The sequence below is a fragment of the uncultured Hyphomicrobium sp. genome (assembly GCF_902826555.1).
GTDB lineage: Bacteria > Pseudomonadota > Alphaproteobacteria > Rhizobiales > Hyphomicrobiaceae > Hyphomicrobium_C.
In genome coordinates this window covers 1-49,317 of record NZ_CADEFI010000025.1, presented here as the reverse complement: position 1 = coordinate 49,317, position 49,317 = coordinate 1, and the positions used below count along the sequence as shown (strand labels likewise).

Sequence of the window (49,317 nt, the reverse complement as noted above, 5' to 3'; positions counted from 1 at the left end):
ACCATCGGCCGTGCCGCGCGCAACGTCGACGGCAAGGTGATCCTCTACGCCGACGCCGTGACCGGCTCCATGGAGCGCGCCATGGCCGAGACGGAGCGCCGCCGCGAGAAGCAGGTGGCCTATAACACCGAGCACGGCATCACGCCCGAGAGCGTCAAGAAGAACATCGCCGACGTGCTGGCATCCGTCTACGAGCAGGACCACGTCACCGTCGATGCCGGCCTCGCCGACAGCCCCACCGTCGGCCACAACCTCGCGGCCGTCATCGAGGACATGGAGCGGCGCATGAAAGACGCCGCCGCCGACCTCGAGTTCGAGACCGCGGCCCGCCTGCGCGACGAGATCAAGCGCCTGCGCGAGACAGAGCTTGCCATCGCCGACGATCCGCTTGCGCGCCAATCCTCGGTCGAGGATCAGGCCGGGAGCTTCAAGGGCGAGCGCAAATTCGCCGGCAACGCCAACGTGCTCGCCGAAGCGAAAAAGGGCGGCAAGGGAGGCTCACGCATCGCCACCGAATATGAGCCCGTGCAGCCAACCTACGCGCAGTCGTCGTCGCGGCCCGGGTCGCGCATTCGCAAGCCGTCGCTCGATGACATGGGGCCCGGCACCGATCGCGCCATCCCGCGCCGGCCCGACATCGATCCGAGAACGAAAGCCGGCGCTTTTGGCGAAGGCATCCGCGGCCCTCACAAGCCGACGCTCGACGAGATGGGACCGCACGCATCGCTCGCCGTGAAGAAGGCCTCCGGCTCCTTGCCTCAGAAGCCGGATCTCACGAGACCTGCCCGCACCATCGAGGTCGAAACCGAGGCCGAGCAGAAAGGCCGCAAAGGACGCCCCCGCAAGACGGGCCGGCCAGGGCGCTAGCAGGCGCGAACACCGATGCCGCAAATGGCACGATGGATAGGGCTGTCATGCGCCGCGGTCTCCGCAGCGGTCATCCTCTATGTCGTCCTCGCCGCCGCGGACAACCACTACGAGCTCGGGCTCCTGCAGCGGGAGCACGGCTGCTATCTCGATGTGATCGGAATCTACTGCAAGGGCTTTCCCGGTGCGGGAATGCTAACCGATGCCCTCAATTTTCTCTATCTGCTGCTGCTGGCGGTGCCGACCGTTCTGCTGATAGGGCTCTTGAGCCTGCTCACAACCGGCACGTTTCCTGGCCTGGATGGCGATGCGGCGACGATATCCTTCCTCGCCGCCGCGATGGCTTGGCTTGTCGCGTTCATCGCGGCTGCGATCTGGCTCGCAGCAAGAGCGATCCGCAAGCTCCGGCAACCCGAAGCTCGCGACTGATCACACCGGATGACCCCCGAGGACAGCCTCTTAGTTGCAGGCCGGGCGCGAGGCCTTGCAATACGTCGTGACGGTATCGTCGCGACAAGTCAGCTTGACCTCTCCCGAGGGCTTCAGACCCTTCGCTTCGATGGCGTTCTTGAGCGCGGCATTGGCCATGAACACGGCTAGGTCCTTCGTGATCATGTCGGCCGAACCGACGACCGTGCGGCAGGCCGCCTCGGCACCCTGACCACACAGAACTGCTGCAGCGAGTGAAAGAAGCGACAGACGAAACATGGACATGCGAAAGCCTCCGTAGGTATACCGAGGGTGCACATGTACGCCGAAAACCCACCTCGCGCAGGCGCCAATCCAACGGATTGCCTTGCGACGAGCGAAATCGACCGCGAGCGTGTCCTCACCGACACGTGTGTGATAGCCCATCGATGGCAGCCCACGCGCCGATGCTCCATGAGAAAAGGACACTCCCGATGTCAGAACCCGTGATCGATCGCGAAGCCATGGGGCGGCTCGCCAAGGCCTTGAGCTTCATCTGCAGCCCTGACCACCCGACGACGGTCGCACTGCGCACGGCATCCGAAAGCGGCACCGACAAAGACATCAAGGCCGCACGCGCATTGTTTCTGAAGCTCAAGCCCTCAGACCGGCGCGCGGCATTGTCGATGCTGAGCGACAACGACTAGCATCGGGCGCACGGCCTCAGCGTCCGCGCCGTCCGGCGAGCCACACGACCAGGAGCAGAAGTGCAAATCCGCCGGCGATCCAGAGCGAGACGAGCAGAAAAAGAAGCGGCGCCATCGGCTCCACGCTGCGCAACACCATCACGAACGTGGCGGCGAACAGGGCGAGGGCGACAGTCTGCCCGATCGCCAAGAGCCAACGCGCGGCGTTGGTCCGCCCGAGCCGCAATCCGATCCACGCGGCCACCAGCGGCAACCCCACGATCCCACCCATGACCAAAAGCTCTTGGGTGGACATCTCGGACAGGTGAGCGTGGTTATTGACGCGCACGGTGTAGTACACGGCGGCGATCGCCAACGCCCCATGGAGACCGGCTGCGGTCGTAACGATGCGAACCGGATGCATGCGGTCTCCCATCTCTCGTGTCGTCGCACGTGGCGCGCCGCGGACAATAACATCATTCCAAGCCGATGCAGCAGGCGCGGACACGATACGACCGGAAGCAACCGGTTAATGCCATGAAGGATCTTGACGCGGCATCGAGCGTCGCAGACTCTTCCCCACTTGCACGACAACGACGGACACAGGAGCACGCCCCATGGGCCGCATCGGACGCATCTTTCTTGCCGGGCTTCTGGCCGCTCTGCCGCTGCTGCTCACGATCTTCGTCACCGCCTGGTTGCTCACGTTCTTGAACCAGTACCTGGGACCGAGCAGTGCATTTGGCGGCTTTCTGAGATCCCTTGGCCTGGGCGTGAGCGCGTCCGAGTATGCCCCCTACCTCATCGGCCTCGCGCTCATCATCGGCGCGATCTTCGCACTCGGACTTCTCGTGCACTCCCGCCTCGGCTCGTGGCTCGCCGCGCTCTTCGACAGGCTCATCCGCCGTGTCCCGCTCATCTCCAACGTCTACGACCTGTCGAGCCGCTTCGTTTCCATCGTCGATTCCAGCAATGGCGACAGCTTGAAGAGCATGAGCCCGGCATGGTGCTACTTCGGTGGCAAGCCCGGCGCCGCGGTCCTGGCCCTGCTCCCGTCGAAGACACCGATCCGTCTCGGCGATGCCGACTACATGGCCGTCCTCATTCCGTCCGCGCCGGTGCCGTTCGGCGGCGCTTTGATCTACGTTCCCGCCGCGTGGATCGAGCCTGCGGAAGGCGGCATCGACGAGCTGATGAGCGTCTACGTCTCGATGGGCATCACCGCCCCGGGATCCGCAGCCGCGACGAAGGCCTCACCGTAGCCTGCGACCCTCACTTGTCCGGTGCAGGCCACAGCTTGGACGCGATCAGCGCCGCCTGCGTACGGCTCTTGAGATTGAGCTGCTTCAAGATCGCGGACACGTGCAGCTTGGCGGTATGGGGCGAGCGAAACAGCGCCTCCGCGATTTCAGCGTTGCTTTTTCCTTCGCCGAGCAGGCGCAGCACCTCCAATTGCCGCTTGCTCAGCTTCGATGTGGCGTCCGCGGCCTCCCGCTCGTCCCTTCCCGACATTTCGATCATGGTGCGCAGCTGCGCCGCCAGCGTCTCGGTGACCGCCTGCTCGATCACACCCAAGACGCCGTTCGAACCGCCCTTTGCATCGCCCGATCCGGACAAGGGCAACAGCCCCGTCAGCTCCGCATGCAGGATCGCCACCCCGCTCGGCCGCTCGACCGACAACGGCACTCCGATGAGGAAGAACCAGCGCTGCTGGGTCGGCGAATCGCAGGGATAGATCATGGTGATCATCTCGCGTTGCCCATCGAGCAGTTGCTTGAGGGAAACCGAAAGATCTCCCGCGCCGTCCGACGGACAATAGGAGAGGTAGTTGGTGCCGACGCCGGATCGCGGGAGATTGAGACCGTTGCGTTTACCGAACGTCTTCCAGGCCTCGTTGACGGCCACGATCCTTCCCGCCCGATCCAGCACGGCCGTGCTGACGGGGAGAGAGCGCAGGTTCTGAAACCTTGCGAGCTTCTGCGTCATCGGAACGCCAACCTATCCCAGGCCGCGCGGCATCGAAAACTACACCTTCGGGCTATGGCAGCGCACCCCCCGACGCAGTACGTGAATAAGCAAGGCAAACTGCCTTGGCCCCGATCGAGATCATGAAAGCATGATTGTTGGCATGGTAGGGATGTTCGTCCTCGGCTTCAGCCCGATGCTGGCCGCCCTCGTATGGACGATCACGCGCGTGACGCGCCTTGACACCCGAATGCCCTGGGCACCGGCGGCATGCTCTGTGCGCGGAGCCGCCACCCACTCCGGAGCCGGACCCAGTGATTGAGCCGAGTGCTACAAAAGAAACTCCCGAAGTGCCTATGGCTTGGCCTCCATGCTCGGACGCTCCGCGCGGCCCACGAACCAGACGCCGACCAGCACCACGAGCAGCCCCGGCGCGATCCACAGCGAGGCGATGATCAGAAAAAGGGGAGCCAGCGGCTCATCCTGCGAAGCGCCGAGCACCATGACAAAAGACGCGGCGTATGCCACCAACGCGGCGATCAGGCCGCCGGCCAGGAGCCGGCCCGACTTTTCGCCGCGCGTCAGCCACGTACCGATTGCAAGGGCAAGCAGCGGCGGCAACGCCGAAGCCGAAAACACGAGACTGTCCGTGCTCGGCAGCTTCTCAAGCGGCGTGATGTTCCAGACCCGTGTGACGAAGTACACCGCAAGCGCGACAAGCGCGGCGTGCACCCAGGCCGCAATCTTCGCGATCTGAAGGGAGCGCATGAAAAGGTCCTAATCTCCGCCTGCAGCCATCCTGCACGACACCGGAGACTTCATTTTGCAGCTCACCTGAACCTTAAAATGTCACCTGCGGAACAGGATGAGAGCTGTTCCCTCTGCTGCCCCGCTCCCTCGAGCACAAATCGACGGGAATAACCCCGGACCGCGTCCCGATGAACACGATCCGGGGTCCCCGGCAGCGTCGACAACATCGACGCCACGCACGCTCAGCTGCCGCGCGGCAGCTTCACGTGGATCTCGGCAATCGCATCGGCAAGCGTCTGATAGTCCTCGCAGGCAACGCCGCAGACCTTTTCGATCTCGCGCAGCTGAAGGCGCGCACTCGGCAAATCGCCCTGCTGCAGGAACGCCTCGCCCATGTACTGGCGTGTACGCGTGTCCGCGGGATTGATCGCCAGCGCCTTCTGATAGTAGGGCATCGCCGCGTCGACATCGCCAAGCTTGCGCGTGGCAAAGCCCGTGACGCGGAGAATACGCGGATCCTCCTGGTTCTGCGCGCGCGCCGCCATCGCCAGCGCACCCGCGTAGTCGCCGTTCTTCGCGTTCCAGTAGGCCTGCTCGTAGATTTGGTCGTCCGAAAGCTGGCTGTTCTGCGGGGCGCAGGCAGGCTTGCCCGCATGGACGGGATCGGTACAGTCGATCTTCGGGCGCGGCGCCGGCTCGTCCATGGCGGCGAGGGCGACATGAGGCGCGATGAGGGTAGCCGCGGCGACGGCGAAGCCGACGGCGGCACCGCACTTTCTGTTGGTCATGCAGTAAAGCTCCGTTGATGGATGGAACGCGCGGCGATGCTGGCGGCACGCCGCGGATGCCACCGTTCTGCAGCGGCAACGGCGAAAAGGCAGTTCCACCCGGCACATTCGCGCATCGCTGAAAAAGGGCGCGCTTAGCCAAGCCGCGGAAGAGATATTGCCTCGCCGCCCGGCGAAGCTCACGCTCCGGTTTTCGCGTTCGCCAGGGAGGCAGCCATGATATCCGGCATCGATCCTCTGCTCGCGGCAGGCGTCGTCGTCGCCACCGCCGCAACCGATGCGGTCTATGTCTTGTTCACGTCCGCGGTCATCGCGCGCCGCCGCACATCGGCCGCGACCTGGAGCAGCATCTGGTACCTGCTTTCGTCGTTCGCCGTGATCTCGTACACGAACAACTGGATCTATATCGTTTTCGCAGCCGCGGGATCCTGGATCGGTGCATTTCTCACGATGACCTTCCTGCACGGACATACCGGAAGCCCGCCGGGCCCATTGTCGCCGGCGATCTCAGCCAAACCGACCGCCGAATAGCCAGCAGCGTCGACAACTCCGTACTGGCCGAAAGTCCAATTTCCTTGGAAAGCCCTCTGACGTCACATGGCGCGAAAAATTGCGCGAGCGTCACACACCGCAAAGAAGCGGCGAAAACCACGTCGGACGGGGGAACGAGGATGGGATACGAGGATCCTGAAACTTTGCTTGGTTTGATTGCAGCGGCCGGATTCGGCCTTCTCATCCTGGCGTTACTGATCCGCTCGCTGACACGCCCCCGCACCGGCGCGACGAGCGATGCCGATGCTGCGGTCCCGAGGCGCATCGATCCGGCAAAGCCCCAGAGCGCACCGCGCCCCATCCAGGCCACGCCTCCGCAAGCATCGCCGCCCGCGCCACGCCCCTCGTACACCGCTGTTGCGGCTGCGCAAGCGAGCCCGTTGACTGCCAAGGCAGCCGAGCCGCCGTCGGCGCGGATCGACTATTCCACGCAGCCCCTCGGCGTCCCGCCCGGCTCCTCGTATACGGCCATCGCCGTCGCCACCCATCAGCGCTGATCCGGCGCGAACCGCGATCGCGCGCTAGACGTTCTCGTTGGCAGCCTTCCTGGACAACGCGCTCAGCTCCTTGAAGTCCGCGTCGCTGAGCTTGATGCCCGCGCCGACCACGTTCTCCTCGAGATGCTTGACCTTGCCGGTGCCGGGAATGGGGAGCATCACCGGGCTACGCGCCAGCAGCCAGGCAAGCGCGATCTGCCCCGGCGAGGCGCCGTGGCGCTTGGAGATGCCGTCGAGCACGGAGCCCGGCTTGGCAAGCGAGCCTGCCGCCAGCGGAAACCACGGAATGAACCCGATCCCCTGCGCCTCGCAATAGTCGAGCACATCCTCGCTGCTGCGATCAGCCAGGTTGTAGAGGTTCTGCACCGTCGCGACCTTGAACACCTTCTGCGCCGCTTTGATCTCGGCGACGCTCACCTGGCTGAGCCCCGCATGGCGGATCAAACCTTCCTTCTGCATGGCCGCCACGACCTCGAACTGCTCGGACTGCGGCACCGCGGCATCGATGCGATGCAGCTGCCAGAGGTCGATGCGCGCAACGCCGAGGCGCTTGAGGCTGCTGGTCACCTGTTGGCGCAGGTACTCGGGCCGCCCGTTGGGAATCCACTGGCTCGGTCCCGGTCGCGTGAGCCCGCCCTTGGTCGCGATGACGAGATCTTTATAGGGATGCAGCACCTCTTTGATCAGCCGTTCGCTGACCTCGGGACCATAGCTGTCGGCCGTATCGATGAAGTCGATGCCGAGCTCGGGCACGCGCCGCAAGGTGCGCTTGGCTTCCGCTGGATCGGCCGGCTCACCCCATATGCCGTCGCCAGTGATACGCATGGCGCCGAAACCCAGCCGGCGCACCGCGAGATCGCCGCCGATGGAAAACTGCCCCGAAGGCTCTGCTGAAAGCGCGCTCATGATCGGCACCTGTTGTTTGCTGAGATCGCTGCGCATGTAGGCATCCGAGCCTGGGAACGCAACTCGGCTTAGCGGACCGGGAGCGCGGCGGAGCCGATGTAGACCGAGAAGGATTCGCACCAGATAGTCACGGTGTGGAACTTGGCGATATCCAGCCCTGGCGGCAGCGCGAAATTCTGGCCGCCCGTGAAAGACTTGAGGGGCGCGATCTTGACCCGGCCCGCGTCCGCATTGAAGGAGACTTCGTCGCCCACCGGCGTCGTATTGAGATAGATCCAGAAATTGGGCCCCGGACCGGCTTCGAAGTTATCGTCGAACCGAAGCACGGCCGCATCGCCCACGCGGTAAAGGGCGCCCGTACCGTTGGCCCAATGCACGGCATCACGCCCCGGCGCGGTCTCGTCGAACTTGAAGGTCCCGAGCACGCTGGCAGCGTCGGCGCTCGGCGCCTTTTCCGCGACGACCGGGAGTGGAAAGAGAAACGGGAAGGCGATCAGCATACCGCCCGCACCAGCGATCGCTCCGAGAACAGCCCCGATCAGAAAGGCGACGGCCGCGCGCATGACCACCGGTCCCATACCAGCTTCGTATCCGTGCCACAGACCCTCTCAGGGGTCGCGACGCCTGTCAAATCCGATGCGACGGCGAACGGAGGCAGGGGTGCAAACGAAAAGCGCCGGTCTCGCGACCGGCGCCTCGTCGTGATGTGCGAGGGTGACTAGTTGGTGGCCGCACCCGGAGCAGCCGGACGCTTGATGTCGACGGCGACAACGCGCTTCTGACCGTCCTTGGTGGTCGCGGTGCCGATCCACTTGCCATCCTCGTCCTTCGCCAGCTCGGACACGTCGGTGTAGCCGAGATGCAGGAGGTGCTGGCGTGCCTGGACTTCGGTGAAGAGCGTCTGGAACGCCGGGCCTGAGCCGGCCTCGGCAGCAAGCACAGGGAAGCTCAAGCCGACGGCAAGCGCCGCGGCCAGCGAAAATGCACGGATCATGGGATCACCTTTGGTTGGGGGGGTTGGTTGGGAGGTAGAGAGATCACGCAACGCGAAGGCCGGCACACGAAGGGAACGCTGGCCGGCCTCGCTTCAGGCGTCGTGTTAGATGAGGTCGATGTCGGCCGGCAGATAGCTCGTGACCTCGAGACCGACGTTCTGCTCGCGCACTTCGGGAGCGGTCCAGATCTTCATGGGTGTTCTCCTAATCGTTTGGTCGTTGCCGCGACCGCGTCGTTTGGCGATCGCTCGTGATCCTGATCTAGGAAGAAATCCCGCTCCTGGCCAATCACTCCGCTTCACATGCGAGTGGGCCTGGGGACCTGTCTTCGTGAACGTGCGTGAAGCCCTCAGACACGCCTCGATGCATCCGAACCCGGCGCCGAGACCATCTTCTGCAGCATCCAGTCGAGCGAAACAGGTCCCGGCCCCGCGACCGCCAGCCAACCGAACAACGCCATGTAGGCCACCTCTTCAAAGCCCAAGAGCGTCTCGAGCGAATTGATCTGGTCGAGCTTCGCCGAGATGATGGCGACAATCATCACGATCACGAGAGGCGTTGCCGCGAGACGCGTGAACAGCCCGAGCAGCAGCAGCAGGCCGCCGACGAACTCCACGCCCGAAACGAACGGGGTCACGATGTGCGGAAACGGAATGCCCCACTCGGTGAAGTTCTGGATCATCTGCGGCAGGTTGTTGAGCTTCGCCCAACCCGTCCACAGAAACACCCAACCCACCACGATGCGGGCGAACAAGGGCGGCAGCCACCCGAAGAGAGACGTGGAAATCCGCTCCGGCATGTCGATGAGCCAGGTGACGATTGCGTGCATGTTAGCCTCGTTCATTTGGGCGCGGAGCCGCGCGTCGCCGCTATGGCAGCGGCGTCACGACGCAGATACGGACATGAAAGCGAAAAGTTTCAGGCCGGCGCCGGCACTTGCCAGCCGGGCGAGGCACCCCAAATGAAACCGGAGTGGGCATACGGGACTTTAGTGAAAGTCGACGACGATCCGACCGGGAGACTTTTGATGTTAGCCCCCATCCGCTTCGCCTTGACGTTGCAGGGCCTCTATCCGTTTTGGCTGGATGCCGACAAGATCAAGGCCAAGCAGGAGCAGCGGCTGAGGGCCCTGCTCGCGCATGCCGTCGCCAAGTCGCCGTACTACAGGCGCCGCCTCGCCGGCCTCGACATCGCCCGCTGCAGCTTGGCCGACCTCCCGACCCTCACCAAGGCCGAGATGATGGAGCATTACGATGAGCTGGTCACCGATCCTCGACTGAAGAAAGCCGAAATCGCCGCCTTTACCGATGATCTCTCCAACCTCGGCCGCCTCTATCTCGGCAAGTACGGCGTCAGTCACACCTCCGGAAGCCAGGGCCAGCCCGCCCTCATCGTTCAGGACGAGCAAGCCCTGAGCCTCATTTTCGCCGTCCAGTTTGCGCGCGCCACCAAGCTCAAGCGTCGCTTCCTTCCCCACCTCGGCCGTCTCCTCAATCCCGCCCGCATGGCCGTCCTGACCGTGAAGCCGGGCTTCTATCCGAGCGCGGCGGCTTTTGCCTACCGGCCGAAGTACCTGGCACCGATCTTCAAGGTGCTGCGCCTCTCCCACTCGGATCCCATGGAGACCAACATCCGCCGTTTGGAAGAGTTTCGTCCCGAGTACATCACCGGCTACGCGAGCGCGCTCGAGGCACTGGGGCGCGAGGAGGCTGAAAGACGCATGAACCTGCGCCGTCTTGGCAGCCTCAAGCAGATCACCAACGTCGCGGAGCCGCTGTCCGATGCCGCGGGAGACAAGCTCGAGCGCATCTTCGACGCCCACGTGACCGACGAGTACGCCATGGGCGAATGCATGGTGCTGACGTCGGGTTGCATCACCGGCCGTGGCTCTCACGTCAACGCCGACCTCGCCATTCTCGAGGTCGTCGACGGGAACAATCGTCCCGTCCCGCCGGGCACCGAAGGCAGCAAGGTGCTGGTGACCAATCTCTACAATTACGTCCAGCCCATCATTCGCTACGAGGTCGACGATCGCGTCACCATGAGCGCGGCACCCTGCAACTGTGGAAGTCCGCTGCCGCACATCGCCAAGATCGCCGGCCGCACCAAGGACCTGCTGTGGATCGAGGATGGAGGCACGCGCCGCGAGGTGCCGTACTACGTTTTTCTCGCCCCGCTGCACCACGTGCTCGAGCTCGCCGAGCACCAGATCGTGCAGACGGGGCCGAAACACTTCGTCGTCCGGGTCGTTCCGCTCCGCGGCAAAACCCTCTCCGTCGATCGCATACGCCAGCTCGTGCTCGAGAACGTGCGCGAGGAAGGGCTTGAGTCCGAGATCGTGTTCGACATCGAAGTCGTGCCGGAGATCCCGTTGGGGCCGTCCGGCAAGGTTTCACGCGTCAAGAACGAGTATGCGCAGACCAGGACCGCCGCATCCCCCACGCGACCGGTCCGCGCCGACACCTGAAGAAGAGGCTAGGATAGAACCGGTGGCCGAATACTCGTTCCTCGCCCTGCTTGCAGCGTTTCTCGCTGGCTTTGTGCTGGGACGGCTGACCGGCACGGCCGTCCCGCGCAGAAGCCGCGCAACAGCGCCATCGCATACCGTAACGCCCGGCACGACCACTGCCGACGTGGTTGCACTCCTTCCGCCGGAGACCCGCGTCGAGGTCGAAACGCTCGTCGCCGACGACCGAAAGATCGAAGCCATCCGCGTTTGCCGCGCCGCTCTCGGCCTCGGCCTTAAGGAAGCCAAGGACGTCGTCGACTTCATCGAACGGACGGGCGGGCGCGGCGCTCGTGCCTCCTGAGCAGTGACATCAACCGCCCAGCCATCGCGCGATCCGTAATAGCGCGTTGGCGCTCTCGGGCGATCGTCCGCCAACGGCCTGATCCAGCCGCGAATTCTACGACGGTTGCCATATTTCTCGGCCCCCCCTGGCATAGAATGATCGGGCCGGGAAAACGACGAGGAGAGAGAGATGCGCTTAAGAACTCTCGCCGTTGGCGCCGCCATGCTCGCGGCCACGGCATTCGCCCCCAATCTGGTTGCGGCCGCGTCCCTGCCCGGCGCCGTCAAGACCGGGATCGAGACCCCATCCATGGTGGAGCAGGTTCGGCACCGCGGCCATCGCCACCACGGCCACCGGCACCACTTCCATCGACACCACCATCACCATCATCACTGGCGGCATCGCCACTTCCGGCCTTACCTCTACGGCTATGGCGGCGGCTACAGCTATGGCTACGGCCGTTGCACGCGCGTCCGCCACATCTGCGCCGACCGCTGGGGCTGGCGCACGCGTCAGTTTTATCGCTGCGTCTACAATCGCGGCTGCTAGGGCTCCGCCGCCACATCCGGACACGAGCAACCGCGGCAAGGCCGCGGTTGCTTTCGAATTTCACGCCAGGTTGACGGAGAGCCGCCAGCCTCACACCGCGTCCCGCACCAACGCATCAAGAAATTATTGAGCAAATTCATTTGAAAACCCGCGTTCCCATCGTATACGGATGGTGATCCGCGGGATGATCCCCCTCGTTATGAAGCGCGCGGATCAGTGTTGCCCTGGAAGCATCGCCAATTTTCACCGCGATGCTAATGTTGCTTTGAGAGAAAAGGGGCAGGCTTGCGGGGCAAAATTCTGGAGGCTCAAGTGACACGGACTTGTCTTGCCGTCCTTTCAGGTGCGGCAATTGCTTTTGCCGCAGCCGCATTGCCTGCCGGTGCGAATGACGGAGCCTTTTCGGCGCTCGATGGCGCCTGGTCGGGATCCGGCAGCGTGCGCCTCGAGAACGGCAAGACCGAGCGGCTGAAGTGCAAGGGCTATTACAACGCCAAGACGGGCAACAGTCTCGGCATGGCCATCAACTGCGGCAACGCCAGCTTCAAGATCAACATGCGCGCCAACCTCCGCAACGCCGGCGGCGCCATCAGCGGCACCTGGGAGGAGCGCGAGTTCAACCAGGCCGGTGATGTGAGCGGCAAAGCCACCGGAAGCGGCTTCAGCCTGAAGTTTACCGGCGCCCTTTCGGGCTCCATGAGCGTCTCGATGACAGGCGCGAAACAGACGGTTTCGATCTCCACGGGCGGTCCTGGATTTACCGGCGTCAATCTTCAGTTCGCCAAAAGCGGCTGATAGAAGCCACCCGCATCGCCGATCAACGCCAGGGAGAGACAGCCATGATGGCCCGTCACACGCGACTTGCTGCCTTTGCCTTGAGCCTCGCCGGGGTCGGCGCCCTCACGCTGGCGGCGAGCCTGCCCGCGGAAGCCGGGCGCCTTCTGCGCCGGGCGCCGGAAGGCGACGTCGCGGTCGCCGTCAGCCGCTTCGGCAATGGCACCGTGAGCGGTCCTGTGCGCGTAACCAGCACCGGTTACGAGGTCCGCAAACCCAACGGCACCTGGATTGCGTGCCGTCGCAGCTGCTCGGAAACCCTGCGCGTCGAGACCGTCGACTTCTACGAGAACGACGGCAGCATGTCCGGTTACGGCACGGCCCAGAACGAATGCGGCATCTTTGGCTGTCTCGATTTCAGCATTCCGCTGGGACGTCGCTAGTCTCCGCGCCGCTATCTCGGCAGAAACGGATTGCTGCGCGCCTCTTCCCCGATCGTGCTCACCGGCCCGTGCCCGCAGATGAACGTGAAATCGTCGCCCAGCGGCAAAAGCTTGGTGGTGATCGCCTCAATGAGCGCATCGTGGTCGCCGTAGGGGAAATCGGTGCGTCCGATGGAGCCGCGGAACAGCACGTCGCCCATGATGATCAGGCGGTTGGCGCGATTGACGAGCACCACCGAGCCCGGCGAATGACCCGGGCAATGCAGCACCTCGAAGACATGCCCGGCGATGGTGACCGTTTCGCCCTCTTCCAGCCAGCGATCCGGCGTCACCGGTCGCGCGGGAATGCCGTAGGCCGCGCCCTGTTTCTCCAGATTGTCGAGCAGGAACCGGTCGGCAGCGTGTGGCCCTTCGATTTCGACGCCCAGCGCTTGCCTGAGATCGGCCGCTCCGCCCGCGTGATCGATATGGCCGTGCGTCAGCACGATCTTCTCGACCTTGATCCCGAGTTCGCCGATCGCCGCCCGAATCTCATCGAGGTCGCCGCCTGGATCGACCACAGCCCCCACCTTGCTGGCATCGTCCCACAGCAGCGTGCAGTTCTGCTGGAACGGGGTAACGGGCACGATGGCCGCCCTGAGGCCCTTGGTGTCCGGGGAATTGCTCATGAGAAACGCGGCTGCCTTTCCTGTTTGGAGGAGCCCGTCTTAGAAGGTTTTGCCGTCCACGGCCAGACGGGAGCGACGCGGCGGCCTGCTGACGCAACGGCCCACTCCGTGTAGGTTCCGGCGCATGATGCCGGGGGGCGGCGGGGAGAAACCCACAACATGCAACTGAGAGAGATGCGCTATGCGCGGATCGACGGCACCGAGGTTCTGGTCGAGGTCAAATCCGAGCAGGAGGCAAAATCCGCCATCAAGGAGCTCAAACACAAGAAGAAGGAGCTCGCCCTCCTGAAGCGCCGGATCGCCAAGCAGGAGATCCGGGCCCGCCGCACCGTCGAACGGGCCGAGGAGGCCGCGGAGCGGGAGGCCCGCCGGCGGGGCCTTTTCGCAACCCTGCGCCGCGTCTCGCGCGCTTTTCGCAAGCGCGAAGACCTCCCCGATCTCGACGCCATCCAGAGGGATCTGGAGAAAACCGACGAAATCCTCCACAATATCGACAGCTGCATCATCCAGCTGGAGGGTCGGCTTCTCGGCTGAGGTTAACAAGCGCCTTCCGAGCCACACCTGCCCCAAAAACACCTCTCTCAGGAATAAGGTAGGGCAGATTTCGTTGTTCCAACAGTCGCGGAAGGGGGCCGTGGTGGATGAAATCCAGTCGCGGATGATCCAGCTTCTGCCGCGTCTGCGCAGGTTTGCTCTCGCGCTGACTGGCGACAGAGATAAGGCGGATGATCTCGTACAGGATACGTGCGAGCGCGCTCTTGCGCACTTGGACCAATGGAAGCCAGGAACGAGTCTCGACAGTTGGATGTACCGTATTGCGCAGAACATCTGGGTCGACCATCACCGCGGGCGCAAAGCCCAGGGCGATCAGCGCCAGCTCGACGAGCTGGAGAATCTGGTCGGCATGGATGGCCGCAATGTCACCGAGAGCCGCCTGACGCTCGCAGCGGTGACGGACAGCATTTCGCGCCTGCCGCCCGAGCAGCAGGTGCTGGTCGCGATGGTCTGCGTCGAGGGTATTTCCTACAAAGAAGCCGCGAGCATACTGAACATTCCGATCGGGACCGTGATGAGCCGGTTGTCACGTGCGCGGCAAACGCTCTACGCGGCACTCACCGAAACACCCGCTGCCAACCCTCCCATTCCTTTTCCCGCTTCAGGCCGTGAGCGTTAAAAATGATGCAAGTGCCCGATGAACTATTGATGGCCTATGCCGACGGCGAGCTGACCGTCGACGAGCAGAATGAGCTGGAGCTCCTGCTGCGGCAGGATCCGGCACTGCGCGCGCGTCTCGAGCCCTTCGTCGAGACACGCATGCGTTTGTCCTACGCCTTTGATCAAGTGTTGCATGACCCGGTACCGGACCGCCTCGTGGCGACGATTGCCATGGCCGGTGCAAGGCCGCGGCAGAGCGCGCAGGCCGCCGCGCCGACGTTGGCCGAGCGCATTCGCGATGCGGTCAATAGCGTGCTGACCGCAACGTTTCCGAACGGCTTCACACCGAACGCTGCAGCGGCAGTCGCCTCGCTGCTGCTGGTCGGCGGCGTGACCGGCTGGATCGCGGCGCGGTCCGTCGGACCGTCTGGCATGGTCGCCGTGACGGAGGACAGGATCATCGCCTCGGGCGCGCTCGCCCAAGCCCTCGAAACATTGCCGAGCGCCCTCCCGACCGTCTCGAACGCACGTGATGAGGCCCGCGCGACGCCCGTGCTCACGTTCAAGTCGCACAGCGACGGCGTTTGCCGCGAATACCGCGTCTCGACCCCCGCATCGACGCCGGACTACGCTGGCCTCGCCTGCCGCGGGACGGACGGCACCTGGCGCATTGCGCTGCATACGGAGACGCGGAAGCTCGTTGCCGGAGCAGGCGCCTACCAGACGGCGACGGCGGAGAATGTCGCGGCCGTGGACGCGCTGACGGAAAGCCTGATCACCGGCGAAGCGTTCGGACGTGAGGAAGAGGCGGCCCTCTTGGCCAACGGCTGGCAGCCGCCGAGCCCCGGCACTGTACCTGGCGCGCCCCTTCGGTAACACGCGCCTCAGAGCCCGGAGCTACCAGCGAAAATCGGCGACGCCTGCCTTCAACGTGGCTTTGCGCTTACCTACCTTCTTGGGTGCCGTGCTCGAAGCATTCTGCGCCACGGCCTCCGTGGCCAGGCACTGCGGGGGTGCGATCACCATGCCCGCACCATAGACGGGATCGCGTCCCGGTTGCCCGAGATCGCGCGTCGAGATGCGCTCGAGCAGCAAATCCTCGGTGCCTTCCACGATATCGCTTGCGGCGCGCGTTGCGAGGATGGCGGTGACGAACGGTGCGGCGAACGATGTTCCTGTCTGCAGCCCCTGCTTGCCGTTCGGCAACGCCGTAAGGACGTCGACACCGGGAGCCGCGACGTCGATATAGTCGCCGCGGCTGGCATTGCGGTAGTTTTGCCCGTCCCGATTGACCGCAGTCACCGCAATGACGTGCGGATAGGCACCAGGATAGCTTGGTCCAGCGGCAGGCCCCATGTTCCCTGCGGCTGCAACGAAAATGACGCCCTTGAAGCTCATCCGCTCGATGACCCGCGCGATCGTGGGATCCGGCGGCCCCGCGAAGCTCATGTTGACGATGTCGACGTCGAGCTGATCCAGCCAATTCAGCGCCTCGAGCAGGCGCGCCGGGTCAGCCGAAGCATTGCCCTGCGCATCGCTGCGGAACGCCGTTGCGAGCAGGAATGTCGCGTCGGGCACAAGTCCCGGCGTACCGCTGGCAGGATCGCCCGCGAGCAGCGACAGAACGGCCGTACCGTGCCAATCCTCGTCGGAGGGAGTGGCCCCGTCGATGAACTCCTTGCGCACCACACGCAATCTCTTGAAGGCCGGGTGGCTGAGATCGAACGACGTATCGATCACTCCAATCCGCACATCCTTCGTGCAGGTCGACAGCTCTGGGTTCCACTGGATCAGACTGGGACCGAAGCAGGTTTCGTGCGGGCAGGGCGCTGCCGAGGCGAGCGATCCGTGGCGGCGCTCGGCACCCGTCAACGCGCTGACCGCGCTTGCCCGCCCGTCCAAGGGCCCATCGAAGGACGCAGATGCCCCGGCGGAGTGCGTAAAGTCCGGCTCGGAGCTGTTCGCCATCGTCCAATTCAGCGGATGGCCGATGAGATCGCGCACCGATTGGCCGAGCATCGGAATTGTCCTGACCAGCCGCGTAATGCCCATCGCCAACGGCAGCGTCTCGTCGGCGGGCGCGTCACGACCGGCTTCGGGTCCCATGCCGAGATGAGAAGCCTGCTGTTGAAGCCCCGCGAGCCAATTGACGTTTGGCGTTTCCGCGCGGCCGACCGGGTTGAGCATAATGGTACGAGCGCGCCACGGATCGTCCGCACCCTCTGCAGCAGGCGCAATCTCGACCTGCCACGCGCGTTGCCCGCCGTCAGATTCGGCGGACTGAGCGAACGCGTTTGCATCGGCAAAGACCACGGCGGCAAGAAGCGCGACCGCTGTGCAATGCCTTTGCACAACGCGGCTGCAACGCCGTGCCTTCCGCACCGCCTTAGGAAATTCCATCATCCCCTGATGTTCCGCGCGTCCCAACTGTGGCGACGATGCGGGACAAAAACGACACAGATGGGGCACGCGCCGAAAAAAATGAAGAACGTCGCATCGTCGACAGGCCCGCATGACGCGCCGGCCGAACCTCGAGCGCAATGTCGGAAGGTGCGTCGGAGCAGCCGGCGAGAGGGCTCTCACGATGCCCCGTGGAGGGGAGGAGCGGTCGCGCACGGGCCGGCACGCCCAATCAGGGAGCGAAAGCCGCACCGGCCTTGAAGAGCGTGGTCCCCGCCGACCAAGCGCCCGCGCCCGGCTCGCCCTGCGCCACCGCATCGCTACGCGCCCCGCAACGCGAAGGCGCAAGCGCCAGCCCCGCGCCATAGATCGGATCTCGCCCGGGAGGGCCCAGATCCTGCTTGGGCACATAGTCGAGCGGATCGGCCGGCCTGCGTCCGCTCTGACCGATGGCACCCACCTCGGCGGCGAGAATCGCGGTCACGAACGGCACGGCGAACGAGGTGCCTGTGCGATAGCCCTGTTTCGCGTCCGGAAGCGCCGTGAGGATGTCCACGCCCGGCGCCGCGACATCGATATAGGAACCGCGGTTGGCGTTCTTGTATCCGACACCGTTTCGGTTGACGGCTGTCACCGCGACGACGTTCGGATAGGCCGCCGGATAGCTCGGCGAGCCGGTCGGCCCCATGTTGCCGGCAGCGGCGACGAACACGACGCCCTTCTTGCTCATGCGATCGATGGCCTTGGCGAGCGACGGGTCCTTGGGGCCTGAGAAGCTCATGTTGACGACGTCGACGTCGAGCTGGTCGAGCCAATCCAGGGCGCGAAGGAGATTGAGCGTATCGGTCGTCGCATTGCCGGCAGCGTCGCTGCGGAACGCGGTTGCAAGAAGGAACGTTGCATCCGGCACCAGGCCGGGCGTTCCGCTGTGCGGATCGCCCGCGAGGAGCGCAAGCACTGCCGTGCCATGCCAGTCGAACCCCGATGGCCGCTCGTCGCCCAGGAACTCGCCTTGAACCGGGTTGAGCCGCTTGAACGCGGGATGATCAACATCGAACGAGGTGTCGATAATGCCGATCTTGACGTTCTTCGTGCAGGACGCCAGGGCGCTGTTCCATTTGATGAGCTGGCTGCCGAAGCACGTCTTCTCCGGACACGGTTGCGACGAGGCTGGAGAAACTTTGCGCGAAGCGTCTTCGCTTTCGCCGATGGTTCCGAGGAAGATCGAGTATTCATGGTTGGGAAGCGCCTGCGAAAACGGCGCCATCTTGTGCAATTCGCGTTCGAGCTCCGCATCCGTGAGACCGCGGGCGCTGACCCGGCGCACCTTGGTCCCCGCGCCTTTGAGATCGATGTCGTCACCCACCGTGAACCCTTTGGCCTTCGCGGCGGCGAGTTCCACTGACGAAAGCCCGGAAACGACCAGCGTCCCCAACGGCGCCACAACGGCGCCAACCGGCGGCAAAACAGCGCCGGAAAGCGCTTCCGAAGCGGGAGCTGGAACAGCGATTGTAACCGGAGGCACCGCTCCCGTCACCACGCTCGGGGGCGCACCCTCCGGTTCCCCCGAAGGCGCGCGCGGGCCGGGGTTGCCTTCACCCGCATTGCGTCCCATTCCGAGATGGGAGGCCCGCGTCGGAGGCGCATCGAAAAATTCCAGGGGTCGGCGCCGTGGCTCCTTGTTGGGATCGGCGTCGTTGGCCGCAGGCCGCGACGGCTTCTCGACCGCCACCGGCACGATCGGTGTCGGCTGCTTCGTCGGCTCCGGCGGAGGAAGACGGTTCACGGGCTTGGGATCGAGCTGACGCTGCCGGAAAGCCCGTTCCCGGATGCGGTCTTCGCGGGCGCGCTCTTTCCGCAGCAACTCCTCATGCTGCCGTTGAGCTTTCGCGAAATCTTGGTTGCGCTCCCGATCGATTGTCCGCACGCGCCGCTCGGCGTCGTTCAACGTCCAATCGTCATCGCTGTCGTCCGTCTCTTTGGACGTTTCCTCGACGCTCTTGCCATTGCCGTCCGGGCCGGCCTTTGCCTGCGGATCACCACCCGCACCGACCGCGGGGCCTGCCGCGGCAGCGGATGGCGAAAGGGCGTTCTTGCCCGGCTCCGGCATCTGTTGCTGGCGGGGTTGCTGCCACTGCCCCGCAGACCCCATATTGGCAGGCTTTTGCTGCACCTGCTGCGTCTCGCGCGCCTGGCTCTTCTGAGCACGCTCCTGCTCGCGGCGCTGGCGCTCCATCTCGGCCTGTTGCCGACGCGCGGCCTCGCGACCGAAGTTGCTGGTGTTGCCGTAATTGCGCGACGAGCGTCCGTCCCAGCCTTTGTTGCCTGCACCGACGTCGCCGGCGAATCCGGCCGCGATGACGACGGCGCCGAAAAAGATCGAGAAAATTCCTAAGGCGCTCTGCACGCGCCCCGCGCCCCGCACGGGGCTAGCCTGGCCGCCAACGGCCCGCCGAACCGCAGCCCTGAGCATTTTTAAGACCCCGACGCACACACCCCCGTCTGGTGAGTGTGAACGCTTCCATCGATTCTGTGAAGCACGCGGTCACAGGTTGTCCACAGCTCAAGATTGTCGGCGGCCGCCCCAACGAGCCCCGCCCACGCACTCACTCGTAAATCACGAATTTCGGCGGATCAGAAATGAGTTCGGAGTCCGAAATGAGGCAAAACACATGCGGACAGGATTGGAATAGCGCGAACCCGCGGCATCTCGGTCAGAAGTAAAAGCGACGAGAACGACTTACCGGACATGGGCGATAAAAAAGGCGGGCCCCGAGAAGAGGCCCGCCGATAAATGCACGACGTGCGAACATCCGCACTAGGCGGCGGCGATATTCTCGTCGCCCGGATTGCGCAGCACGTAGCCGCGGCCCCAGACGGTTTCGATGTAATGCTGCCCGCCGGTCGCAACCTGAAGCTTTTTGCGCAGCTTGCAGATGAACACGTCGATGATCTTGAGCTCCGGCTCGTCCATGCCGCCGTAGAGATGATTGAGGAACATCTCCTTGGTGAGGGTTGTCCCCTTACGCAGCGAAAGCAGCTCGAGCATCTGGTACTCTTTGCCGGTGAGGTGGACCCGCTGTCCGTTGACCTCGACCGTCTTGGTATCGAGATTGACCCTGAGGTCGCCCGTCTCGATGACCGACTGTGCGTGCCCTTTCGAGCGCCGCACGATGGCGTGAATGCGCGCGACGAGCTCATCCTTATGGAAGGGCTTCGTCATATAGTCGTCGGCACCGAAGCCGAGACCGCGAACCTTGTCCTCGATCTGCGCCAGACCGGACAAGATCAGGATGGGCGTCTGGACCTTCGCCACCCGGAGCATCTTCAGGACCTCATAGCCGCTCATGTCCGGCAGATTGAGATCGAGCAGAATGATGTCGTAATCGTAGAGCTTGCCGAGATCCACGCCCTCTTCGCCGAGGTCGGTGGTGTAGCAGTTAAAACCCTCGGACTGGAGCATCAGCTCGATGCTTTGCGCCGTCGCGCTATCGTCCTCGATCAGAAGGACCCGCATGCTAATTCCCTCTTCCTTGCCCCATCACAAGGCGCGCCGCATTTGCTTAAAAGAAGACTACCACCGACCCAACAACCGAGCCCGAACTCTCATTACAAAAGTAACGATCACAGGTTAACAAATCCTAATTTCCGTTTCGAAACACTTCAGCTCGCAACTGGCACACTCTAACCCATTTGGGACAACATTCACCACATCGCTCCGAGCCTATCGAAGCGCATGACCGAACCCGGAAATGCAGAAACTCCCCCTTGCGCCCCTCGCCTCTCCGCCGGCCCCCCTCCCTAAGGGGGACCCACACCGTCGGAGATACCGGGAGGACACGAATCAAGAGGTAACAGAATTCGCCCGCTAGCCCTAGACCCAGAAAACAACTACAAGAGAGGAGCGACGTGAAAACTTAGCAAACGCTGGCATAGCGTTGCTTTACCGCAACTTAATATGACTTTGATACAGTAAACTCTTAGGATGCGCGCTCCAGCCGGACGCGTCGACCGGTAGCCGGCCGGGAAGGTCCACATAACGGCACATGGCATGTTTCTTGATTAGGTCACGGGCGTAAGGTGTTTGAGTAGGGGTAATGAAGATGAAGGCACGCGAAACGGCGCTGAGGCTGAAGCGCTTTGAGCTCGACGAAAGGGCACGCAAAGTTACCGACCTCGAGCAGATGATCCGTGAGTTCGAGAACATCGCCACCGACCTCGACCGCCAAATCCACGCCGAAGAGGACCGCACCGGCGTCAAGGACGCCAAGCACTTCGCCTATTCGACGTTCGCCAAGTCGGCCGCGTTGCGCCGCGACAATCTCCGCGCCTCCATCGCCGAGCTGCGGCTGAAGCACGAGGCCGCTCAGCAGGATTTCGAAGCCGCCAAGCAGCAGCTCGAGCGGGCTGCCAGCGACCAGCCGCGCGAGGTCACCCGCCCGCGCCGCCGCCACGAGCGCCCGACGGGCCTCGCCCTTCGCTAGGCTCTGAATGCTGCCAAGCCTTCGGACGGCAACCGTCCGAAGGCTGAATAACCTGCCGCATCAAAACCCTGCATCGCGTTTTCAAGAAGCCGCCGGCTTCGATCTCCCCAAGCCCGTTGCCACAGGCGGGGCGGCCGACTTGCGTTTGCCCCTTTCCCGTGCCAATCGCTCCCCAATGAGCGAGGCTCGAAGTGGACGCCAGGGAGCGGGACACTCGCCCAAGCAGTCCGGTGACTCGGGGCGGGCGCCTACGGAACGAATGGGCTGGACGAACCGCACGGTCGTGGTCATCGCGCTTGTTTTTTTGAGCGGATGCTCCAGCGCCGGATCGCCCCCCGTTCTGGGGCTCCCTTCGCCGAACGATTCCTCGGCAACGACCGGCGAAGGCATTCCGAGCGCAACCGCCGCCCTGCAGAGCATCCTGACGCCGCAGGACCTGGTTGTAGGCACCCCGACCGAAGTCTACACGCGCGTCGCACGCGGGGTACTCACATGTTGGTTCGGGGCCGACGGCCCTTTGAAGGCGCGCTACATCTACCACGCCGAGGCCGAGCCCGCGTCCAAGGGCGGGCAATCGGAAATCAAGATCATGACGCGCGACGTCGACGCCGACGACCCCCGTGCGCTGCGCGCCTACCGGGTCGTGATCCTGCCGTCCGAGAAGAATACCAAGATCGAGCTCGAGAACGCGCGCCTGCCCGAACCGTTGGCAGCGCGCCTCAAAACGGATGTCGAACGCTGGGCGCGTGACGAGGCGGGATGCGGAGAAGGGCCCGTCACGGCCGGCTGGAACGCCGAACAGGCCGTCGACGCCAAGCCGGCGACGAAGGAAAAGACAAAAAAGCCGTAGGATCGGGGCGCCCCCGACACCTACAGCGTTCTTTGCACATGCTCGCGGAAGCCGCGCCCGCTCACGCCGGCGCGCACCGCAAAAACTACGAATAGCGGAAGCTCAGCCGCGATAGTCCTGGATCCGCGTCGCGCGCAGCCCAGGGAGGCCATGCTTGTCGATCGACCGCTGCCAGGACAGGAACTCGTCCACGGTCAGCTTGTAACGTTCGCAAGCTTCCTCGATGCTGATAAGCCCTCCGCGCACGGCCGCTACGACCTCCGCCTTGCGGCGGATGACCCAGCGTTTCGTATCCCGGGGCGGGAGATCGGCAACCGTCAACGGGCTCCCATCGGGGCCGATAACGTAACGCACACGCGCTCTCATCTGATGTTCGGTCATGATACTCGATACTGCTACTGACCAGCCGAAACTATAACCTGTTTCTCTTAAACATGGCCTAAGCCATTGAGTAAACATACCATAAAGAGCTGTGCGAAATCACGCAACGTCATGCGATATGGTTGACAGCCGTCATGATCCGGGACGCTGATCCCGGCCGCCTGACACGATGCGATCTCCACACGGAAAAGTTGTTCCAAAAACAGGATAACCTGTTGAACATCCATAGTATAAGCGCATTAACCAGAACCCGCAACAGCGTTCCCGTGGGCGGCCGGACATAATTTGTCCCGCGGCACAAAAGGCCCCACCCATCTTGCGTCGGGATCGACCTGCAATTTATCATTGGCTGGAAAGCTTGCTCCGCGCCATTCCGCGGCGCACTACGCTTTACGTGTGGGCGCCGATTGCAACGAGATAATGACGTGGCATCACCTTCCCTCGAGACACCAATCGCTGACGACAAGAAGAAGCGCGTGGTCGTCGCCATGTCCGGCGGCGTCGACTCGTCCGTCGTTGCCGGTTTGCTGGCCCGCTCCGGCCACGAGGTGATCGGGATCACCCTTCAGTTGTACGATCACGGCGACGCCGTCGGACGTAAGGGATCCTGCTGTGCCGGCCAGGACGTCCAGGACGCCCGCCGCGTCGCCCAGAAGCTCGACATTCCCCACTACGTGCTCGACTACGAGAAGCGGTTCTCGGACGCTGTCATGAAGTCGTTCGCCGAAAGCTACGTCGCCGGCGAGACACCGATCCCCTGCGTCACCTGCAATCAGACCATCAAGTTCCACGATCTCTTGGGAACCGCCCGCGAGCTCGGCGCCGATCTCCTGGCCACCGGTCATTACGTCCAGCGCGGCGAAGGCCGCGACGGCCCGGCCCTTTTCCGCGCCTGCGACAGCGATCGCGACCAGAGCTATTTCCTGTTTGCCACCACGCGCGAGCAGCTATCGCACCTGTGGTTCCCGCTCGGCGGCATGCAGAAGAGCGACGTGCGCGCGCTCGCGCACGAGTTCGGACTGTTGGTCGCCGACAAGTCGGACAGCCAGGACATTTGCTTCGTGCAGAAGGGCCGCTATAGCGACGTCATCGAGCGTCTGAAACCCGGAGCGCTCCAGGCCGGCGACATCGTGCATATCGACGGCCGGCGCCTCGGCCGCCACGACGGCATCGTCAACTACACCATCGGCCAGCGCCGCGGCCTCAAGATTGCGGCCGCCGAGCCGCTGTACGTCCTCTCTCTCAACGCCAAGCGCAACGAGGTGGTGGTGGGACCACGTGCCTTCTTGCACACACGAACCCTTGTACTTAGAAATGTGAACTGGCTCGGTGACGGTTCCATTGAGGGCGCCGTCGCCGACGGGGAGATCGAGGTCTACGCACGCATCCGCTCGTCGCAGGCGCCGCAGCCCGCCGTGGTTTCTTTGAGCCACGACGGCACCGTGACGGTGACGCTGCGCAACGGCGAGCACGGCGCGGCTGCCGGTCAGGCTTGTGTTCTCTACGCAGACGGCGCGACCGATGCCCGGGTTCTGGGCGGCGGATGGATTGCGGAAGCGGTGAAGGCCGATAAGATGCATCGGCTGGAATCGCCCGCATAACGGTAGCCGAAGCGGAATTGGCAACACCCCTCGGCGCGGATCGCGTCGAGCGGCAGTAAGACTTCGGTGGGAGAGAAACGCGTGCAAAACTCGAAAACCCAGTTGAAGCCTCGCTTGCGTGTCGAGGATCTCGAGCGCGCGAACGGCCGCATCGTCGGCATCGGCCGCATCGAGGAGGATGTGGTCAAGGTCGCGTACCGCCGCTGGGCCCCCATCTACGATCACACCTTCGGCCGCGTCTCGACGGAAGGCAGAAAGCACGCCGCCCAGGTCATCAACCAGAGCATCGATAGCGGCCGCGTTCTGGAGGTGGGTGTGGGCACCGGCCTCGCCCTCGGCGACTACGCACGCCATCTCGAGGTCATCGGCATCGACCTCTCGCCGGACATGCTCGACAAAGCGCGCGAGCGTGTGGCCGCCGAGAAGCTCGACCACGTCACCGGCCTGCACGAGATGGACGCCGGCGACCTGCAGTTCCCGGACAACTCCTTCGACATCGTGACCGCCATGTTCGTCATGACCGTCGTGCCCGAGCCGGAGAAGGTCATGCGCGAGCTGGCTCGCGTCACCAAGCCCGGCGGCGAGGTGCTGATCGTCAACCACTTCAGCCAGACCGAGGGCGTGCGCGGCTGGGTCGAGCGGCGCATGGCGCCGTTCGCCGAGATCATCGGCTGGCGCTCCGTGTTCGACCAGTCGCGTGTCATGGTCTGCGAAGACCTGACGCTGACCGAGCGCAAAGCCCTGCGCCCGTGGGGCATTTTTACGATGATGCGCTTCAAGAAGAAGGTCGAGGAAGACCAACGGCCCATCGCGGCCGAATAAGCCCCCACTCCAGGCGCATAGCGGCCGGAGACGGGCTGAACGCGAGCGGCGCTTGACGCCGGACGCGCTGATTCATATAGACAGCGTTCTTCGGCGGGATAGCTCAGGTGGTTAGAGCGACGGTCTCATAATCCGTAGGTCGGCGGTTCAAGTCCGCCTCCCGCTACCAGAAATTCCTCCTGGCGCTCAGGAACCATAGTCCCGCCGGCACGTTGATGCGCCGGTGCGTCGGACGTGCGACGCGAACCGTTAGGGGCACCTGCCGAGTATCTCGCAGGTGCCCCATTGGTTTTCCGGACATCGAAGCCACCCGGCGCGACACTAGCCAACCAGCCGCGGATCCTCGCTGTCGTGCGCGTGCACCACCGCCCGCAGGAGCTTCTCCGGCACGTGGTCACGATTGAGAATGACCTTCTGGTCATGCACCGCCTTGACCGCGGCGAGCGGCACCAGAAACTCGCCGAAGTTCTCGACATAGACGCTGATGGCGTCGGCCTGCACGTCGCGCACCGCACCGATGCCCTCCTGGCCCTCGGCCAGGAACACCATGAAATCGCGCTGAATGGAGTTACGCATGTCGACATCTCCTCGCTGGCGTTGCCCGCACACGACCAGCGCTACTGGGCAGGTTGAGGCGGGTCGAATTGTGTCGCGGACGGCGGCTCGTTGCTCGCCTGTTGCGTGCTCGTCGGACCAACCAGCGTGACGATGACCGCCAGCGCCACGACGAGCCCGACAATGAATAGGCCAACTGCGCCCCAGCTTCTACGCTTACGCTGCTCTGCATCCAGCGGATCGTTCGGAGCAGGATCGAAGGTCATGGGTGTGTCCTCCTTTTCTACTTTGCTGAAAGAAACGCACGGCCGGACAAGGGGTTCCTGATTTGCCGCCACCGGCTTCGCCATCTTCTCAGCACTTTTCCCGTCATGCTCGCGTCCAGATAGCCGAGCCCAAGCAAAGTCTTAATCCTCATTTCGACGAGGAACACAGACCTCCGGTTTTGCGTTAAGATGCGACTCGGATCGCTTGGGGAGGCTGAAGCTCAAACGGGTCATCGCATGGTTCCCGGATCCTTATCCGCACGCACACTTGCCATCTTCCTCGCAGCATCGGTCGCCGTGGCGCTCGGCGACGCCGCGCCTGCACGGGCCGCGAAAAAGTCCGAGGCGAAGCCGCCTGAGCCGGTGCAATCGCTTTCAGGCCCCGCCATGCTCGCCGTGGTGTCCTTGAAGGACCAGCGCATCGCCGTCTACGATGCGCATGGCGGAGCCATCCGCGCGCGCGTTTCGAGCGGCCAGACCGACTACGAAACGCCCGTCGGCGTCTACAGCATCCTGCAGAAGAACAAGGACCACTACTCGAACCTCTACGACGATGCGCAGATGCCTTTCATGCAGCGCCTGACGTGGTCCGGTATCGCGCTGCATGCCGGTGCGCTCCCCGGCTACCCGGCATCCCATGGATGCGTGCGCCTGCCCTACAATTTTGCCGAGCAGCTTTTTCCGCTCTCCAAAATCGGAACGCGGATCATCGTCGCCCGTGACGACGTGGCCCCGTCCGAGATTTCCCATCCCCTGCTGTGGAAGCCGACCGAGACCGGCACCAAGGCGGCGGCGATCCCGATCGCTTACGAGGGCGACGAGACCCAGGATCCCGCCGGCAAGCCCTTTCGCCCGGATCTCTCGAACTGGCCGGAACGGGCCGCTTTGCTCGATCAGCTGAAAACCGCGGCCGACGCCAAGGCGGCTGCAGCGCAACCGCTGGTCGCGCCCGCCGAGGAATTGAAAAAGACGCTGAAGACAAAGACATCCGCGCGTGCCAAAACCGCCAAAGCTCTGAAGCAGGCACAGAGCGCCAAACAGAAGGCCGACAGCTGGGCCGCGAGCGCTGCACGCCGCCTCTCCAATGCAAAAAACGAGAAGGCCAGAAAATCGGCGGAGCAGGAGGTCGCGAAGACCGTCACCGCCATCGCCAAGGCCGACGAGAAGCTCGCTGCCGCGACGGCGCAGGATGAGGCCGCAGCAGCCGACCTCAAAACCGCGTCCGATACCTTCGACGCCGCCAACGCCAAACGCGCCACAGCCGCAACCGCGGCCGATGAAGCCCGCCGTAAGACACTCCCGGTGTCCGTCTTCGTCAGCTTGAAAACGCAGCACGTCTACGTGCGCCAGGGCCACGAGCAGGTGCTCGAGATGCCCGTCTCCATCGCCAATCCCGAAACGCCGATCGGCACCCACATCTTTACTGCCATGGACTACAAGGACGGCGGCAACGACGTCATTTGGAACGTGGTCTCGTTGCGCCCGCGCGCGCACGAATTGGATGACTATCGCTACGACGACTACGACGAATACGGACGCCGGAAGCGCCGCGCCGCGAGCACGGCTCCGCCGCCCCCGACGGATGTCGCCCAGGCCAAGGCGGCCCTGGACCGTGTCACGCTTCCGCCCGAAGTCGCGGCGCGCATCTCGCAATACGTCTGGCCCGGCTCTTCGCTGATCGTGTCCGACGAGGAGGCGAGCAAGGAGACCGGCAAGGCGACAGATTTCGTGGTGCTGATCAGCGGCGAGCCGCAGGGCGGCATCAAGAAGCGCCCGCGCCAGCCGCGTTACGACGACTATTACTACGACGACTACTACTATAATGATCGGTACTATGACCGGCGCGGCAGGCGGCAGCGCTACAATCCGCCATTCTTCAGCTTGTGGTGAGAGGGCGCGGACGGAGGAAACCTCTTGGCGAAATCGGGGGGACGATCTCGAACCGCCTTCGTGGCAGGCCTCGGCCTGATCGCCTTCGCCGCTACCTGTCCGGCATATGCGGAGCCCGCGCCGTCGGCTCCTCCCGAGATCGACCGCCAGGAGCGCTGGCGCGCCGCGCGTAGCGGAAGCCTCCAGTTGCCGCTTCCCGGAACTCCCGACACCGAGCGGCTCCTCACCCGTCTCGGCACGGCAGGCCTGCCCCTCGGGGCACCGATGTTGATCCGCGCCTTCAAAGCCGAATCCGAGCTCGAAGTTTGGGTTCAAAGGCGCAACACCTATGTGCTCTTCGCCACCTACCCGGTCTGCTACTGGTCCGGAAACCTGGGGCCCAAGCTGCGCGAGGGCGACAAGCAGACTCCCGAGGGTTTCTACGCGCTGAGTGAGCGCGAGCTGCATCATGGCGACCGCTGGCGGCGCTCTCTCAACATCGGCTATCCGAATGTCTTCGACCGCGCCAACGGCCGCAGCGGATCGAACATCCTCGTTCACGGCGGCTGCGATTCCATCGGCTGCTTCGCCGTGACGGACCCCGTCAACGCCGAGCTTTACGACCTCGTCGCAGCCTCATTGCGCGCAGGTGCGGACTATGTGCCGATGCAGATCTTCCCGTTCCGCATGACGGACGCCAACCTCGCCGCCAACGGCACCGGGCCATGGCAGAGTTTCTGGTCCGATCTCAAGCTGGGCTACGACTCTTTCGAGCGCACGCGGCTGCCGCCGAACATCTCTGTTTGTGGACGGCGCTACCACGTGCGCGACAACTCCCCCTTCTCCAGGAACTCACTGGATATCGAGCTCTGCGCAGAGGATCGAAACCTCGTTCCGGATCGCCGGGAGGAGGCGCGCGCACGACCCACCGCCCAGGATCCGGGGGCGCGACTGGTACGCGCCAGTCCGCCGCCACGCTGCAGCACGGCGCGCGCAAGCTGCCGCAAGTGGGTGGCTCTGCGTGATCGTCGCGCCACGAGCCGCACCGTTGCCAGACAAACAACCGGCGGGAAAAAGCGCTCGGCCGTACGCTGACCTCGTCCAACCCCGGGCGCACCGTCAAACGCGCGGCCGCCGCGGCAGCTCCACCGGCAGGAACTCGACACCCGACTGCTGCACGGGTTGCGGATAAAGCTTCATCATGTCCAGCACCTCGGTCGGCATGCCGACCTTCACCGGCAGCCCGAGCGACTTGGCCTCGGCGGCCGTCAGCGCGTAATCGTGCGTCCAGTGTCCGCCAGCCAGCTTATCGGCAACGATCTCGGCCGCCGCCTGGTCGAGCCGTGGCGTCAGGATCTCGACCGCGCCGCGCTTCACCTGTGCCAGCGCCTTCTCGCTCACGTCGGCGAGCACCAGCGTCAGATCCATCACCTCGGCGACCGGCTTCATGTCGCGCGCCTTGACGATGCTCGCCGCCGGAAAGCCGAGGATCTGCGGATCGATAGGCCCCAGCACCGAGAACTCGCCGAGCACGATCTCGTCCGCCGCAAGCGCGATCAGCGTGCCGCCCGACATGGCGTAAACCGGAACGTAGACCGTCACCTTCGCCGGATGCGCCTCGACCGCGCGGGCAATCTGCATCGCCGCCAGCACGAGCCCGCCGGGCGTATGCAGGATGAGATCGATCGGCACCGAGGACGGCGTCTCCTTGATGGCCGCAATGATCGTCTGCGCGTCTTCGAGATCGATATGCCGCGAGACGGACAGACCGAAGAGGCTGCGCCGCTCCTGGCGGTGGATCATCGTGATGACGCGCGTCTCATGCGTTTTCTCGATCGCGCGGATGGCCTGCTCGCGCTTGAGTGCGAACCACCGCCCCATCAGCAGGGGCTGCAGCGCCATGGCGATCACGGCCATCCAAAGCAGCGACGAGAAATCGAACGACATCGGAGGCCTCCACACGCACAGGAAAAAGCCGGAACGCCGCCTTGCGCTCCGGCTCCACCTTAAGCTCCGATGATTCCGCTTTAAAGCGTGACCTGCGTCACGCCGGCCGTATCGAGCGCCGCCAGCCGGCGCCTCAGAACGATGACGTACATGAGCATGTAAAGGTACTGGAACGTCTCCACCACCTCGCTGGGACGAATGAAGATCGGCGCGGCGAGGTAATCCTTGCCGAGGTCGTCGACCACCTTGAAGACGAGCGCGATCACCGCAGGGGCGGCAATGGCGAGCGGGGGCGTGAGCAGCGCCAGCAACGGCTTCTTGAATCCACCCGTCCAGAGCTGGATCAGCGGAATGAGCAATCCACCGACGAACATCGCGATGTCGAACAGAAGCTTCGGCCGCTGGTTGAACCACGGGCTCGTGTTGTGCAGGTTCGTCTCCTGCTGCCGGTTGATCTCAGACCAGTAGGCGGGCGTATTCCAGTTGAAGAAATGCTGCCCCCAGCTGTGCTCCTCGCCCGCGATGTAGAAAGCGGCCAGCGCAAAGAACAGCACCGCAAGCCAAAGCAGCGTGCTGCCCCTCACCACCTTGTAGCCGAGCGCCTGGAAGCAGAGCACCGCCGCCGCGCCGGCGAGAAAAAATTGCGTCAGCTCGAGGAAGCCGTACCCCTCGGGGAGCACGTACGCGCGGTAGAACTCCGGCGCCACGAAATGGATCACGAGCACCGGAGCCAGGATCGCGATCGGCAGCAGCCACGTCCACCACGTATCCGACCCGCCAGGCACCCACGCGCTGGCCGGCACCGCGTCGAGGGGTCTTGGCAAAGAAGCCCCGGCGGAAGATCCGGGTGATGTTGGAGCGACCATAGCAATCCCCGACAGGAAAAAAGAGAATGACGCCCGCGCGTCAACACTCGGCCACCCATGACAAATTTATGAACGGCGAACAACCCGATACCAAGGTCTAGCCCCACTTTTTATTCTGAGGCCGCGAATTCCTCTGCTAACCCCCTACACCCGGCCGATATGGCATCCCGACGGCACGAACCTTACGAGCATGAACTTTTCTTAAGGTGAGCCATATCAGCGTCTTCCCACTTGAATCGTCCAGCCACCCAACTATTTTCGCGCTCGCCGTCGCAGGCCGTACCGCAGCCCATCGTTGCGCATGTGTACGAGAAGGCCCGCGCGGCAGATCGGGACACTGAGACCCGCAAAAGAAACGGTCGCGACATCGACGACCGGTACGAGGGAGGCATGTGACGATGGCACCGCTCATTAAGGCGACGGGCCTGCGCAAGACATTCGGCCCCATCACGGCCGTCGATGGCATATCGCTCACCGTGAACAAGGGTGAGGTGCTCGGCTTCCTCGGCCCCAACGGCGCGGGCAAGTCCACCACCATGAAGATGATTACAGGCTTCCTCGAACCCGATTCCGGCTCGGCGTCGATCTTCGGCGCCGACGTGCTCACCGCGCCGAAGGCCGCCAAATCGAAGCTCGGTTATCTGCCCGAAGGCGCTCCGGCCTATGGCGACATGACCCCGACCGCGTTCCTCTCCTTCGTCGCCGAGATCCGTGGCTTCGACGCCAGCGATGCCAAGGCCCGCGTCACCGCCGCCATCTCCCGCGCCGGCCTCGGATCGGTCGTCAACCAGCGCATCGAGACGCTGTCCAAGGGTTTCAAGCGCCGCGTCGGCGTCGCCCAGGCCATCCTCCACGATCCCCCCGTGCTCATCATGGACGAGCCGACCGACGGCCTCGATCCGAACCAGAAGCATCACGTCCGTGAGCTGATCCGGGAGATGGCGCCCCACAAAGCCATCATCGTCTCGACCCACATCCTCGAAGAGGTCGAAGCTGTCTGCACGCGCGCGGTGATCATCAACAAGGGCCGTATCGTCGCCGACGGAACGGCGGAGGATCTCCTGCGCCGGGCCAGGAACCATGGCGCCATCTCGATCCGGGTTCCGGAAGCCGACGCGGCCCGCATCTCGAAGTTGCTCTCGACCGTTGCCGAGATCGCCGGCGTCGAGACCGTCGAAAAGGCCAACGGGCACATCCGCCTACGCGCCCTGCCGAAGACCGCCGCATCGCCCGCCGCCGCCGTTGGCGACCTCATCCGCCGCGAAAGCCTCTCCGTCGAGGAGGTCTATGTCGAGCGCGGCAAGCTGGACGATGTCTTCCGCGAGATCACCATGTCGGCTCAGGCTTGAGATTGGGCACCCACACCATGCGCGAGACCATCAAGAACGCCTACATCATCGCCAAACGTGAGTTCGCCGGCTACTTCGCCACTCCCTTGGCTGCCGTGTTCCTCACCATCTTCGTTGCCTTGACCGGCGCCTTCGCTTTCTTCATCGGCGGCTTCTTCCAGCGCGGTCAGGCCAACCTCGACTCCTTCTTCGCCTACCACCCCTGGCTCTACCTGCTGCTCGTCCCCGCCGTCGCCATGCGGCTCTGGGCGGAGGAACGCAAGAGCGGCACCATCGAGCTCCTGATGACGCTTCCCATCTCGCCGACGGAAGCCATCCTCGGCAAGTTCGCGGCTGCATGGGCCTTCATCGGCCTCGCCCTGATCCTCACGTTCCCGATCTGGATCACCGTCAACGTCCTGGGCAACCCCGACAACGGCATCATCGTCACCAGCTATCTCGGCAGCTTCCTGGTCGCCGGCGCCTTTCTTGCCATCGGCGCCTTCATCTCGGCCCTCACCAAGAACCAGGTCATCGCCTTCATCTTAACAGCGACCGTCTGCTTCCTGCTCGTCACCAGCGGCATGGAGATCGTCCAGAATGTGCTGCGCAGCTGGACTCCGAGGATCGTCGCCGACGCCGTCGCGTCCATGAGCTTCCTCACCCACTACGAGGAGATCACGCGCGGTGTCCTCTCGCTCGACACGCTCGTCTTCTTCCTTTCCATCATCGCCTTCGCGCTGTTCGCAAATGCAGTCGCGGTCGGCCAGAAGAAATCCGCCTGAGGATCGCGCCATGTCAGACTTCATCGCTTCCGTGCGCTCCGCTGTCTCGTCCGGCTTTTCCGGTCTCGTCGCCTACGCGACGCGCTTGAGCCCGGCCCGCCTCGCCTGGGGCGGCCTCGCCCTCGCCGCCGTGACGCTGCTGTCGGTGAACCTCATCGCTTCCGAGACCTTCAGCGGCTGGAAGGCCGACCTCACCCAGGACAAGCTCTATTCCATCTCGCCCGGCTCCGTGACGGTGCTGCGCGCCATGGACGAGCCGATCAAGGCGCGGCTCTATTTCTCGAAAAAGCTCGGCGACCTCTCGTCGACCTACAAGAGCTACTACGACCGCGTCCGCAACCTGCTCGAGGAGTTCAACCGCATCTCGGGCGGCAAGCTCGAGCTCGAGGTCCTGGATCCCGAGCCCTTCTCCGACGCCGAAGACCGCGCGGTCGCCGCCGGCCTGAACGGACAGCGCATCAACGCCGAGGGCGAGATGGCCTACTTCGGCCTCACCGCCTCGAACTCCACCGACAACAGCGAGGTCATCGCCTTCTTCAACCCCAGCCGCGAAAACTTCGTCGAGTATGACATCACGAAGCTGATCCACACGCTGTCGAACCCCAAGAAGCGCATCGTCGGCCTCGTCTCGTCGCTGCCCCTCGACGGCGGCCAGAACCCGATGACGCAGCAGCAGACGCCGCCATGGATGATCATGGGGCAGATCCGCGAGTTCTTCGACGTCGAGACGCTCGAGCAGAACGTCACCGAGATCCCGGCCCGCATCGACGTGCTGCTGGTCGCCCAGCCGACGCAGCTGACCCCGCAGGCCGCCTACGCCATCGACCAGTACGCGTTGAAGGGTGGCAAGCTTCTCGTGCTCATCGATCCGATGGCGGAGGCGGCCCAGTTCGAGCTGATGCAGAAGCAGGGCGAAGGGCGCGCCGAGCTCGCCAAGTTGCTCAAGTCTTGGGGCGTGGGTTTCAACTCCAAGGAGACGGCCGCCGACATCCGCCACGCGCGCCGCGTCCAGTTCGGCCGTGGCGGCGACGGCATGGTCACCGAATACGTGGCCTGGCTCGGCCTCGACAAATCCAGCATCGACCAGCGCGACGTGCTGTCGAGCGGCATCGAGAATTTGAACCTCGCTTCGGCCGGCATCCTGACCCCGGAGAGCGGCGCCTCGACGACGGTAACGCCGATCCTCGTCACATCGTCCGACGCCATGATCATACCGACCGAAAAAGTCGGCATGAGCGCCGATCCCGCGGCTCTGCTGCGCAATTACGTACCGGGCGGCAAACCGCTGACACTTGCGGCTCGCATTGCCGGGGAGGCCAAGACCGCGTTCCCGGGCGGCGCGCCGAAAGCCGAGCCAAAGAAAGACGACCCGAAAGACGGCGCCGCGAAACCGGACGCCGCCAAGGATGCGAAAAAGCCCGAGGAAGCCAAACCCGGCCCCGGGCACGTCGCGACCGGCCGCGTGAACGCGATCGTCATCGCCGACACCGACCTCATGGCCGACCGCTTCTGGGTCGAGAGCCGCGAGATGCTCGGCCAGGAATTCGTCACGCCCTCGGCAGGCAACGGAGCCTTCATTGTCGGCGCACTCGAAAACCTCACCGGCAGCGACGCAATGATCGCGCTCCGCGGGCGCGGCATCAAGGAGCGGACCTTTACCCTGGTCGAGGATCTGCGGCGCGACGCCGAGCGCAAGTTCCGCGAGAAGGAGGAGGCGCTGACAACCAAGCTGAAATCGGTCGAGCAGGAGCTAGAGAAGCTGCAGAGCGCCGGCGCGGTTAGCGGCAAGATCATGGCCTCCGAAAAGGAACGCCAGGCCATCGAGGAGTTCACGAACGAGATGCTCGCGACCCGTCGCGAGCTGCGGCAGGTGAAGCTGGCGTTGAGCCAGAGCATCGACAGTCTCGACGGGTGGCTGAAGTTCGCCAACATCGCGCTGGTGCCCCTGCTGATCGCGGCTGGCGGCATCGGCTGGTCGCTTTGGCGTTCGCGCCACACGCCGAAATCGTGACGAGCTGGAGAAGAGAGCGATGACCCCGAAACAGTTCGCAGCCCTCGCCACGACGGCGGCCCTCTCCCTGGTCGCGGCCATTGCCGTGCACTCGGCACGTGCGCCCACGACCGGAGAGATGGCAGGATCCGGAAAGCTGCTGCCCAATCTAGAATCCAACGCCGAAAAGATTGCGCGCATCACCGTGACGCAAAGCGGCAAGCCGCTCACCATCGAGCGCGACGCCGACCGCTGGCTCGTCAAGAGCCAGGATGGCTACCCCGCGAGCACCGAGAAAGTGCGCACGCTCCTGACGGCTCTCGCCAAGGCAGAGCTTTTGGAGCCCAAGACCGCATCTCCAGACCGCTACGCCGTCCTCGAGGTCGATGATCCGGCCGGCAAGAACTCCAACGCCCGCCTCATCAAGATCGAGGACGCGAGCGGCGCCGCCCTGGCCGAGGTCATTGCCGGCAAACAGCGGCCGGGCACCGCGAGCGGCACCAGCCCGGGCAAGAGCACAGCCGGAACCTACGTTCGCCGCCCGGGCGAGGAGCAGAGCTGGCTCGCGAGCACGGACATCGCCGGCGGAACCGCTCTCAAGGATTGGGCCAACGTCCGCGTCTTGGAAACGCCCACCGAAAAGGTGAAAGAGCTGACCGTGGCCGTGGCCGGCGAGGCCCCTTACAAGCTCACGCGCAACGCCGACGGCAGCCACCAGCTCGAGAACATCCCCGCCGGCAAGAAGATCAAATACGTGAACATGATCGACAACATCCTCGAGGCGGCGTCGTTCGTCGATTTCGAAGGGGTTCGCAAAGCCACCGGCACCCCCGGCGGCGAAGCCGGAACGGTGAGCTTCGAGACCGACAACGGTCTCAAGATCGCGCTCAAGGTGCGTCGTGACAAGGACGCCGTCTGGATTGCCATCGAGCCGTCCGGAGAAGGCGACGCCAAGAAAACCGCCGACGAGATCAAGGCCCGCACGTCCGGCTGGGAGTTCTCGGTCCTGCCGTCGAAAGCCGACACCATGTTGAAGAAGCAGGCTGATCTTCTGGAGGACATCGCCTCGGCCGAGACGTCGGACGGTGCAGGTCCCGGCGGCCTGCCGGGTATGCCGGGGCTACCGGGCATGCCCGCCCCGCATGCGCTTCCGACACCGTGAGGCCCGGGATCAGGACGCGACTTTGACGGCGTCGAACCGCTCCCAGGCCGGTCGGCTGAACCGCTCGACAAGGAAGTCGATGAACACGCGCGACTTGGCGGCCAGGAATCTGTTCGGCGCATAGAGGGCATGGATCATGACGTCCTGCGGAGGATAGTCGGCCAGAACCACGACCAGCCTTCCTGCAGCGATGTCCGCCCCCATGAGGAACGTCGGCAGCCGCGCGATCCCGATCCCCTTGAGCGCCGCGTCCCGCAGCGTATCGCCATTGTTGGAGCTGAGGCACGCCGCGACAGGCACCGAGATCGGCGCCCCGTTCTCGGTCAACGGCCAGCGTGGCACGGTGGTCGAATGACCATAATGGAGGCACTTGTGCCCCACGAGGTCGGCCGGCGTCTTGGGCAGCCCGTGACGCGCAATATAGTCCGGGCTGGCGACCAGCACGATGCGCGCCGCGGAAATCCGCCGCGCAATGAGGCTCGAATCCACCATCGCCCCGATGCGCACGGTGACGTCGACGCCCTCTTCGAGCGGGTCGATCATGCGGTCCGTGAGCGTGAGCTCCACCTTGAGATCGCGATAGCGATCCATGAAGTCCGCGATCGCCGACCCGAGATACAGCGTCCCGAACGACATCGGCGCATTGACCTTGAGCACGCCTTTCGGCTCGTCGTGCAGGCGTGATATCTGCGCTTCCGTTTCGGAGATCTGCGCCAGGATGGCGAGGCAGCGTTCGTAATAGGCGAGCCCGGCCTCCGTCGGCGTAACGCGCCGCGTCGTACGGTCGAGCAGCCGTGCGCCGAGCTCCTGCTCGAGCTGGGTGATCGCCTTGCTGATGGCGCTGCGCGTCACGCCGAGACGGCGGGCAGCCTCCGCAAAGCTTCCGCTCGCGACCACCTTCGTCAGCACGTTCATCGCTTCAAGCTTGTCCATCGGCGTGGCCCGCGTTTCAGAGCAACGTTTTGAAGTTTGTGTAGAGGATACGCGCAACGGACGTGTATGTCGGCAGCCGCGCGGCGACATCCGCAGCCAGACGCTCGACGCTGCCCGCGCCAAGTGTCGCCTCAAGGGCCCGTGCATACTCCGGAATCGCCGCCCAGTCGCCGACCGTATCGCGGGTCGCTTCGACATGGCATTGCAGTCCGTACGCCCGCTGCCCGTAGCGGAATGCTTGGATCTCGCAGACATCCGAGCGCGCGAGGTGCACCGCACCCTCCGGCAGTGCCTTCACTTCCGCCCCGTGCCATTGCAGCACCTCGAGCGTGTCGGGAACACCTGCCAACAAAGGGTCCTTTCGGCCGGCCTCCGTCCGCGTGATCGTGAGCGCACCCACTTCCGGCCGCGAGCCGGGGCCGACCTTACCGCCCAGCGCATCCGCCAACAGCTGGTGGCCGAGGCAGAGCCCCAGATAGGGGCGCCCCATGTCGGCAACGAAACGTCGGATCGCCGCCTTCTCCGGTTTGAGCCAAGGGAAAGCGTCCTCCTGCCAAGTGTCTTGCGGCCCACCCATGACGATCATCACGTCGAACGGCTCGAGATCGGGAATGGCTTCGCCCTGATCGAGCTCCACCGTGTGCCAGTTGAAGCCATCCTCCCGCAGAAAGTCCCGAAAGACGCCCGGATGCTCGACCGCCAGATGCTGGAGAACCAGAACGTTCATTGAGCCGCTTCCCTCTTCCTCGCTATCGGTCCGCCAACAACTCGGGGCGTCAGATTTGCCTAGGCGCTAGGCCTCGCGCTCAACCCTTGAGCACGCCCCGCGATCACGCCCACAACCGGCCGCCAGTCGCGCTCCCGACAGCCTCGATCGCGAAAATCCTGCCAGCAGCGCCGTTTCCACGCCCTGCCACCTCCAAGCTAAGCCAAGTTTCATATATGGCACAATAGTTGCCTATAAAGAAAATACCTCAGTACAAACACATCAGGATTAGCCGGGCAACTCACAGAGGATCCAATGGCAACGACGACATTTACCGGCTCGGAAGCCGCCACAGGCAGTGGGCTTCAGCGAGCCATCGATTGGCGCGGCGCGTTCTGGGTCGCAAGCGGCGTGCCCGCTCTCGTGCTGTTCTCGATCGGCGGCATAGCCGGCACCACGGGCAAGGTCGCCTTCCTCGTGTGGGCGGTCTCCATGGTGATGGGCCTCATCCAGTCCTTCACCTACGCCGAGATCGCAGGCCTCTTTCCCAACAAATCGGGCGGCGCGTCGGTCTACGGCGCCGCCGCCTGGGTCCGCTACTCGAAGGTCATTGCCCCGCTCTCCGTATGGTGCAACTGGGTGGCGTGGACGCCCGTTCTCTCCCTCGGCTGCTCCATCGCCGCGGCCTACATCCTGAACGCGGTCGCCCCCATCCCGCCGGCGGACGCACCCGACGTGCTGGCCTGGGTGCACGCCAACGCCGCCACCGTGACCGCCGATTCCCCGCGCGTCGTCGAATGGCTCGCAGCCAATGCCGGCAAGACGGCAGCCGACGCCATCGCCGCACTCCTGAGTCAGGATGGCGTCGCCGCCCTCACACCCGCCATCCGCGGATGGACGCTCTACTCACACTCGCTGGGGCCGGTCAGCTTCTCCCTCAACGCGACGTTCTTCATCGGCGCCGCGCTGATGCTGCTGGTCTTCGCCATTCAGCATCGCGGCATTCTCGGCACCGCAAACGTGCAGAAGTACATCGGCCTCCTGGTCATCATTCCGATGTTGATCGTCGGCATCGTGCCCATCCTGACCGGCCAGATCGATTGGTCGAACTATACGCCGGTCGTTCCCCTGGCCGCGGCCTATGCCCCCGCACCCGGCGCCTGGGACATTCCCGGCTGGACGCTGATCCTCGGCGGCATGTTCATCGCCGCCTGGTCCACCTACGGCTTCGAGACCGCGATCTGCTACACACGCGAGTTCAAGGATCCGAAGACCGACACCTTCAAGGCCATCTTCTATTCGGGCCTGCTCTGCCTGCTGCTCTACACGCTGGTTCCGTTCACATTCCAGGGCGTGCTCGGCCTCGACGGCATGCTCGCCACGCCGATCGTCGACGGCTCCGGCGTCGCCGAGGCCATGGGCAAAATGGTCGGCGGCACGGGCTTCGTCACCAACATCATGGTGATGCTGATGATCCTCGCCCTCCTGCTGTCGATCATGACGGCGATGGCGGGCTCCTCACGCACGCTCTATCAGGGCTCGATCGATGGTTGGCTGCCGCGCTACCTGAGCCACGTCAACGAGCATGGCGCACCGACCCGCGCCATGTGGACGGACCTGCTCGTCAACCTCTGCGTCCTCGCCATCGCCGCCGCCGACGCGACGAGCTTCTTCTTCATCCTCGCCGTGTCCAACGTCGGCTACATCATCTTCAACTTCCTCAACCTCAACGCCGGCTGGATCCACCGCATCGACAGCGGCCATGTCGAGCGGCCCTATCGTGCGCCGACGATCCTCATCGCGCTCGGCACCATCTTCGCCTTCGTCAACGCCGCCTTCATGGGCGCCGGCGCGAAGGTCTGGAACCCGATGGCGCTGTGGGCCGGCTTCATCGCCGCGGCGCTGATCGTGCCGGTCTTCTGGTTCCGCCACTACGTCCAGGACAAGGGGGTGTTTCCCGCCCACATGCTCGACGATCTCAACCTCACCAGCGCCGACCTCGGCACCAAGAAGGCAGGCATCCTGCCCTATCTCGCGCTCGTGGGCGGGCTTGCCGTCGTCCTTCTCTCGAACTGGATCTTCCAACTGCCGGGCTAGCCGCCCGACAAAAGCGCGTCGCCGGCCGGGTCCTTTGCGGCCGGCGACGCGCCGACCACAGCCCGCGCGTTTGCCCGCTCCGCGGGCCCTGCGCACAGCGATTGAGCACGGAAGGCACGGTCAAGGGCCTCGCTATAGGCTCAGCGTCGTCCCCCGCCCCAACCGCTCGAAACCCAGGCGCCATGGCCCTTTGCGAGCGTTAACGCCCCTTACGGAACCGTAAGTTTCACCGCTGGCACAAGAGTTGCCTCTAGGGAAAACAGCCTAAGGCGCGAGCAGCCTCCTCCGAGGGGGTGGCATGGGGCTTGCGGGGCTTGAGCTTGCGCAGCGACTAGCAGGGGAGTGTTTACATGGCCGATCAAGCGACAGGCATGTTGACGGTATTCACGGAGTTCTACTTCTTCTTATGCATTGTGCTGATGTTCTTCATTCACATCGGCTTCTGCATGTACGAGGTCGGTGTGGCGCGGACCAAGAACGTGCAGCACACCCTCCTCAAGAACGCGATGGCGATCCCAGTGGTCGGTCTCGCGTTCTTTTTGTTTGGCATGTGGATTTACATCGCGCTTCAGGGCTGGCCGGTGGCAACCACTGAGGTCAGCTTCGCGACGGGCTTCGAGCCGTGGTCCGAAAAGCTGGCGCCTAACCTCTCCGATCGCATCTCCGGCGTGTTCTGGGGAGCCTTCGCCCTCTTCGGCATGACGGCGGCATCGATCGTTTCGGGCTCGATCATCGAGCGTGCCAAGACGACGGGCTTCCTGCTGATCGCCGTCTACGTCGGCGCCATCGCCTGGGTGCTTCCCGCAGCCTGGGGCTGGGCCGGCAACGGCTGGATGGTTCAGTACCTCGGTTTCCATGACCAGTACTGCTCGGCCGTGCTGCACAGCGTCTCGGGCTTCGCTGCACTCGGCATCCTGATCAACCTCGGCCCGCGCATCGGCAAGTTCGGCACCGACGGCGAGCCGCGCGAGATTCCGGCCCACAACCCGTGGATGGTCACCGTCGGTCTCTTCATGATCTATGTCGGCTTCTTCGGCTTCTACGCGGCCTGCCACATTCCGCTGGCCAACATCGCAGCCGAGGGTCAGCCCGAGTACTGGACGGCCACCAACATCTACGGCTTCCCGATCACGCTGTCGGGCGTCACGATGAACTTCCTGCTTGCCCTCTTCGGCGGCATGATGACGGCCTACCTGATCTCGGGCGGCAACGCCTTCTGGACCTTCTCGGGCGGCCTCACGGGTCTCATCAGCTCGAGCTCGGGCAACGACCTCTATCACCCTGCTGTGGCCTTGGCGCTCGCCGTGGTCGGCACGGTGATGGCCTACTACCTGCACAACTGGGTGGAGAAGAAGTTCAAGATCGACGACGCCGTTGGCGCCGTTGCTGTCCACGGCTACTGCGGCGTCTTCGGCGGTATCGCCGCTGGCTTCGCCCTGTGGGGCTACCCGGCCATCTATCCGAGCGCCGGCACGCTGGTCGCACTCTCGGAAGGCGCCGGCTGGTTTGGCACCAACGCCGAAGGCCTGCCGATCGTCACCCCGATGGGCAACACCATCTGCTCGCTCATCTTCGCCATCGGCTTCGGCTTCATCCCGGGCTATGTGCTGAGCGGCATCCTGAAGATGTTCGGTTTGCTCCGCGTCGATCCCAAGGTGGAACTGACGGGCCTCGACGGCGAGCACGCTAGCTCAACCTACCCCGGTCTCTCCGGTGCGGAAGCTGCCTTCGAGAAGCTTCAGCGCAAGGAAGCGAAGACGACCTGACACTGGCGCCGTGCGAGCCGGGGACCACGCGCCGCGGCTCGCACTCAAACTTCAAAGGAGTTCTCCCATGAACACCGGCATTACGTCACTTTCGAAGCTGCCCGAGGTCACTGCGGTCTATCCGTTCCACGGAATGGAAATCCCGTTCTCGATCGGCATTGCCGCTCTCTTCGTCGTCTTCTTGGTGTGGCAGCTCGCCATGGAGGCCAAGCACCACAAGGCGATCATCGGCAATTTCACGGCGAGCCCAGGCGAGTAGTGTCCTAAGACCGCGTCCGCTTCGGATCCTAAGGAGGGCCGAGGCGGACGACAGGTCGCGCGAGTTTCCGCCGGTTGGCCGAGCACCCCGGCCGGCGGAGCGTACCTCGAGGCTCCAGGACCTGCCTCGGCCTGGGGCCTCGAGTTTTCTGCACGGCCCAATCGCGATGGCGCAGAAGCGCGAAACCGCTAGAATTGCGCGCGCCCTCCTTCTCTGCTCCAGCCGCCACCCATTCCCATGAGCCTGCTCTCCATTCCCGCCGAGCTTTGGTTGTTCGCGGCCACCCTCGCCGCGGTCGCCGTCTTTCACAGGCACACGCTCGGAGCCGCGCTCGCGGGCCTTGCGGCCATCACGGTCTACAAGACGGCGTTGACAGGTTTCAAACTCGGCGACGGCCTCGCTGGACTCGCCGGCCATTTCGCCCACGAATGGGTGCTGCTCGCCAATCTGCTCTTGCTCCTGACCGGGTTCGCCATTCTCTCTCGTCACTTCGAGGAGTCGCAGGTCCCCGCCGTCATGCCGAACCTGCTGCCGGACGACTGGACCGGCGGCCTCGCCCTCCTCGCCATGATCTTCGTCATGTCGGCCTTCCTCGACAACATCGCCGCGGCCGTCATCGGTGGCACCGTCGCGCGCTCGGTATTCCGCGGCAAAGTCCACATCGGCTATCTCGCCGCCATTGTCGCAGCCTCGAACGCCGGCGGCTCCGGCAGCGTGGTCGGCGACACCACCACCACCATGATCTGGATCTCGGGCGTCAGCCCCCTCCACGTGCTTCACGCCTATGTGGCCGCTGCGGTCGCCTTCGCCGTGTTCGCTATCCCCGCCGCGCGCAGCCAGCACCGCCTGCAGCCGATCATGAAAGACGCTGCGCCGGGCACCGCCATCATTCCGACCCGCATCGCCATCGTCGCACTGATCCTCGTCGGCGCCATCACGGCCAACGTCCTGGCCAACCTCTATCGGCCCGACATCCTCGATCACGTTCCGCTCGTGGGTCTCGCCGTATGGGCGGCAATTCTCGTCGCGCTGCCTCTCCATGCGCCGGACTGGCCGATCCTGCCCGAAGCGGCCAAAGGATCCGTTTTTCTTCTGGCCCTCGTCAGCGCCGCCTCGATGATGCCGATCGAGTCCCTTCCCCCCGCATCGCCGTCGACGGCGCTCGTGCTGGGCTTCGTGTCCGCCGTCTTCGACAACATTCCGCTCACCGCGCTCGCCATCAAGCAGGGCGGATACGATTGGGGCTATCTGGCTTACGCGGTCGGGTTCGGCGGATCGATGATCTGGTTCGGGTCCTCGGCCGGCGTCGCCCTCTCGAACCTCTATCCCGAGACCAAGTCCGTGAAGGCCTGGGTGACGGCGGGCTGGGCCATCCCCCTTGCCTACGTGGTCGGCTTCTTCGTGATGCATGCCGTGCTCGGCTGGTCGCCCTGACGCTCCGGATAAGCTCAGCCGCCCGAGATCGCCGTCAGCACATAGACCCTGACACCGTTCCGCAAGCGCGTATCCAGCGAAGCCCGCTCCCCGTCGACGAAGATGTTGATGTGCCGGCGCACGCGCGGCGTTGAATCGCAAAGGCGATCCCGCATGCCGGGCCAGCGCGCTTCCAGCGCGCCGATCACGTCGGCCACGGTACGTGCCGGAACCTCCACTTCGCGCACCGCTTCGGGAAAGAGATCGAGAAGCGCGCGCGGTAGCAGCACCGAGACGGTCGTCTCGCCTTCGTTTTCGATACGCGCTTCATCCATGCGTGTCATGCGACGAGGCTAGTCCTCGATGACGAGAGTTTCCACCGACGAGATGGACGGAAGATGCTGGGCGAGGCACGCCCAGCTCTCGCCCTCGTCCGCGCTTGCGAAAAGTCCGCCGCCGCCGGTGCCGAAATAGACGCCGGCTGGCTCCAGCCGGTCCGTCGCCAGCGCCTGCCGCAGCACGCCGAAATAGGCGTCCTTCTGCGGCAACCCTTCGCGCAGTGCCGACCACGACGCGCCGCCGTCGCGCGTACGCCAGACCGCAGCCCGCGCGTCCGGCATGAAACGGCCTTGAATGTCGCCGTTGAGCGGCATCAGGTAGAGCGTATCCGCATCGCGCGGATGCACCGCCGACGGGAAGCCGAAGGCGGACGGCAACCCCGCCTCGATGCTCGACCACTGCTTGCCGCCGTCATCGCTCCGGTACATGCCGCAATGGTTCTGCTGATAGAGCCGGTCTAGCCCGCCCGGTGCCAGCACCAGGCTGTGCACGCACTGGCCGAATTCCGGATAGCGCTGATCCTCCGGATTGTAGTCGGCCCGCGTGCCCCGGTTGCGCGGCTCCCACGTCGCTCCGCCGTCGGCCGTATGGAACACGCCCGCCGAAGAGATCCCGACCCAGATCTTCTTGGTGTCGGGATGCGGCACGATCGTATGCAGGATGAGCCCCGCACCACCCGGATGCCAGTGCGGCCGCGTCGGATGATCCCTCAGCCCTGCCACATGGCTCCACGTCACGCCGCCGTCGGTGCTTTTGAAGAGCCCTGCCGGTTCCACGCCCGCATAAAGCCCGTCGCTCCCTTGCGCGAGGCTCCACGCCGCCTTGATCGGCTCCTCGCCTTCCGCATAGGCAAGCCCCTCGCTTGAATGCGTCCAAGTCTCGCCGAGATCGGTGGATTTCCAGATGGCGGCGCCGAACCAGGGATTGCCGCCCGCGGCATAGATCGTGCCCGTCGCCGCGTCGGCGATCGCATGTTGGATCGGCCAAGTGTTGCAGAACGGACCCTTGAGCGCCCAATTGCGGCGCGCTCCGTCGCTCTCGGCAATGAACACGCCCTTCTTGGTGCCAACAAGAACCAGAACTTTCACCATGAGGTCCCACTCCTAGGCCCGAGCTGCGACGGACAAGCGTTCGACACGCGCCTTCAGGTTGGCGAGCCCCTCTTCGAACTGGGCCCCGCACATGCGGTCCATGTCGACGAAAAGCTGCATCACCTTTCCGGCCAGCGGCACGCCGCCCTCGATCGACCACGTCACCGTCGTGGTGCCGGCGTGCGGCAACAGCGTGAACGTCACGTGATTGTCGGCCTGCATGGGCCGGATCATGCTGAGCTGCATGTCGACCTGCGACGGTGGAGACGAGCCGAGGACCGTCACCGTCCCCTCGCCTACCTCTGCATTGCCGTTCCACGCCATACGCTGGCCCGGGCCGCGGTCCGGTCCGCTGTAGATCTTTGCCATGGCCGGATCCTTCTCGAACGGCGACCAGGTCGAGAAAAGCCTGAGATCCTCGATCAATGGGAAGATGGCCTCGGGTGGCGCAGCGATGTCCGCCGAGCGCACGATCTTCATCGTGTCCGGCCGGCGCCAGGCCAGCGCAAGAACGACGGCGGCGACCACCGCCAATCCCAGAGTAACATAGAGAGCAGTCTCGATCATGATGTCTCTCCTCCGCGATCCCGTGTGTTTTTGCCGGTTTTCGTAGCGTTCCAACCAAGGACGACGGAGCGACCGGCACGCCGACACCGGAAACAAAAAATTCCTATGAGCCGTTCCTCTTCGGGCGCTTCGCCGGTGAGCTGTTCTGCGCTAAGCGGTCGAGGTGAAGGCGAATGTGGGCCGCCTCCTGTGTGGTATGGGCAAGCGCAATGGCCCGGTCGTAGGCTTCACGCGCCTCGCTGACGCGCCCGAGCTCGGAGAGCAGCGCCCCCTTGAGCCCGAAGAAATGGAAATAACCGCCGAGCTTCGCTGCCAACGGCGCAATCATCGCCAATGCTGCCTCCGCACCCTGGACCTTGCTCACTGCCACCGCACGGTTGAGCGTCACAACCGGCGATGGCTGCAACTGCTCGAGCGTACTGTACAGCGCATCGATTTGCGGCCAGTCGGTGGCGTCGTAGCTCGAAGCTGTGCAATGCAGGGCCGCGATGGCCGCCTGGACCTGATAGGGACCGGACCGGCGGTGCCGCATCGCCTTGTCGATCAGCGCCTCGCCTTCGGCAATCAGACCGCGGTTCCAGCGGGCTCGGTCCTGGTCTTCGAGCAGCACGATGGCGCCCTCCGCATCCACGCGGGCATCCGCGCGCGCATGTTGCAGCAGCAGCAGCGCCGTGAAGCCCAGAATTTCGGGCTCGGCCGGAAACAGCCGCAACATGAGGCGTGCCAGGCGGATCGCCTCCTCGCACAGCGGCTTGCGCACCTGCACCTCGCCGCCGCTCGCCGAATAGCCCTCGTTGAACAGCAAGTAGATCATCGCCGCAACGGTGCCGAGCCGCTCGCTGCGCTCCACCGGTCCGGGCGTCTCGAACGCAATCCCTGCGTCCCCGATGCGCCGCTTGGCGCGCGTGATGCGCTGCTCCATGGCCGCTTCCGTGACCAGGAACGCCTTGGCGATCTCCCCGACGGTAAGCCCAGACACGACCCTCAGCGCCAGTGCGATCTGCTGCGTGCTCGGCAGATCGGGATGACAGCACGTGAACAAGAGACGCAGGATGTCGTCGCGATAGTGGGCATCGTCCAGCCGCTCGACGAGCGCGCCTTCCGTGTCGTCGAGATCCGAGACCGCGGCGTCGTCCTCCGGCAGCACTTCCGACTTTTTCTCGCGCCGGATCGCATCCAGTGCCACGTTGCGCCCGACCATGATGAGCCACGCGGCGGGATCACGCGGGGGACCGTTCTGCGGCCACGACTTGAGCGCCTTGAGGGATGCCTCCTGAAACGCCTCCTCCGCCCGGTCGAGGTCGCGAAAGTAGCGCAGCAGAGCCGCCATGGCCTGGGGCCTGGCACCCGTCACCGCGGCATCGAGCCAGGCCAGATCCGTCACCGGGGCGCGCTCCAGTCGATGAAATAGCCGATCGGCCGCACCTCGTAGGCGCCGCCGGGATTGGCTTCGGCGAGCTCCCGGGTGAAGTCCAGCGCCTCGTCGAGGTTCGCGCAATCGACGACAAAGAAGCCGAGAAGCTGTTCCTTGGTCTCGGCAAACGGCCCATCCATGACCAGGGGAGGCTCGCTGTCCTTGCGCACGGTCGTGGCCGCCGTGGTCGGCATCAACCGGGCGACGGGCCCGAGCTGGCCCATTTTCGCGCGTCGCTCCTGAACCACCGAGAGCTTGGCCATGACCGCCTCGTCATGCTCCTTGCTCCAGGAACAAACGACATTTTCCGCATGATAACAAAGGATTGCGTATTTCACGGGGACCCGATTCCTTTCCCATCTCTGCTCCAAGGACGAACGAGACTAGGCCATCCCGACCGCCCGCCCCGCAAAAACAGACGAAAAATCGAAAAAACCGCCACCGGTTCCTCCCGGAACAGCGGGATGGCGCGGTCCGGGGCAAAGTCTCCTCATCAACCCCGGTGATGGAGAGCACCAATGACCCCGATCAGCACCCTTCTCGCAGCCCGCGCCGCACTCGCCGCCGCTGTCGCCATCGGCACCCTCGCCGCCTCGACCCAGGCCGGCGCCACCAGCCTCGCCGTCAAGATGGCCTGCGCCTCCGACTACTACGCCCACTGCAGCCAGCACGATCCCGACAGCGCCGGCGTCCGCAAGTGCATGCGCGCCGTCGGCCGCAACCTCTCCTCGCGCTGCATCAACGCTCTCGTCGCCGCCGGCGAAGTGCCGAAGTCCAAGGCACGCCCCCAGGTCGCTGCGAAGTAAGATCCGGCTTCGGCAGGGTTTTCAAGGAATTAGGTTCTATCGCCCGAGCTCTCTCGGGCCACCAAGCCGGGGCGGCTCTCCACGCCCCGGTTTTCTTTTTGCGGGAAGGGCCGGGGGGCCTAGGCCGAGATCCGCACCGACGTGACGGACGCCTCCGTCCACCACCGATAGCTGGATCGTCCGGCGGTCTTTGCCTCGTAGAGGGCGAGATCCGCGCGCCGCAGAACATCCTCAAGCGCATCGCTTCCGGGGCGCGACTGGGCGATGCCGATCGATGCGCCGATATTGATGGTGTGCTCCCCATAGGAGATGTCGGCGGAAATCGCAGCGATGATGCCTTTGCAGAGCCGGCGAATGGCGGCCTCGTCACTGTCGAAGCTCATGACGACGAACTCATCGCCACCCAGGCGGGCACAAAGATCATCAGGTTTCACGATTGCTTTCAGGCGCTCTCCGACCAGCCTCAAGACGAAGTCACCCGCATCATGACCGTGCGTATCGTTGACCGGCTTGAACCGGTCCAGATCGATAAAGAGCACGCTGACAGGCTTGTCCCGCGTCTGCAACGCTTCCTGCAGGCGGAGTGTGAATTTCGCCCGGTTGGCGAGCCCGGTCACCACGTCATAGTGAGCTTTTCGCTCCATCGCCCGGTGTGCCGCTTGCAATGCCGTGGCCGCATCCTGAACCGTACCGGCGACACGAACGCCTTGACGCGCAAGCCAGAGCAGCAAGCCGGCAAACATCACCCCGACCAATCCGAACGACGGCAGAATGGCCCTGAGCATCTCTTCACCGGGCCTGATCGTCTCCACGTCCAGAACGAAAGCGACCCGGCCGTCATCTGTCCGCAGGAAAACATCCGCTTCCCGAACCCCCGGACCCGCAGGCACAAGGCGCAGCGAGTTGAGCCCAAGTGAATCGCGGAGTTGCCCGATGTCCGAATCCGTCAACCGGTCGCCGAACACCACGACCGAAGGATTTCGGCTATCGAGCTTGACCGAGGAATCGCTACCGGCGGACAGGATGCTTGCCACCGCCAGCACCAGCCCTCCCTCGGCAATCAGCAGGCCCGTCGCAACCTCTCGCGCCTGCGTCGCACGGGCGCGAGTGACCAGCTCTTTCACGCCGCCGATCTTTGAGACGACGGAGCCCTTCGTCAGCTCGCCGTCGACGACGCTGTAGACCTCCTTGCCGTCCGGGTCGAAAACGGCGGCGTACTCGATGCTCAAACCGTTGGCCAGGCTCTTTCCGAAGTTGTCCTGATCGTAGGCCCATACCGGGTTCACTGTGTGATGCAGATGTTGGTAGGCAGCACCCCAGTCCGCGTAGTCGACAAGCGTCCGCTCGAGCCACTTGGTTTTTTGCTCGATAAGCATGCGCACGAGATTCTGGGTCTGCGACCGAGATTTGACATCTTGAATGCGCGCGATATCGACGATGAATAGGATCGCCAGCGCATACGCCATGGAGATCGCCGCGAGGATGACGGCAACATATTTTCGGCTGAAACCAATCGCCAGATACGTCTGCGACATTACACTTCCAGAAAAGCGCGTTCTCTCCTGCCAGTCCGGCAGCGCGAACGGACTTCGGACAATGGCGCCAGTCTAGGGATCCGGCCGGTAAAAATGCTTTAAGCGGCCACGGCCCGCGACCTGCCGAATCCGACAGGTTCGGGATCGCCCACGCCTCGCGACGCACGCAAAAGCCAGCCGCAGCCCGGAGACCCCAGGGCTTCCGGCCTTTCAGAACGGGACACGAGAATGGAAAATGGTGCTGCCGGCGAGGATTGAACTTGCGACCTCTCCCTTACCAAGGGAGTGCT

At 64.3% G+C, this 49,317-nt stretch carries 56 protein-coding genes and 1 tRNA gene; 30 read left to right on the top strand and 27 right to left on the bottom strand.

What is annotated here, in order from left to right:
• Both QZV93_RS11755 and QZV93_RS11750 read left to right on the top strand, forming a co-directional pair.
• Positions 1–867 (top strand): UvrB/UvrC motif-containing protein (locus QZV93_RS11755; protein ID WP_295558670.1); only part of this gene is annotated, 867 nt, incomplete at its 5' end.
• Positions 868–891: 24 nt separating this feature from the next.
• Positions 892–1,296 (top strand): hypothetical protein, encoded by a 405-nt coding sequence (locus tag QZV93_RS11750; protein WP_295558668.1) that lies wholly within the window; start codon positions 892–894, stop codon positions 1,294–1,296.
• Positions 1,297–1,326: 30 nt separating this feature from the next.
• On the opposite strand, the gene QZV93_RS11745 is transcribed toward QZV93_RS11750, so the two are convergent.
• A complete protein-coding gene (locus QZV93_RS11745; RefSeq protein ID WP_295558666.1) occupies positions 1,327–1,581 on the bottom strand; it encodes a hypothetical protein in 255 nt (84 codons plus the stop codon).
• Positions 1,582–1,769: 188 nt separating this feature from the next.
• On the opposite strand from QZV93_RS11745, the gene QZV93_RS11740 reads away from it, so the two are divergent.
• Positions 1,770–1,982, top strand: a complete 213-nt coding sequence (locus tag QZV93_RS11740; RefSeq protein WP_295558664.1) for a hypothetical protein — start codon at positions 1,770–1,772, stop codon at positions 1,980–1,982.
• Between the two features lie 16 nt (positions 1,983–1,998).
• Here the strand turns inward: QZV93_RS11740 and QZV93_RS11735 are convergent, their stop codons facing one another.
• A complete protein-coding gene (locus tag QZV93_RS11735; protein ID WP_295558662.1) occupies positions 1,999–2,385 on the bottom strand; it encodes a hypothetical protein in 387 nt (128 codons plus the stop codon).
• 193 nt (positions 2,386–2,578) lie between these two features.
• On the opposite strand from QZV93_RS11735, the gene QZV93_RS11730 reads away from it, so the two are divergent.
• Positions 2,579–3,223 (top strand): DUF502 domain-containing protein, encoded by a 645-nt coding sequence (locus tag QZV93_RS11730; protein ID WP_295558661.1) that lies wholly within the window; start codon positions 2,579–2,581, stop codon positions 3,221–3,223.
• Between the two features lie 10 nt (positions 3,224–3,233).
• On the opposite strand, the gene QZV93_RS11725 is transcribed toward QZV93_RS11730, so the two are convergent.
• The 3 genes from QZV93_RS11725 to QZV93_RS11715 all read right to left on the bottom strand — a co-directional run bounded on the left by QZV93_RS11725 (position 3,234) and on the right by QZV93_RS11715 (position 5,464).
• Positions 3,234–3,947 (bottom strand): LuxR C-terminal-related transcriptional regulator, encoded by a 714-nt coding sequence (locus QZV93_RS11725; RefSeq protein WP_295558659.1) that lies wholly within the window; start codon positions 3,945–3,947, stop codon positions 3,234–3,236.
• Between the two features lie 333 nt (positions 3,948–4,280).
• A complete protein-coding gene (locus QZV93_RS11720; protein ID WP_295558657.1) occupies positions 4,281–4,694 on the bottom strand; it encodes a hypothetical protein in 414 nt (137 codons plus the stop codon).
• 224 nt (positions 4,695–4,918) lie between these two features.
• Positions 4,919–5,464: a tetratricopeptide repeat protein gene (locus QZV93_RS11715; RefSeq protein WP_295558655.1), complete on the bottom strand. Its 546-nt coding sequence runs from the start codon at positions 5,462–5,464 to the stop codon at positions 4,919–4,921.
• A gap of 219 nt (positions 5,465–5,683) precedes the next feature.
• Between QZV93_RS11715 and QZV93_RS11710 the strand changes: the two genes are divergently transcribed.
• Positions 5,684–5,995, top strand: coding sequence for a hypothetical protein (locus QZV93_RS11710; protein WP_295558675.1), 312 nt, complete (start codon positions 5,684–5,686; stop codon positions 5,993–5,995).
• Between the two features lie 140 nt (positions 5,996–6,135).
• A complete protein-coding gene (locus QZV93_RS11705) occupies positions 6,136–6,513 on the top strand; it encodes a hypothetical protein (protein WP_295558653.1) in 378 nt (125 codons plus the stop codon).
• Between the two features lie 24 nt (positions 6,514–6,537).
• Here the strand turns inward: QZV93_RS11705 and QZV93_RS11700 are convergent, their stop codons facing one another.
• The 5 genes from QZV93_RS11700 to QZV93_RS11680 form a co-directional block, all read right to left on the bottom strand.
• On the bottom strand, positions 6,538–7,419 hold the full coding sequence (locus tag QZV93_RS11700; RefSeq protein ID WP_295558674.1) for an aldo/keto reductase: 882 nt from the start codon (positions 7,417–7,419) through the stop codon (positions 6,538–6,540).
• A gap of 68 nt (positions 7,420–7,487) precedes the next feature.
• Positions 7,488–7,997: a DM13 domain-containing protein gene (locus tag QZV93_RS11695; protein WP_295558650.1), complete on the bottom strand. Its 510-nt coding sequence runs from the start codon at positions 7,995–7,997 to the stop codon at positions 7,488–7,490.
• A 140-nt stretch (positions 7,998–8,137) separates the two neighbouring features.
• Positions 8,138–8,413: a hypothetical protein gene (locus QZV93_RS11690; RefSeq protein WP_295558649.1), complete on the bottom strand. Its 276-nt coding sequence runs from the start codon at positions 8,411–8,413 to the stop codon at positions 8,138–8,140.
• Positions 8,414–8,518: 105 nt separating this feature from the next.
• The gene (gene pqqA, locus QZV93_RS11685; protein ID WP_295558647.1) at positions 8,519–8,608 is read right to left on the bottom strand and encodes a pyrroloquinoline quinone precursor peptide PqqA; all 90 of its coding nucleotides are present in this window, start codon (positions 8,606–8,608) and stop codon (positions 8,519–8,521) included.
• 155 nt (positions 8,609–8,763) lie between these two features.
• Complete coding sequence (locus tag QZV93_RS11680) at positions 8,764–9,243, bottom strand: DoxX family protein (protein ID WP_295558645.1); 480 nt, start codon at positions 9,241–9,243, stop codon at positions 8,764–8,766.
• A gap of 198 nt (positions 9,244–9,441) precedes the next feature.
• On the opposite strand from QZV93_RS11680, the gene QZV93_RS11675 reads away from it, so the two are divergent.
• The 5 genes from QZV93_RS11675 to QZV93_RS11655 all read left to right on the top strand — a co-directional run bounded on the left by QZV93_RS11675 (position 9,442) and on the right by QZV93_RS11655 (position 12,972).
• Entirely contained in the window at positions 9,442–10,881 is a 1,440-nt protein-coding gene (locus QZV93_RS11675; protein WP_295558643.1) for a phenylacetate--CoA ligase family protein, read from the top strand.
• A 22-nt stretch (positions 10,882–10,903) separates the two neighbouring features.
• Positions 10,904–11,224, top strand: coding sequence for a ribosomal protein L7/L12 (locus QZV93_RS11670; RefSeq protein WP_295558642.1), 321 nt, complete (start codon positions 10,904–10,906; stop codon positions 11,222–11,224).
• Between the two features lie 171 nt (positions 11,225–11,395).
• Positions 11,396–11,755: a hypothetical protein gene (locus QZV93_RS11665; protein WP_295558640.1), complete on the top strand. Its 360-nt coding sequence runs from the start codon at positions 11,396–11,398 to the stop codon at positions 11,753–11,755.
• 312 nt (positions 11,756–12,067) lie between these two features.
• Entirely contained in the window at positions 12,068–12,550 is a 483-nt protein-coding gene (locus QZV93_RS11660) for a hypothetical protein (protein ID WP_295558638.1), read from the top strand.
• Positions 12,551–12,594: 44 nt separating this feature from the next.
• Positions 12,595–12,972, top strand: coding sequence for a hypothetical protein (locus tag QZV93_RS11655; protein ID WP_295558636.1), 378 nt, complete (start codon positions 12,595–12,597; stop codon positions 12,970–12,972).
• An 11-nt stretch (positions 12,973–12,983) separates the two neighbouring features.
• Here the strand turns inward: QZV93_RS11655 and QZV93_RS11650 are convergent, their stop codons facing one another.
• Positions 12,984–13,640 carry an MBL fold metallo-hydrolase gene (locus QZV93_RS11650; protein WP_295558635.1) on the bottom strand — a complete coding sequence of 219 codons (657 nt, stop codon included), beginning with the start codon at positions 13,638–13,640 and terminating at the stop codon, positions 12,984–12,986.
• Between the two features lie 159 nt (positions 13,641–13,799).
• Between QZV93_RS11650 and QZV93_RS11645 the strand changes: the two genes are divergently transcribed.
• From QZV93_RS11645 to QZV93_RS11635, 3 genes are all read left to right on the top strand, one after another.
• Complete coding sequence (locus QZV93_RS11645) at positions 13,800–14,174, top strand: hypothetical protein (protein ID WP_295558633.1); 375 nt, start codon at positions 13,800–13,802, stop codon at positions 14,172–14,174.
• 100 nt (positions 14,175–14,274) lie between these two features.
• Positions 14,275–14,814 (top strand): RNA polymerase sigma factor, encoded by a 540-nt coding sequence (locus QZV93_RS11640; RefSeq protein ID WP_295558631.1) that lies wholly within the window; start codon positions 14,275–14,277, stop codon positions 14,812–14,814.
• Between the two features lie 2 nt (positions 14,815–14,816).
• Positions 14,817–15,671, top strand: a complete 855-nt coding sequence (locus QZV93_RS11635; RefSeq protein ID WP_295558629.1) for a hypothetical protein — start codon at positions 14,817–14,819, stop codon at positions 15,669–15,671.
• A 21-nt stretch (positions 15,672–15,692) separates the two neighbouring features.
• Here QZV93_RS11635 and QZV93_RS11630 read toward each other — a convergent pair whose 3' ends face one another.
• From QZV93_RS11630 to ctrA, 3 genes are all read right to left on the bottom strand, one after another.
• Entirely contained in the window at positions 15,693–17,198 is a 1,506-nt protein-coding gene (locus tag QZV93_RS11630; RefSeq protein WP_295558627.1) for a S8 family serine peptidase, read from the bottom strand.
• A gap of 229 nt (positions 17,199–17,427) precedes the next feature.
• Positions 17,428–19,602 (bottom strand): S8 family serine peptidase, encoded by a 2,175-nt coding sequence (locus QZV93_RS11625; RefSeq protein ID WP_295558625.1) that lies wholly within the window; start codon positions 19,600–19,602, stop codon positions 17,428–17,430.
• Between the two features lie 411 nt (positions 19,603–20,013).
• Positions 20,014–20,712, bottom strand: coding sequence for a response regulator transcription factor CtrA (gene ctrA, locus QZV93_RS11620; protein ID WP_295558623.1), 699 nt, complete (start codon positions 20,710–20,712; stop codon positions 20,014–20,016).
• Positions 20,713–21,298: 586 nt separating this feature from the next.
• On the opposite strand from ctrA, the gene QZV93_RS11615 reads away from it, so the two are divergent.
• Positions 21,299–21,679, top strand: coding sequence for a flagellar export protein FliJ (locus QZV93_RS11615; protein ID WP_295558621.1), 381 nt, complete (start codon positions 21,299–21,301; stop codon positions 21,677–21,679).
• Positions 21,680–21,938: 259 nt separating this feature from the next.
• Complete coding sequence (locus tag QZV93_RS11610) at positions 21,939–22,529, top strand: hypothetical protein (protein WP_295558619.1); 591 nt, start codon at positions 21,939–21,941, stop codon at positions 22,527–22,529.
• Positions 22,530–22,631: 102 nt separating this feature from the next.
• Here QZV93_RS11610 and QZV93_RS11605 read toward each other — a convergent pair whose 3' ends face one another.
• Positions 22,632–22,910 (bottom strand): DUF1153 domain-containing protein, encoded by a 279-nt coding sequence (locus QZV93_RS11605; RefSeq protein WP_023787187.1) that lies wholly within the window; start codon positions 22,908–22,910, stop codon positions 22,632–22,634.
• A 488-nt stretch (positions 22,911–23,398) separates the two neighbouring features.
• Between QZV93_RS11605 and mnmA the strand changes: the two genes are divergently transcribed.
• The 3 genes from mnmA (at position 23,399) to QZV93_RS11590 (ending at position 25,502) form a co-directional block, all read left to right on the top strand.
• Positions 23,399–24,511, top strand: coding sequence for a tRNA 2-thiouridine(34) synthase MnmA (mnmA, locus tag QZV93_RS11600; protein ID WP_295558672.1), 1,113 nt, complete (start codon positions 23,399–23,401; stop codon positions 24,509–24,511).
• Positions 24,512–24,592: 81 nt separating this feature from the next.
• On the top strand, positions 24,593–25,333 hold the full coding sequence (locus tag QZV93_RS11595; protein ID WP_295558617.1) for a class I SAM-dependent methyltransferase: 741 nt from the start codon (positions 24,593–24,595) through the stop codon (positions 25,331–25,333).
• 92 nt (positions 25,334–25,425) lie between these two features.
• Positions 25,426–25,502, top strand: a tRNA-Met gene (locus QZV93_RS11590).
• A 152-nt stretch (positions 25,503–25,654) separates the two neighbouring features.
• On the opposite strand, the gene QZV93_RS11585 is transcribed toward QZV93_RS11590, so the two are convergent.
• Together QZV93_RS11585 and QZV93_RS11580 are read right to left on the bottom strand one after the other, a co-directional pair.
• The gene (locus QZV93_RS11585; protein ID WP_295558615.1) at positions 25,655–25,909 is read right to left on the bottom strand and encodes a hypothetical protein; all 255 of its coding nucleotides are present in this window, start codon (positions 25,907–25,909) and stop codon (positions 25,655–25,657) included.
• 41 nt (positions 25,910–25,950) lie between these two features.
• Complete coding sequence (locus QZV93_RS11580) at positions 25,951–26,154, bottom strand: hypothetical protein (RefSeq protein ID WP_295558613.1); 204 nt, start codon at positions 26,152–26,154, stop codon at positions 25,951–25,953.
• Between the two features lie 237 nt (positions 26,155–26,391).
• Between QZV93_RS11580 and QZV93_RS11575 the strand changes: the two genes are divergently transcribed.
• Both QZV93_RS11575 and QZV93_RS11570 read left to right on the top strand, forming a co-directional pair.
• A complete protein-coding gene (locus QZV93_RS11575) occupies positions 26,392–28,044 on the top strand; it encodes a L,D-transpeptidase family protein (RefSeq protein WP_295558611.1) in 1,653 nt (550 codons plus the stop codon).
• A gap of 60 nt (positions 28,045–28,104) precedes the next feature.
• Positions 28,105–29,118, top strand: coding sequence for a murein L,D-transpeptidase family protein (locus QZV93_RS11570; protein ID WP_295558610.1), 1,014 nt, complete (start codon positions 28,105–28,107; stop codon positions 29,116–29,118).
• A 24-nt stretch (positions 29,119–29,142) separates the two neighbouring features.
• Here QZV93_RS11570 and QZV93_RS11565 read toward each other — a convergent pair whose 3' ends face one another.
• Together QZV93_RS11565 and QZV93_RS11560 are read right to left on the bottom strand one after the other, a co-directional pair.
• Positions 29,143–29,970: an ATP-dependent Clp protease proteolytic subunit gene (locus tag QZV93_RS11565; protein ID WP_295558609.1), complete on the bottom strand. Its 828-nt coding sequence runs from the start codon at positions 29,968–29,970 to the stop codon at positions 29,143–29,145.
• Positions 29,971–30,050: 80 nt separating this feature from the next.
• Entirely contained in the window at positions 30,051–30,794 is a 744-nt protein-coding gene (locus QZV93_RS11560) for a hypothetical protein (protein WP_295558607.1), read from the bottom strand.
• 440 nt (positions 30,795–31,234) lie between these two features.
• Here QZV93_RS11560 and QZV93_RS11555 point away from each other — a divergent pair, with 440 nt between their 5' ends.
• From QZV93_RS11555 to QZV93_RS11540, 4 genes are read left to right on the top strand one after another with little or no spacing between them, the layout of a single operon-like run.
• Positions 31,235–32,185: an ABC transporter ATP-binding protein gene (locus QZV93_RS11555; RefSeq protein ID WP_295558605.1), complete on the top strand. Its 951-nt coding sequence runs from the start codon at positions 31,235–31,237 to the stop codon at positions 32,183–32,185.
• Between the two features lie 17 nt (positions 32,186–32,202).
• On the top strand, positions 32,203–32,949 hold the full coding sequence (locus QZV93_RS11550; protein ID WP_295558604.1) for an ABC transporter permease: 747 nt from the start codon (positions 32,203–32,205) through the stop codon (positions 32,947–32,949).
• 10 nt (positions 32,950–32,959) lie between these two features.
• Entirely contained in the window at positions 32,960–34,960 is a 2,001-nt protein-coding gene (locus QZV93_RS11545; protein ID WP_295558601.1) for a Gldg family protein, read from the top strand.
• Positions 34,961–34,979: 19 nt separating this feature from the next.
• Entirely contained in the window at positions 34,980–36,101 is a 1,122-nt protein-coding gene (locus tag QZV93_RS11540; protein ID WP_295558599.1) for a DUF4340 domain-containing protein, read from the top strand.
• Positions 36,102–36,110: 9 nt separating this feature from the next.
• Here the strand turns inward: QZV93_RS11540 and QZV93_RS11535 are convergent, their stop codons facing one another.
• Positions 36,111–37,034, bottom strand: a complete 924-nt coding sequence (locus QZV93_RS11535; protein ID WP_295558598.1) for a LysR family transcriptional regulator — start codon at positions 37,032–37,034, stop codon at positions 36,111–36,113.
• A gap of 16 nt (positions 37,035–37,050) precedes the next feature.
• A complete protein-coding gene (locus tag QZV93_RS11530; protein ID WP_295558596.1) occupies positions 37,051–37,761 on the bottom strand; it encodes a type 1 glutamine amidotransferase in 711 nt (236 codons plus the stop codon).
• Positions 37,762–38,055: 294 nt separating this feature from the next.
• Between QZV93_RS11530 and QZV93_RS11525 the strand changes: the two genes are divergently transcribed.
• From QZV93_RS11525 to QZV93_RS11510, 4 genes are all read left to right on the top strand, one after another.
• Complete coding sequence (locus QZV93_RS11525; protein ID WP_295558594.1) at positions 38,056–39,837, top strand: APC family permease; 1,782 nt, start codon at positions 38,056–38,058, stop codon at positions 39,835–39,837.
• A 350-nt stretch (positions 39,838–40,187) separates the two neighbouring features.
• A complete protein-coding gene (locus QZV93_RS11520; protein ID WP_295558592.1) occupies positions 40,188–41,603 on the top strand; it encodes an ammonium transporter in 1,416 nt (471 codons plus the stop codon).
• Positions 41,604–41,670: 67 nt separating this feature from the next.
• Entirely contained in the window at positions 41,671–41,862 is a 192-nt protein-coding gene (locus QZV93_RS11515) for a hypothetical protein (protein WP_295558591.1), read from the top strand.
• A 237-nt stretch (positions 41,863–42,099) separates the two neighbouring features.
• Positions 42,100–43,296, top strand: coding sequence for a citrate transporter (locus tag QZV93_RS11510; RefSeq protein ID WP_295558589.1), 1,197 nt, complete (start codon positions 42,100–42,102; stop codon positions 43,294–43,296).
• A gap of 14 nt (positions 43,297–43,310) precedes the next feature.
• Here the strand turns inward: QZV93_RS11510 and QZV93_RS11505 are convergent, their stop codons facing one another.
• The 5 genes from QZV93_RS11505 to QZV93_RS11485 all read right to left on the bottom strand — a co-directional run bounded on the left by QZV93_RS11505 (position 43,311) and on the right by QZV93_RS11485 (position 47,024).
• Complete coding sequence (locus QZV93_RS11505; protein WP_295558587.1) at positions 43,311–43,619, bottom strand: MoaD/ThiS family protein; 309 nt, start codon at positions 43,617–43,619, stop codon at positions 43,311–43,313.
• A 9-nt stretch (positions 43,620–43,628) separates the two neighbouring features.
• The gene (locus QZV93_RS11500; RefSeq protein WP_295558585.1) at positions 43,629–44,705 is read right to left on the bottom strand and encodes a sialidase family protein; all 1,077 of its coding nucleotides are present in this window, start codon (positions 44,703–44,705) and stop codon (positions 43,629–43,631) included.
• Between the two features lie 12 nt (positions 44,706–44,717).
• Complete coding sequence (locus QZV93_RS11495) at positions 44,718–45,272, bottom strand: SRPBCC family protein (RefSeq protein ID WP_295558583.1); 555 nt, start codon at positions 45,270–45,272, stop codon at positions 44,718–44,720.
• Positions 45,273–45,375: 103 nt separating this feature from the next.
• The gene (locus QZV93_RS11490; RefSeq protein WP_295558582.1) at positions 45,376–46,656 is read right to left on the bottom strand and encodes an RNA polymerase sigma factor; all 1,281 of its coding nucleotides are present in this window, start codon (positions 46,654–46,656) and stop codon (positions 45,376–45,378) included.
• Positions 46,653–47,024, bottom strand: a complete 372-nt coding sequence (locus QZV93_RS11485; protein WP_295558581.1) for a YciI family protein — start codon at positions 47,022–47,024, stop codon at positions 46,653–46,655. The genes QZV93_RS11490 and QZV93_RS11485 overlap by 4 nt, the downstream gene beginning before the upstream one ends.
• A gap of 180 nt (positions 47,025–47,204) precedes the next feature.
• Between QZV93_RS11485 and QZV93_RS11480 the strand changes: the two genes are divergently transcribed.
• Positions 47,205–47,492 carry a hypothetical protein gene (locus QZV93_RS11480; protein WP_295558244.1) on the top strand — a complete coding sequence of 96 codons (288 nt, stop codon included), beginning with the start codon at positions 47,205–47,207 and terminating at the stop codon, positions 47,490–47,492.
• Between the two features lie 119 nt (positions 47,493–47,611).
• Here QZV93_RS11480 and QZV93_RS11475 read toward each other — a convergent pair whose 3' ends face one another.
• A complete protein-coding gene (locus tag QZV93_RS11475; protein WP_295558580.1) occupies positions 47,612–49,027 on the bottom strand; it encodes a diguanylate cyclase in 1,416 nt (471 codons plus the stop codon).
• Positions 49,028–49,317 lie beyond the last annotated feature (290 nt).

Coding starts and splice junctions, on each gene's coding strand:
- QZV93_RS11750 (WP_295558668.1), top strand. CDS start 892: ATGGCACGATGGATAGGGCTGTCATGCGCCGCGGTCTCCGCAGCGGTC.
- QZV93_RS11745 (WP_295558666.1), bottom strand. CDS start 1,581: ATGTCCATGTTTCGTCTGTCGCTTCTTTCACTCGCTGCAGCAGTTCTG.
- QZV93_RS11740 (WP_295558664.1), top strand. CDS start 1,770: ATGTCAGAACCCGTGATCGATCGCGAAGCCATGGGGCGGCTCGCCAAG.
- QZV93_RS11735 (WP_295558662.1), bottom strand. CDS start 2,385: ATGCATCCGGTTCGCATCGTTACGACCGCAGCCGGTCTCCATGGGGCG.
- QZV93_RS11730 (WP_295558661.1), top strand. CDS start 2,579: ATGGGCCGCATCGGACGCATCTTTCTTGCCGGGCTTCTGGCCGCTCTG.
- QZV93_RS11725 (WP_295558659.1), bottom strand. CDS start 3,947: ATGACGCAGAAGCTCGCAAGGTTTCAGAACCTGCGCTCTCTCCCCGTC.
- QZV93_RS11720 (WP_295558657.1), bottom strand. CDS start 4,694: ATGCGCTCCCTTCAGATCGCGAAGATTGCGGCCTGGGTGCACGCCGCG.
- QZV93_RS11715 (WP_295558655.1), bottom strand. CDS start 5,464: ATGACCAACAGAAAGTGCGGTGCCGCCGTCGGCTTCGCCGTCGCCGCG.
- QZV93_RS11705 (WP_295558653.1), top strand. CDS start 6,136: ATGGGATACGAGGATCCTGAAACTTTGCTTGGTTTGATTGCAGCGGCC.
- QZV93_RS11700 (WP_295558674.1), bottom strand. CDS start 7,419: ATGAGCGCGCTTTCAGCAGAGCCTTCGGGGCAGTTTTCCATCGGCGGC.
- QZV93_RS11695 (WP_295558650.1), bottom strand. CDS start 7,997: ATGGGACCGGTGGTCATGCGCGCGGCCGTCGCCTTTCTGATCGGGGCT.
- QZV93_RS11690 (WP_295558649.1), bottom strand. CDS start 8,413: ATGATCCGTGCATTTTCGCTGGCCGCGGCGCTTGCCGTCGGCTTGAGC.
- pqqA (WP_295558647.1), bottom strand. CDS start 8,608: ATGAAGATCTGGACCGCTCCCGAAGTGCGCGAGCAGAACGTCGGTCTC.
- QZV93_RS11680 (WP_295558645.1), bottom strand. CDS start 9,243: ATGCACGCAATCGTCACCTGGCTCATCGACATGCCGGAGCGGATTTCC.
- QZV93_RS11675 (WP_295558643.1), top strand. CDS start 9,442: ATGTTAGCCCCCATCCGCTTCGCCTTGACGTTGCAGGGCCTCTATCCG.
- QZV93_RS11665 (WP_295558640.1), top strand. CDS start 11,396: ATGCGCTTAAGAACTCTCGCCGTTGGCGCCGCCATGCTCGCGGCCACG.
- QZV93_RS11655 (WP_295558636.1), top strand. CDS start 12,595: ATGATGGCCCGTCACACGCGACTTGCTGCCTTTGCCTTGAGCCTCGCC.
- QZV93_RS11650 (WP_295558635.1), bottom strand. CDS start 13,640: ATGAGCAATTCCCCGGACACCAAGGGCCTCAGGGCGGCCATCGTGCCC.
- QZV93_RS11645 (WP_295558633.1), top strand. CDS start 13,800: ATGCAACTGAGAGAGATGCGCTATGCGCGGATCGACGGCACCGAGGTT.
- QZV93_RS11635 (WP_295558629.1), top strand. CDS start 14,817: ATGATGCAAGTGCCCGATGAACTATTGATGGCCTATGCCGACGGCGAG.
- QZV93_RS11630 (WP_295558627.1), bottom strand. CDS start 17,198: ATGATGGAATTTCCTAAGGCGGTGCGGAAGGCACGGCGTTGCAGCCGC.
- ctrA (WP_295558623.1), bottom strand. CDS start 20,712: ATGCGGGTCCTTCTGATCGAGGACGATAGCGCGACGGCGCAAAGCATC.
- QZV93_RS11615 (WP_295558621.1), top strand. CDS start 21,299: ATGAAGGCACGCGAAACGGCGCTGAGGCTGAAGCGCTTTGAGCTCGAC.
- QZV93_RS11610 (WP_295558619.1), top strand. CDS start 21,939: ATGGGCTGGACGAACCGCACGGTCGTGGTCATCGCGCTTGTTTTTTTG.
- QZV93_RS11605 (WP_023787187.1), bottom strand. CDS start 22,910: ATGACCGAACATCAGATGAGAGCGCGTGTGCGTTACGTTATCGGCCCC.
- mnmA (WP_295558672.1), top strand. CDS start 23,399: ATGTCCGGCGGCGTCGACTCGTCCGTCGTTGCCGGTTTGCTGGCCCGC.
- QZV93_RS11585 (WP_295558615.1), bottom strand. CDS start 25,909: ATGCGTAACTCCATTCAGCGCGATTTCATGGTGTTCCTGGCCGAGGGC.
- QZV93_RS11580 (WP_295558613.1), bottom strand. CDS start 26,154: ATGACCTTCGATCCTGCTCCGAACGATCCGCTGGATGCAGAGCAGCGT.
- QZV93_RS11575 (WP_295558611.1), top strand. CDS start 26,392: ATGGTTCCCGGATCCTTATCCGCACGCACACTTGCCATCTTCCTCGCA.
- QZV93_RS11565 (WP_295558609.1), bottom strand. CDS start 29,970: ATGTCGTTCGATTTCTCGTCGCTGCTTTGGATGGCCGTGATCGCCATG.
- QZV93_RS11555 (WP_295558605.1), top strand. CDS start 31,235: ATGGCACCGCTCATTAAGGCGACGGGCCTGCGCAAGACATTCGGCCCC.
- QZV93_RS11550 (WP_295558604.1), top strand. CDS start 32,203: ATGCGCGAGACCATCAAGAACGCCTACATCATCGCCAAACGTGAGTTC.
- QZV93_RS11545 (WP_295558601.1), top strand. CDS start 32,960: ATGTCAGACTTCATCGCTTCCGTGCGCTCCGCTGTCTCGTCCGGCTTT.
- QZV93_RS11540 (WP_295558599.1), top strand. CDS start 34,980: ATGACCCCGAAACAGTTCGCAGCCCTCGCCACGACGGCGGCCCTCTCC.
- QZV93_RS11535 (WP_295558598.1), bottom strand. CDS start 37,034: ATGGACAAGCTTGAAGCGATGAACGTGCTGACGAAGGTGGTCGCGAGC.
- QZV93_RS11530 (WP_295558596.1), bottom strand. CDS start 37,761: ATGAACGTTCTGGTTCTCCAGCATCTGGCGGTCGAGCATCCGGGCGTC.
- QZV93_RS11525 (WP_295558594.1), top strand. CDS start 38,056: ATGGCAACGACGACATTTACCGGCTCGGAAGCCGCCACAGGCAGTGGG.
- QZV93_RS11520 (WP_295558592.1), top strand. CDS start 40,188: ATGGCCGATCAAGCGACAGGCATGTTGACGGTATTCACGGAGTTCTAC.
- QZV93_RS11515 (WP_295558591.1), top strand. CDS start 41,671: ATGAACACCGGCATTACGTCACTTTCGAAGCTGCCCGAGGTCACTGCG.
- QZV93_RS11510 (WP_295558589.1), top strand. CDS start 42,100: ATGAGCCTGCTCTCCATTCCCGCCGAGCTTTGGTTGTTCGCGGCCACC.
- QZV93_RS11505 (WP_295558587.1), bottom strand. CDS start 43,619: ATGACACGCATGGATGAAGCGCGTATCGAAAACGAAGGCGAGACGACC.
- QZV93_RS11500 (WP_295558585.1), bottom strand. CDS start 44,705: ATGGTGAAAGTTCTGGTTCTTGTTGGCACCAAGAAGGGCGTGTTCATT.
- QZV93_RS11495 (WP_295558583.1), bottom strand. CDS start 45,272: ATGATCGAGACTGCTCTCTATGTTACTCTGGGATTGGCGGTGGTCGCC.
- QZV93_RS11480 (WP_295558244.1), top strand. CDS start 47,205: ATGACCCCGATCAGCACCCTTCTCGCAGCCCGCGCCGCACTCGCCGCC.
- QZV93_RS11475 (WP_295558580.1), bottom strand. CDS start 49,027: ATGTCGCAGACGTATCTGGCGATTGGTTTCAGCCGAAAATATGTTGCC.